General features: G+C 51.0%; 58 protein-coding genes and 1 pseudogene (1 of these 59 running past the window's edge). 19 read left to right on the top strand and 40 right to left on the bottom strand.

Annotated elements, in window-relative coordinates:
• Together tamB and tamA are read right to left on the bottom strand one after the other, a co-directional pair.
• Positions 1 to 1,066: the 5' end (the start) of an autotransporter assembly complex protein TamB gene (tamB, locus tag A9587_RS18780; RefSeq protein WP_000060863.1), read on the bottom strand. 2,714 nt of this gene lie to the left of the window's left edge; only the first 1,066 of its 3,780 coding nucleotides appear in the window; it begins with the start codon at positions 1,064 to 1,066; its stop codon lies off the left edge, out of view.
• Positions 1,063 to 2,796 carry an autotransporter assembly complex protein TamA gene (gene tamA, locus A9587_RS18775; protein WP_105263701.1) on the bottom strand — a complete coding sequence of 578 codons (1,734 nt, stop codon included), beginning with the start codon at positions 2,794 to 2,796 and terminating at the stop codon, positions 1,063 to 1,065. Before tamA ends, tamB begins: the two co-directional genes overlap by 4 nt.
• A 205-nt stretch (positions 2,797 to 3,001) precedes the next feature.
• Between tamA and msrA the strand changes: the two genes are divergently transcribed.
• Together msrA and A9587_RS18760 are read left to right on the top strand one after the other, a co-directional pair.
• Entirely contained in the window at positions 3,002 to 3,640 is a 639-nt protein-coding gene (msrA, locus tag A9587_RS18765) for a peptide-methionine (S)-S-oxide reductase MsrA (RefSeq protein WP_016249513.1), read from the top strand.
• Between the two features lie 187 nt (positions 3,641 to 3,827).
• Positions 3,828 to 5,177: a hemolysin family protein gene (locus tag A9587_RS18760; RefSeq protein WP_001517648.1), complete on the top strand. Its 1,350-nt coding sequence runs from the start codon at positions 3,828 to 3,830 to the stop codon at positions 5,175 to 5,177.
• Positions 5,178 to 5,237: 60 nt separating this feature from the next.
• Here the strand turns inward: A9587_RS18760 and A9587_RS18755 are convergent, their stop codons facing one another.
• Entirely contained in the window at positions 5,238 to 5,444 is a 207-nt protein-coding gene (locus A9587_RS18755) for a DUF1107 domain-containing protein (protein ID WP_000689228.1), read from the bottom strand.
• A gap of 324 nt (positions 5,445 to 5,768) precedes the next feature.
• Here A9587_RS18755 and A9587_RS18750 point away from each other — a divergent pair, with 324 nt between their 5' ends.
• Entirely contained in the window at positions 5,769 to 6,326 is a 558-nt protein-coding gene (locus A9587_RS18750) for a YtfJ family protein (RefSeq protein WP_105263702.1), read from the top strand.
• Here A9587_RS18750 and cysQ read toward each other — a convergent pair.
• Complete coding sequence (gene cysQ / locus A9587_RS18745) at positions 6,316 to 7,056, bottom strand: 3'(2'),5'-bisphosphate nucleotidase CysQ (RefSeq protein WP_000886881.1); 741 nt, start codon at positions 7,054 to 7,056, stop codon at positions 6,316 to 6,318. The two genes, A9587_RS18750 and cysQ, sit on opposite strands and share 11 nt — an antisense overlap.
• A gap of 171 nt (positions 7,057 to 7,227) precedes the next feature.
• Between cysQ and cpdB the strand changes: the two genes are divergently transcribed.
• Positions 7,228 to 9,171 carry a 2',3'-cyclic-nucleotide 2'-phosphodiesterase gene (cpdB, locus tag A9587_RS18740; protein ID WP_105263703.1) on the top strand — a complete coding sequence of 648 codons (1,944 nt, stop codon included), beginning with the start codon at positions 7,228 to 7,230 and terminating at the stop codon, positions 9,169 to 9,171.
• Positions 9,172 to 9,283: 112 nt separating this feature from the next.
• Here the strand turns inward: cpdB and A9587_RS18735 are convergent, their stop codons facing one another.
• Entirely contained in the window at positions 9,284 to 9,664 is a 381-nt protein-coding gene (locus tag A9587_RS18735) for a winged helix-turn-helix transcriptional regulator (protein ID WP_001517645.1), read from the bottom strand.
• Positions 9,665 to 9,752: 88 nt separating this feature from the next.
• Between A9587_RS18735 and A9587_RS18730 the strand changes: the two genes are divergently transcribed.
• The 3 genes from A9587_RS18730 (at position 9,753) to ytfE (ending at position 12,457) form a co-directional block, all read left to right on the top strand.
• Positions 9,753 to 10,613: an SDR family oxidoreductase gene (locus tag A9587_RS18730; protein ID WP_001517644.1), complete on the top strand. Its 861-nt coding sequence runs from the start codon at positions 9,753 to 9,755 to the stop codon at positions 10,611 to 10,613.
• Between the two features lie 108 nt (positions 10,614 to 10,721).
• Positions 10,722 to 11,687: a DMT family transporter gene (locus A9587_RS18725; protein ID WP_010379620.1), complete on the top strand. Its 966-nt coding sequence runs from the start codon at positions 10,722 to 10,724 to the stop codon at positions 11,685 to 11,687.
• A gap of 107 nt (positions 11,688 to 11,794) precedes the next feature.
• Positions 11,795 to 12,457: an iron-sulfur cluster repair protein YtfE gene (gene ytfE, locus A9587_RS18720; protein ID WP_105263704.1), complete on the top strand. Its 663-nt coding sequence runs from the start codon at positions 11,795 to 11,797 to the stop codon at positions 12,455 to 12,457.
• A gap of 52 nt (positions 12,458 to 12,509) precedes the next feature.
• Here ytfE and A9587_RS18715 read toward each other — a convergent pair whose 3' ends face one another.
• The 4 genes and pseudogenes from A9587_RS18715 to fklB form a co-directional block, all read right to left on the bottom strand.
• Positions 12,510 to 14,003, bottom strand: a complete 1,494-nt coding sequence (locus tag A9587_RS18715; protein WP_105263705.1) for a hypothetical protein — start codon at positions 14,001 to 14,003, stop codon at positions 12,510 to 12,512.
• Between the two features lie 32 nt (positions 14,004 to 14,035).
• Positions 14,036 to 15,192 (bottom strand): annotated as a pseudogene (locus A9587_RS18710) (hypothetical protein).
• A 266-nt stretch (positions 15,193 to 15,458) separates the two neighbouring features.
• A complete protein-coding gene (cycA, locus tag A9587_RS18705; protein ID WP_000228359.1) occupies positions 15,459 to 16,862 on the bottom strand; it encodes a D-serine/D-alanine/glycine transporter in 1,404 nt (467 codons plus the stop codon).
• Between the two features lie 301 nt (positions 16,863 to 17,163).
• Positions 17,164 to 17,784 (bottom strand): FKBP-type peptidyl-prolyl cis-trans isomerase, encoded by a 621-nt coding sequence (gene fklB, locus A9587_RS18700; RefSeq protein WP_000211229.1) that lies wholly within the window; start codon positions 17,782 to 17,784, stop codon positions 17,164 to 17,166.
• A 217-nt stretch (positions 17,785 to 18,001) separates the two neighbouring features.
• Between fklB and ytfB the strand changes: the two genes are divergently transcribed.
• Positions 18,002 to 18,640 (top strand): cell division protein YtfB, encoded by a 639-nt coding sequence (gene ytfB, locus A9587_RS18690; protein ID WP_001119463.1) that lies wholly within the window; start codon positions 18,002 to 18,004, stop codon positions 18,638 to 18,640.
• Here ytfB and A9587_RS18685 read toward each other — a convergent pair.
• A complete protein-coding gene (locus A9587_RS18685; protein ID WP_001517639.1) occupies positions 18,624 to 19,271 on the bottom strand; it encodes a TetR/AcrR family transcriptional regulator in 648 nt (215 codons plus the stop codon). The two genes, ytfB and A9587_RS18685, sit on opposite strands and share 17 nt — an antisense overlap.
• 210 nt (positions 19,272 to 19,481) lie before the next feature.
• Here A9587_RS18685 and A9587_RS18680 point away from each other — a divergent pair, with 210 nt between their 5' ends.
• From A9587_RS18680 to A9587_RS18655, 6 genes are all read left to right on the top strand, one after another.
• Positions 19,482 to 20,273 (top strand): 3-ketoacyl-ACP reductase, encoded by a 792-nt coding sequence (locus A9587_RS18680; RefSeq protein ID WP_000843394.1) that lies wholly within the window; start codon positions 19,482 to 19,484, stop codon positions 20,271 to 20,273.
• A gap of 9 nt (positions 20,274 to 20,282) precedes the next feature.
• A complete protein-coding gene (locus A9587_RS18675; protein ID WP_001205218.1) occupies positions 20,283 to 21,125 on the top strand; it encodes a sugar phosphate isomerase/epimerase family protein in 843 nt (280 codons plus the stop codon).
• 9 nt (positions 21,126 to 21,134) lie between these two features.
• Entirely contained in the window at positions 21,135 to 21,911 is a 777-nt protein-coding gene (locus tag A9587_RS18670; RefSeq protein ID WP_016249507.1) for an enoyl-CoA hydratase/isomerase family protein, read from the top strand.
• A 9-nt stretch (positions 21,912 to 21,920) separates the two neighbouring features.
• Positions 21,921 to 23,462, top strand: a complete 1,542-nt coding sequence (locus A9587_RS18665; RefSeq protein WP_105263706.1) for an acyl CoA:acetate/3-ketoacid CoA transferase — start codon at positions 21,921 to 21,923, stop codon at positions 23,460 to 23,462.
• On the top strand, positions 23,459 to 25,531 hold the full coding sequence (locus tag A9587_RS18660) for an FAD-dependent oxidoreductase (RefSeq protein WP_105263707.1): 2,073 nt from the start codon (positions 23,459 to 23,461) through the stop codon (positions 25,529 to 25,531). Before A9587_RS18665 ends, A9587_RS18660 begins: the two co-directional genes overlap by 4 nt.
• A gap of 91 nt (positions 25,532 to 25,622) precedes the next feature.
• Positions 25,623 to 26,900 carry an MFS transporter gene (locus tag A9587_RS18655; protein ID WP_001033611.1) on the top strand — a complete coding sequence of 426 codons (1,278 nt, stop codon included), beginning with the start codon at positions 25,623 to 25,625 and terminating at the stop codon, positions 26,898 to 26,900.
• 100 nt (positions 26,901 to 27,000) lie between these two features.
• On the opposite strand, the gene rplI is transcribed toward A9587_RS18655, so the two are convergent.
• From rplI to rpsF, 4 genes are read right to left on the bottom strand one after another with little or no spacing between them, the layout of a single operon-like run.
• Positions 27,001 to 27,450: a 50S ribosomal protein L9 gene (gene rplI / locus A9587_RS18650; protein WP_001196062.1), complete on the bottom strand. Its 450-nt coding sequence runs from the start codon at positions 27,448 to 27,450 to the stop codon at positions 27,001 to 27,003.
• 41 nt (positions 27,451 to 27,491) lie between these two features.
• Entirely contained in the window at positions 27,492 to 27,719 is a 228-nt protein-coding gene (gene rpsR / locus A9587_RS18645) for a 30S ribosomal protein S18 (RefSeq protein WP_000135199.1), read from the bottom strand.
• A gap of 4 nt (positions 27,720 to 27,723) precedes the next feature.
• Positions 27,724 to 28,038, bottom strand: coding sequence for a primosomal replication protein N (gene priB, locus A9587_RS18640; RefSeq protein WP_001517634.1), 315 nt, complete (start codon positions 28,036 to 28,038; stop codon positions 27,724 to 27,726).
• 6 nt (positions 28,039 to 28,044) lie between these two features.
• Positions 28,045 to 28,440 (bottom strand): 30S ribosomal protein S6, encoded by a 396-nt coding sequence (rpsF, locus tag A9587_RS18635; RefSeq protein WP_001216676.1) that lies wholly within the window; start codon positions 28,438 to 28,440, stop codon positions 28,045 to 28,047.
• 326 nt (positions 28,441 to 28,766) lie between these two features.
• On the opposite strand from rpsF, the gene yjfY reads away from it, so the two are divergent.
• Complete coding sequence (gene yjfY, locus A9587_RS18630; RefSeq protein ID WP_000492914.1) at positions 28,767 to 29,042, top strand: DUF1471 family protein YjfY; 276 nt, start codon at positions 28,767 to 28,769, stop codon at positions 29,040 to 29,042.
• Positions 29,043 to 29,171: 129 nt separating this feature from the next.
• Here yjfY and ulaF read toward each other — a convergent pair whose 3' ends face one another.
• The 6 genes from ulaF to ulaA are packed head-to-tail and all read right to left on the bottom strand — an operon-like array spanning position 29,172 to position 33,578.
• Positions 29,172 to 29,858, bottom strand: a complete 687-nt coding sequence (gene ulaF, locus A9587_RS18625; protein WP_001170833.1) for an L-ribulose-5-phosphate 4-epimerase UlaF — start codon at positions 29,856 to 29,858, stop codon at positions 29,172 to 29,174.
• The gene (ulaE, locus tag A9587_RS18620; protein WP_000949556.1) at positions 29,858 to 30,712 is read right to left on the bottom strand and encodes an L-ribulose-5-phosphate 3-epimerase UlaE; all 855 of its coding nucleotides are present in this window, start codon (positions 30,710 to 30,712) and stop codon (positions 29,858 to 29,860) included. The genes ulaF and ulaE overlap by 1 nt, the downstream gene beginning before the upstream one ends.
• Positions 30,713 to 30,721: 9 nt before the next feature.
• Positions 30,722 to 31,372, bottom strand: coding sequence for a 3-keto-L-gulonate-6-phosphate decarboxylase UlaD (ulaD, locus tag A9587_RS18615; protein ID WP_000056742.1), 651 nt, complete (start codon positions 31,370 to 31,372; stop codon positions 30,722 to 30,724).
• 13 nt (positions 31,373 to 31,385) lie between these two features.
• Positions 31,386 to 31,850 (bottom strand): PTS ascorbate transporter subunit IIA, encoded by a 465-nt coding sequence (gene ulaC / locus A9587_RS18610; RefSeq protein ID WP_000776497.1) that lies wholly within the window; start codon positions 31,848 to 31,850, stop codon positions 31,386 to 31,388.
• Between the two features lie 9 nt (positions 31,851 to 31,859).
• On the bottom strand, positions 31,860 to 32,165 hold the full coding sequence (gene ulaB / locus A9587_RS18605) for a PTS ascorbate transporter subunit IIB (RefSeq protein ID WP_000218363.1): 306 nt from the start codon (positions 32,163 to 32,165) through the stop codon (positions 31,860 to 31,862).
• A gap of 15 nt (positions 32,166 to 32,180) precedes the next feature.
• Positions 32,181 to 33,578 carry a PTS ascorbate transporter subunit IIC gene (ulaA, locus tag A9587_RS18600; protein ID WP_001517632.1) on the bottom strand — a complete coding sequence of 466 codons (1,398 nt, stop codon included), beginning with the start codon at positions 33,576 to 33,578 and terminating at the stop codon, positions 32,181 to 32,183.
• Positions 33,579 to 33,932: 354 nt separating this feature from the next.
• Here ulaA and ulaG point away from each other — a divergent pair, with 354 nt between their 5' ends.
• Together ulaG and ulaR are read left to right on the top strand one after the other, a co-directional pair.
• On the top strand, positions 33,933 to 34,997 hold the full coding sequence (gene ulaG, locus A9587_RS18595; protein ID WP_105263708.1) for an L-ascorbate 6-phosphate lactonase: 1,065 nt from the start codon (positions 33,933 to 33,935) through the stop codon (positions 34,995 to 34,997).
• Positions 34,998 to 35,104: 107 nt separating this feature from the next.
• Complete coding sequence (gene ulaR / locus A9587_RS18590) at positions 35,105 to 35,860, top strand: HTH-type transcriptional regulator UlaR (protein ID WP_000133636.1); 756 nt, start codon at positions 35,105 to 35,107, stop codon at positions 35,858 to 35,860.
• Here ulaR and yjfP read toward each other — a convergent pair.
• Positions 35,857 to 36,606: an esterase gene (gene yjfP / locus A9587_RS18585; RefSeq protein WP_105263709.1), complete on the bottom strand. Its 750-nt coding sequence runs from the start codon at positions 36,604 to 36,606 to the stop codon at positions 35,857 to 35,859. The genes ulaR and yjfP overlap by 4 nt on opposite strands.
• A gap of 181 nt (positions 36,607 to 36,787) precedes the next feature.
• Between yjfP and bsmA the strand changes: the two genes are divergently transcribed.
• Both bsmA and yjfN read left to right on the top strand, forming a co-directional pair.
• Entirely contained in the window at positions 36,788 to 37,117 is a 330-nt protein-coding gene (gene bsmA / locus A9587_RS18580) for a biofilm peroxide resistance protein BsmA (protein WP_000254648.1), read from the top strand.
• 148 nt (positions 37,118 to 37,265) lie between these two features.
• Entirely contained in the window at positions 37,266 to 37,541 is a 276-nt protein-coding gene (yjfN, locus tag A9587_RS18575; protein WP_001517630.1) for a DUF1471 family protease activator YjfN, read from the top strand.
• Positions 37,542 to 37,631: 90 nt separating this feature from the next.
• On the opposite strand, the gene A9587_RS18570 is transcribed toward yjfN, so the two are convergent.
• From A9587_RS18570 to amiB, 19 genes are all read right to left on the bottom strand, one after another.
• Positions 37,632 to 39,257, bottom strand: a complete 1,626-nt coding sequence (locus A9587_RS18570) for an isovaleryl-CoA dehydrogenase (protein WP_105263710.1) — start codon at positions 39,255 to 39,257, stop codon at positions 37,632 to 37,634.
• Between the two features lie 83 nt (positions 39,258 to 39,340).
• Positions 39,341 to 40,504, bottom strand: a complete 1,164-nt coding sequence (locus tag A9587_RS18565; RefSeq protein ID WP_000943972.1) for a glutathionylspermidine synthase family protein — start codon at positions 40,502 to 40,504, stop codon at positions 39,341 to 39,343.
• A 2-nt stretch (positions 40,505 to 40,506) separates the two neighbouring features.
• The gene (locus A9587_RS18560; RefSeq protein ID WP_105263711.1) at positions 40,507 to 41,145 is read right to left on the bottom strand and encodes a DUF1190 domain-containing protein; all 639 of its coding nucleotides are present in this window, start codon (positions 41,143 to 41,145) and stop codon (positions 40,507 to 40,509) included.
• 9 nt (positions 41,146 to 41,154) lie between these two features.
• Positions 41,155 to 41,553 carry a DUF350 domain-containing protein gene (locus A9587_RS18555; RefSeq protein ID WP_001517628.1) on the bottom strand — a complete coding sequence of 133 codons (399 nt, stop codon included), beginning with the start codon at positions 41,551 to 41,553 and terminating at the stop codon, positions 41,155 to 41,157.
• 17 nt (positions 41,554 to 41,570) lie between these two features.
• On the bottom strand, positions 41,571 to 42,230 hold the full coding sequence (locus tag A9587_RS18550; protein WP_001517627.1) for a YjfK family protein: 660 nt from the start codon (positions 42,228 to 42,230) through the stop codon (positions 41,571 to 41,573).
• 50 nt (positions 42,231 to 42,280) lie between these two features.
• Entirely contained in the window at positions 42,281 to 42,979 is a 699-nt protein-coding gene (locus tag A9587_RS18545; protein WP_000511941.1) for a PspA/IM30 family protein, read from the bottom strand.
• An 18-nt stretch (positions 42,980 to 42,997) separates the two neighbouring features.
• Positions 42,998 to 43,399: a DUF2170 family protein gene (locus A9587_RS18540; RefSeq protein ID WP_000220117.1), complete on the bottom strand. Its 402-nt coding sequence runs from the start codon at positions 43,397 to 43,399 to the stop codon at positions 42,998 to 43,000.
• 126 nt (positions 43,400 to 43,525) lie between these two features.
• Positions 43,526 to 44,257 (bottom strand): 23S rRNA (guanosine(2251)-2'-O)-methyltransferase RlmB, encoded by a 732-nt coding sequence (rlmB, locus tag A9587_RS18535; RefSeq protein ID WP_001293269.1) that lies wholly within the window; start codon positions 44,255 to 44,257, stop codon positions 43,526 to 43,528.
• A 179-nt stretch (positions 44,258 to 44,436) separates the two neighbouring features.
• Positions 44,437 to 46,878, bottom strand: coding sequence for a ribonuclease R (gene rnr, locus A9587_RS18530; protein WP_105263712.1), 2,442 nt, complete (start codon positions 46,876 to 46,878; stop codon positions 44,437 to 44,439).
• A gap of 38 nt (positions 46,879 to 46,916) precedes the next feature.
• Entirely contained in the window at positions 46,917 to 47,342 is a 426-nt protein-coding gene (nsrR, locus tag A9587_RS18525; RefSeq protein ID WP_001177639.1) for a nitric oxide-sensing transcriptional repressor NsrR, read from the bottom strand.
• A gap of 206 nt (positions 47,343 to 47,548) precedes the next feature.
• On the bottom strand, positions 47,549 to 48,847 hold the full coding sequence (gene purA, locus A9587_RS18520) for an adenylosuccinate synthase (protein ID WP_000527967.1): 1,299 nt from the start codon (positions 48,845 to 48,847) through the stop codon (positions 47,549 to 47,551).
• 103 nt (positions 48,848 to 48,950) lie between these two features.
• A complete protein-coding gene (locus tag A9587_RS18515; protein ID WP_001089300.1) occupies positions 48,951 to 49,148 on the bottom strand; it encodes a DUF2065 domain-containing protein in 198 nt (65 codons plus the stop codon).
• Positions 49,149 to 49,229: 81 nt separating this feature from the next.
• Complete coding sequence (hflC, locus tag A9587_RS18510) at positions 49,230 to 50,234, bottom strand: protease modulator HflC (protein ID WP_105263713.1); 1,005 nt, start codon at positions 50,232 to 50,234, stop codon at positions 49,230 to 49,232.
• Between the two features lie 2 nt (positions 50,235 to 50,236).
• Entirely contained in the window at positions 50,237 to 51,496 is a 1,260-nt protein-coding gene (hflK, locus tag A9587_RS18505; RefSeq protein ID WP_000312488.1) for an FtsH protease activity modulator HflK, read from the bottom strand.
• Between the two features lie 86 nt (positions 51,497 to 51,582).
• Entirely contained in the window at positions 51,583 to 52,863 is a 1,281-nt protein-coding gene (gene hflX, locus A9587_RS18500; protein ID WP_000460354.1) for a ribosome rescue GTPase HflX, read from the bottom strand.
• A 75-nt stretch (positions 52,864 to 52,938) separates the two neighbouring features.
• Entirely contained in the window at positions 52,939 to 53,247 is a 309-nt protein-coding gene (gene hfq / locus A9587_RS18495) for an RNA chaperone Hfq (RefSeq protein WP_001051887.1), read from the bottom strand.
• 85 nt (positions 53,248 to 53,332) lie between these two features.
• Positions 53,333 to 54,283 carry a tRNA (adenosine(37)-N6)-dimethylallyltransferase MiaA gene (gene miaA, locus A9587_RS18490; protein ID WP_089621230.1) on the bottom strand — a complete coding sequence of 317 codons (951 nt, stop codon included), beginning with the start codon at positions 54,281 to 54,283 and terminating at the stop codon, positions 53,333 to 53,335.
• Complete coding sequence (mutL, locus tag A9587_RS18485; protein ID WP_105263714.1) at positions 54,276 to 56,123, bottom strand: DNA mismatch repair endonuclease MutL; 1,848 nt, start codon at positions 56,121 to 56,123, stop codon at positions 54,276 to 54,278. Before mutL ends, miaA begins: the two co-directional genes overlap by 8 nt.
• Positions 56,124 to 56,132: 9 nt before the next feature.
• The coding region (gene amiB / locus A9587_RS18480) for an N-acetylmuramoyl-L-alanine amidase AmiB (RefSeq protein WP_105281941.1) at positions 56,133 to 57,074 on the bottom strand (942 nt) is incomplete at its 5' end.

The following is a 57,074-nucleotide window of genomic DNA, read 5'->3' as shown; positions in this document are numbered from 1 at the left end:
CTTCCACGTTGAGCGGCAATCCGACTTCTGCCAGCCGCGTCTGGGCGCGCAGATCCATATCCACCGGACCGGAAAGATTAACGCCAATCTCCAGTTGTTCGCGCAGCGCACCACCCACTTTCAGCTTCACTTTTTCGCCTTTTAGTGGCTCCACGTTCAGTGTGCTATTGAGGGTGATATCTACCGGCCAGTTATTGGACAGTTGCGCCGTGCCACTGGCATTAACGCTCCCCTGATTAGAGTCGATATCAAGTGCGTCCAGTTTGGTATTGCCATCGATGCTACTGACTTTCAGCAGCATGGTGTGCACGGTGATGTCCGTGTCGCCCGTCACGCGCAGTTGCTCACCCTTAAACTCTTCAATGTTCAGGTTGAGCGGCAAATGTACGTCGGTCATCTCCGGTAATACCGGGCGAGAAAAGAGATCTTTCAGCGTTTCGCCCAGCGGTTTTTCATCCGGCTGCGGATTTTCAATCTTCGGTTCGACAACTTCTTCCTGCGCCACTTCTGCCACTTTCGGCAGGGCAATCAACAGCCCTTTCAGCGATGTCGGTTTCAGGGTCAGGGTTTTCTCTTGCCAGTTCAGACCGGAGGTGAAGTCCATCACCGACACCGTAGTGTCATCAATCTTAATGTTGACGTTATCCAGCGCTACCCGCGTCAGGGTGATGGGATATGGCGTAGAGAGATCCAGCGGCCCGCTATCTTCCTCTTCCTCCGCTTGCTCTGAAGGGGGCATTTTTTTACTGTCGATGTTGACCTGAATATCCTTCAGTGCCAAATCGTTAATACAAACACTGCTGTCCCACAGGCACTCCAGCCCGACCGCCAGATGCAGATTGCCCGCTTTTACCGCCACGCCTGGCTGCTCATAACGAACGTCAGACAAGGTAAGGTCGCGCCAGCCACCGGTGACCTTGCCAATATCCAGCCCTGGCACCCAGCGGTCCGCCGCTTTAAATACCAGATGCAGGCCGCTGGTGGTGCCCACCAGAAACGCCACTGATCCCAGCAACAGTAAAATAACGATGACTACGCCGAGGCTGATTTTTTTCCATAAACTCATAATTCTGGCCCCAGACCGATGTAAAACTGTAAACCATGCTCGTCTTTGTCAGAGACCGGAACGGCGAAATCGAGCTTGATCGGCCCGACCGGCGATTCCCAACGCACGCCAACCCCGGTGCCGGTTTTAAAGTCACTGCGGCGAATATCGCTTACCGCTTCGCCGCTATCGACAAACACCGCGCCCCACCATTTTCCGGTCACGTTGTACTGATACTCCAGCGATCCGGTAATCAGCTTTGATGCCCCTTTCAGGTCACCATTGGCGTATTTCGGAGCGATCGATTTGTATTTATAGCCGCGAATACTGCGGTCGCCCCCGGCGAAGAAACGTAAATCCGGCGGTACTTTGTCGAAGTCACCGGTTTCAATCCAGCCCAGCGTGCCGCGAGTGACAAAGCGATGGCGATCGTAAAGTGTGCGGATCCAGACGTTCTGCGCCTGGAATACGGAGAAATCGACGTCCGATCCCCAGGCGGTGTTGGAGTAGTCGATAGAGTAACGCTGCGAGTCGCCCCAGGTCGGCATCAGGCCGCCGCGTGATCGCGTCCGGCTAATCATGACCCCAGGATAAAACAGCATCGTGGTGTTAGTGATTTCACCCTGAGTAAAGTGGTCGAGACTCCAGCGCAGGTTAATGGCACGCTGCCAGCCACTGGAAAGATCCCAGTAACGGGAAGCAACCAGGGTGGTGGAATCGGATTCGGTATCATTCAGATCAGTACGCTTAAAACCACCCTGTACCAGATAGTATTGTTCCAGTGGGTTCTTAAGCAGCGGCATTTTATAACTAAAATCGAGAGTCTGTTCCGGTGCAGAGATACTTGTGCTGGTGGTCAGGCTGTGACCGTAAGAGTTCATCCACGGCTTTTTCCACGAGGCTTTAACTCGTGGGCCAACGTCCGTTGAGTAGCCGACCCCGGTTTCAATGGTGTTTTCCGTGCGCGGCGAAACGACGCCAGTCAGTGGCAATACTTTAGTTTCTCGCGCTTTATCAAACTGCGGTGCAACCACCACCGAGTTAAACCAACCAGTAGCGGAGAGACGGCGGTTCAGTTCCGCCAGATCTTTAGATTCGTACTCATCGCCCTCTTTAAACGGCACCAGATTTTGCAGGTACTCATCGCGGATCTGTGAACCTTCGAAGGTCACATGCCCAAAGCGGTAGCGTTCGCCACTGTTGTAATCAATATCCCAGTAGGCTTTATGCAAGCCAAGTGCGATACCCAACTGTGCTTTGGTAAATTCGCTATCGAAATAGCCTTTACGCAACGCGATGCTGGTTAAGGACTTTTTGAAATTTTCGTAGTCGCCCTGATTCAGCACCGTGCCTATAGCCGGGCGGGTATCGAGCAACTTCAAATAGTCTTTATCAGTCCGCGCACCGCCGCGCAAAACCACATCAGTGCCGCCAATCAACACCGGCACGCCGGGCGTGACTTTGGCGATCAACACCTGCCGCCCCTTCTTTGGCGGTGGTCGGAGATCAAATTCAATGGTCGGCTGGTAATAGCCCAGCGCCTTCAGACCTTCGCGGATGGCATCATCAACACGTGCGCGAAAGCGCCGATCTGGCGTAACTTCATCACTTTCAATCGTAGAAAGCTGCGCACGAACGTTCTTTTCTAGCTGCCCCGATAACCCTTCGACCTGTAGACGGACGTTCGCGGCGACGGCAGCTCCGCTAAAGCAGAGTAAGCTTACACAGCATAACTGTCGGATATAGCGCACATTTTCTCCTGAATATCCTTTGTTCCTGCCCCTGGAACTCCGTTAAACGGCTTAACAAAAATCCAGCCATATGGATTTAAAAGCAGACTAAACCCAAAATATTTCTTATGGTTTACTTTATACACATTCACGGGGGTTATTGTGTGCAAATACGTCTCTTGTTACAACCTAATCCCCAAAGGCCGACTTTCGGGAGAGCAACACTATGAGTTTATTTGATAAAAAGCATCTGGTTTCCCCCGCCGATGCCCTTCCTGGACGTAATACCCCGATGCCTGTAGCCACATTGCATGCGGTCAACGGCCACTCAATGACCAATGTGCCTGACGGAATGGAGATCGCCATTTTTGCTATGGGCTGTTTCTGGGGCGTGGAACGCCTTTTCTGGCAACTTCCCGGTGTTTACAGCACTGCCGCAGGCTATACCGGCGGTTACACGCCAAACCCGACCTATCGGGAAGTGTGTTCTGGTGATACCGGCCACGCCGAAGCGGTACGCGTGGTTTACGATCCGTCAGTGATCAGCTACGAACAACTGTTACAGGTATTCTGGGAGAATCACGATCCCGCACAAGGGATGCGTCAGGGCAATGACCACGGCACGCAGTATCGTTCCGCAATTTACCCGCTGACACCAGAACAGGACGCTGCCGCCCGCGCCAGTCTGGAACGTTTTCAGGCCGCAATGCTCACCGTCGGTGACGATCGCCAGATAACCACCGAGATCGCCAACGCTACACCGTTTTATTATGCCGAAGATGACCACCAACAATATCTGCACAAAAACCCATATGGCTATTGTGGAATTGGTGGGATCGGCGTTTGCCTGCCGCCTGAAGCGTAGCAATAAAAGGCTGAACTAAAGCGAAATGAAGCAAAAATTTAACCCTCTGGCGACTTTACAGAACCTTACGCTATACTAGCCACTGAAAATGTCGGTTCACTCTCTTCGAACCGGCTTTCAATGTGTATTTCGCACAAATTAATCAACTTCCCCTTCCGAGGATCTGACCTGAACGGTCGGATAAGATATGTTAAACAGTATTTTAGTCATACTATGCTTGATCGCTGTGAGTGCGTTCTTCTCGATGTCCGAGATCTCGCTTGCCGCCTCACGCAAAATCAAACTTAAACTGCTGGCTGATGAAGGCAATATAAACGCCCAGCGCGTTCTGGATATGCAGGAAAATCCCGGCATGTTCTTTACCGTGGTGCAAATTGGTCTGAACGCGGTGGCGATACTCGGTGGTATCGTCGGTGATGCGGCGTTCTCTCCGGCTTTTAACAGCCTGTTCTCTCGCTATATATCAGCGGAACTCTCTGAGCAACTGAGCTTTATTCTCTCTTTCTCATTAGTGACTGGCATGTTTATTCTGTTTGCGGATTTAACCCCGAAACGCATCGGTATGATTGCGCCAGAAGCTGTGGCTTTGCGTATCATCAACCCGATGCGCTTCTGCCTGTTCGTCTGCACCCCTCTGGTGTGGTTTTTCAACGGCCTGGCAAACATGATCTTCCGTATCTTTAAATTGCCGATGGTACGTAAAGATGACATCACTTCTGATGACATCTACGCGGTGGTGGAAGCCGGTGCACTGGCTGGAGTACTGCGTAAACAGGAACACGAGCTGATCGAAAACGTGTTTGAACTGGAATCCCGTACCGTGCCGTCTTCCATGACGCCGCGTGAAAACGTGATTTGGTTCGATCTCCATGAAGATGAGCAAAGTCTGAAGAATAAAGTGGCGGAGCATCCGCACTCAAAATTCCTCGTCTGTAATGAAGATATCGACCACATCATCGGCTATGTGGACTCGAAAGATCTGCTGAACCGCGTGCTGGCCAATCAAAGTCTGGCACTGAATAGCGGCGTGCAGATTCGCAACACGCTGATCGTGCCTGACACTCTGACCCTCTCTGAGGCGCTGGAAAGTTTTAAAGCTGCGGGCGAAGACTTTGCGGTAATCATGAACGAGTACGCCCTGGTGGTGGGGATAATTACCCTCAACGACGTGATGACCACGTTGATGGGCGATCTGGTCGGTCAGGGGCTGGAAGAACAGATTGTCGCGCGTGATGAGAACTCATGGCTAATCGATGGCGGTACGCCGATTGACGACGTGATGCGTGTGCTGGATATTGACGAGTTCCCGCAGTCGGGCAACTACGAAACCATCGGCGGCTTTATGATGTTTATGCTGCGTAAGATCCCGAAACGCACCGATTCAGTGAAACTCTCCGGCTACAAATTTGAAGTGGTGGATATCGATAACTACCGCATCGACCAACTGCTGGTGACGCGGATCGACAGCAAAGCCACCGCCCTTTCACCGAAACAGCCTGACGCTAAAGATAAAAATAAAGAAGAAAGCGTCGCATAACCCCAGAAACATCAACGGCTCCTGAATCAGGAGCCGTCTTATTACTGCATAGCACGCTGGTTAAGCCATCTCTGTTTGCAGACGCATAACCTGACGGTTAACTTCGGACATCACTGACAAATGCAGCTTATCCTTCACTTTTGGGATAAGAATCTTACCCTTATCAAATTCAAAAGCGCCAACGTCCTTGATGTATAACCGTCCACGGAACAGGATTTTCACGTACTTCGCCACCTGCAGTGGGTTGTACCGTTGGAAAATTTTCATTGTTATCTCCTGCTGAGTATTACGCCTTTGTGGTGCCACAATCGGCCCAACTATTATGAGGCGCAAATTTTAATGCCTGATGACTATAGTCTATCGCTGCAATGTTTCCAGTGTGTATAAAGTTTTTTACCTTAACGTTACAGTTATTCAGAATTATCTTTTCGCCTAACCACAATCTTCAGTATAAGCATTCATTTTTCATATGATTTGTGCGCTTGTCCGCAAACTGGCACCACACTTGCGGGAAATTCGATAAATAGCACATATGATTAAAAGTCCGACCCAAGTGGTCGGATCACCTGCATACGATAAGAAGGAAACACTATGACCCTACGCAAGATTCTCGCGCTGACTTGCTTGCTACTGCCGATGATGGCCTCCGCGCATAAATTCGAAACCGGTCAGCGAGTACCACCAATTGGCATTGCCGATCGTGGCGAGTTAGTACTTGATAAAGATCAGTTTAGCTACAATACCTGGAACAGCGCACAGTTAGTGGGGAAAGTGCGGGTACTGCAACATATTGCCGGTCGCACCTCCGCAAAAGAGAAAAATGCGGCGCTGATTGAAGCGATTAAATCGGCAAAACTGCCGCATGATCGCTACCAGACGACCACCATTGTGAACACCGACGACGCTATCCCCGGTTCAGGTATGTTTGTACGTAGCAGCCTGGAGAGCAATAAAAAGCTCTATCCGTGGTCACAGTTTATTGTCGACAGCAACGGCATCGCACGCAGCGCCTGGCAGTTGGATGAAGAGAGTTCCGCCATTGCAGTGCTGGATAAAGACGGTCGCGTGCAATGGGCAAAAGATGGAGCGCTCACTCAGGAAGAGGTGCAGCAAGTGATGGACTTGCTGCATAAGTTGCTTAATAAATAGAAACCCGGAACCCTGGATTCAGGAAGGATTCACGCGGAGTGTAATCCAGAGGTTTCCCCTGCCAGTCGTGGACGTGTGCTCCGGCAGCGGCAGCCACAGCATGACCGGCAGCGGTGTCCCAAATATTGGTTGGCCCAAAACGCGGGTAGAGCTGAGCCTGCCCTTCCGCCACCAGGCAAAATTTCAGTGAAGAACCGATGGATGTCGTCTGGTGTTCGCCAAGCTGTTGCAGATACTCTTTCAGCTCCGCATCCGCATGGGAACGGCTAATGACAACCAGAGGCGGGCGAGCGTCGCGTACCTGAATCTGCTTGCGCACGCCGCACTCTTCTTTCCAGGCTTTTCCTTCCTCCGCGCTGTACATTACGTTCATTACCGGCGCATACACCACACCTAATATCGGTTTGCCTTTGTCGATCAGCGCAATGTTAACGGTAAATTCGCCATTTCGTTTAATAAACTCTTTGGTGCCGTCCAGCGGATCCACCAGCCAGTAACGTTGCCAGTGCTGGCGGACTTCCCAACCGGGAGGATCTTCTTCAGAAAGAACGGGGATATCCGGCGTCAGCTTACGTAATCCTTCCATGATTACGGTATGCGCGGCGATATCTGCCGCCGTCACCGGAGAGTCATCTGCTTTGTTGGCGACGTCCATCGGTTTAGTCCCGTCGTAGACCTGCATAATGGCATCGCCCGCAATCCGTGCAAGCTGGCATACTTGATCTAACATTCTCCACCTCGTCTCTGTGAGCGGCGTTAACTTATTGTTTTACTTATACCCCATCGCTATAGAATCCGCCAACTGTGATGGCGTCATCGTTTCCTGATTTATTATTTATGGCATCCTTCACGCTCCGTATGAAAGACGTTTTATCTTCTCGTTCATAAAAGGATGTCCCTTATGATTAAGTTTAGCGCAACGCTCCTGGCCACGCTGATTGCTGCCAGCGTGAATGCGGCAACAGTCGATCTACGCATAATGGAAACCTCTGATTTGCATAGCAACATGATGGATTTCGATTATTACAAAGACACATCCACAGAAAAATTTGGGCTGGTACGCACCGCGAGCCTGATTAATGACGCGCGCAATGAAGTGAAAAATAGCGTGTTGGTCGATAACGGTGACCTGATTCAGGGCAGTCCGCTGGCGGATTACATGTCGGCTAAAGGATTAAAAGCCGGTGATATTCATCCGGTCTATAAGGCGCTGAATACGCTGGATTATACCGTCGGCACACTCGGCAATCATGAATTTAATTACGGTCTGGATTACCTGAAAAATGCGCTGGCGGGGGCGAAATTCCCCTATATAAATGCCAATGTCATTGACGTAAAAACCAACCAGCCGATGTTTACACCGTATTTAATTAAAGACACCGAAGTAGTCGATAAAGACGGGAAAAAGCAAACGCTGAAAATTGGCTATATCGGCGTCGTGCCACCGCAGATTATGGGATGGGATAAAGCCAATTTATCCGGCAAAGTTACCGTTAACGATATTACCGAAACAGTGCGCAAGTACGTGCCGGAAATGCGCGAGAAAGGTGCCGATGTCGTTGTCGTTCTGGCGCATTCTGGTTTGTCTGCCGATCCGTATAAAGTAATGGCGGAAAACTCAGTTTATTATCTCAGTGAAATTCCGGGCGTTGATGCCATTATGTTTGGTCATGCCCATGCCGTCTTCCCGGGCAAAGATTTTGCTGATATCAAAGGCGTAGATATCGCCAAAGGTACGATTAACGGTGTTCCGGCGGTAATGCCAGGCATGTGGGGCGATCATCTCGGCGTGGTCGATCTGCAACTCAATAATGACAGCGGGAAATGGCAGGTGACGCAAGCAAAAGCGGAAGCTCGCCCGATTTACGATGTCGCCAATAAAAAATCACTCGCCGCTGAAGACAGCAAGTTGGTTGCAACGCTGAAAGCCGATCACGATGCCACACGCCAGTTTGTCAGCAAACCTATCGGGAAATCCGCCGACAATATGTATAGCTATCTGGCGCTGGTACAGGACGATCCGACGGTGCAGGTGGTGAACAACGCGCAAAAAGCGTATGTCGAACATTACATTCAGGGCGATCCGGATCTGGCAAAACTGCCGGTGCTCTCTGCCGCTGCGCCGTTTAAAGTTGGCGGTCGCAAGAACGATCCTGCCAGCTATGTAGAAGTGGAAAAAGGCCAACTGACTTTCCGTAATGCCGCCGATCTCTATCTCTATCCCAATACGCTGATTGTGGTAAAAGCCAGCGGCAAGGAAGTTAAAGAGTGGCTGGAGTGCTCCGCCGGGCAGTTTAACCAGATAGATCCCAGCAGCACTAAACCGCAGTCATTAATCAACTGGGATGGCTTCCGTACCTATAACTTTGATGTGATTGACGGCGTGAATTATCAGATTGATGTTACCCAGCCAGCCCGCTATGACGGTGAATGTCAGGTGATTAATGCCAATGCGGAAAGGATTAAGAATCTGACCTTTAATGGTAAACCGATTGATCCGGACGCGATGTTCCTGGTTGCTACCAATAATTATCGTGCATACGGTGGCAAATTTGCCGGAACAGGCGACAGCCATATCGCCTTTGCGTCGCCGGATGAGAACCGTTCGGTGCTGGCAGCGTGGATTGCTGAAGAGTCGAAGCGTGCAGGAGAAATTCACCCAGCGGCAGATAATAACTGGCGTTTAGCGCCGATTGCCGGTGATAAAAAACTGGATATTCGTTTTGAAACGTCCCCGTCCGATAAAGCCGCAGACTTTATTAAAGAGAAGGGTCAGTATCCGATGAATAAAGTCGCGACTGATGATATCGGGTTTGCGATTTATCAGGTGGATTTGAGTAAGTAAGACACACCGTTTTCGGTCTACACATCATGCATCGCATCCGGCACTTCCTGGCGGATGCGATGCTGACGCGTCTTATCCGCCCTACAAACCACGAATCGTAGGTCTCCGGCAGTTATGCCGCACGTTCATCCCGCACCGCCAGCACCTCTGGCAAATTCAACTCAATCCAGTCTGCCAGTGCAGCAACCTTTTCACTGACCTGTTCACCCAGCGGTGTGAGGCTATATTCCACATGCGGCGGCACCACCGGATACGCGATACGGTTAACAAATCCATCCTGCTCCAGCGCCTGTAACGACTGCGCGAGCATCTTTTCGCTCACTCCGCCCATTTTACGCCGCAAGTCGCTAAAGCGATGAGTGCCTTCGCGCAGCGCCACCAGAATCAGTACACCCCAACGGCTGGTAACGTGTTTCAACACATCCCGCGACGGACACTGCTCAGCGAAGAGGTTTCCCTCTTTCAGTTGTTGCGACAGGCTTACCCGACTCATTTCATACTTACCTTTTTGTATGTACTTACTAAAAGTTAGTTTAGGTGTTAGCGTATTTAAACACAAGACAAACCAATGGAGATTTCTCATGATCGCAATCACCGGCGCGACCGGCCAGCTTGGTCACAATGTAATTGAATCTTTGCTGCAAACCGTTTCTGCCAGCCAAATAGTGGCTATCGCACGTAATCCGGAAAAAGCGCATGCTTTGAGCGCACAAGGCATTAGCGTGCGTCAGGCTGACTACGGCGATGAAGCTGCACTGACATCTGCGCTACAGGGCGTGGAAAAATTGCTGCTGATCTCTTCCAGCGAAGTGGGACAGCGAGCCTCGCAGCATCGTAATGTTATTAATGCCGCAAAGGCGGCTGGCGTGAAATTTATCGCCTACACCAGCCTGTTACATGCGGACACCTCCCCGCTCGGCCTGGCTGCTGAGCATATCGAGACGGAGAAAATGCTGGCTGATTCTGGCATCGCTTATACCCTGCTGCGCAACGGCTGGTACACTGAAAACTACCTCGCCAGCGCCCCGGCAGCACTGGAACACGGCGTATTTATTGGTGCGGCGGGCGATGGCAAAATTGCCTCAGCAACTCGTGCAGATTACGCAGAGGCTGCGGCACGCGTAATTAGCGAAGCAGGTCACGAAGGCAAAGTCTATGAGCTGGCGGGCGACAACGCCTGGACGCTGACACAGTTAGCGGCAGAGCTGACCAAACAGAGCGGCAAACCAGTTATCTACCAGAATATGAGCGAAGCCGATTTCGCCGCAGCGCTGAAAAGCGTTGGTCTTCCTGGCGGACTGGCGGATATGCTGGCTGACTCTGACGTTGGCGCATCAAAAGGTGGTCTGTTTGATGACAGCAAAACACTCAGCACGCTGATTGGCCGCCCGACAACAACATTAGCCGAAAGCGTAAACGCGCTTTTTAATGTTAATAACTAGTTAATTAAAGTGGCATCCTCCCGCATCCTCTCTGATAATGACGGGATGCGGGGAGCAACCATCTCTGTTCCCTGAATATTTCTTCTGACAGACCAATGGATGCCAGTGATGATTAGCGGCGTGCTGTACGCCCTGTTAGCAGGGTTGATGTGGGGGCTTATTTTTGTCGGGCCGTTGATCGTTCCAGAATACCCGGCGATGTTGCAATCAATGGGACGCTATCTGGCATTAGGTTTAATTGCACTGCCCATTGCCTGGCTGGGGCGCGTGCGTCTGCGCCAGTTGACACGTCGCGACTGGCTTACCGCGCTAATGCTCACCATGATGGGCAATCTCATCTATTACTTTTGCCTTGCCAGTGCCATTCAGCGAACCGGCGCGCCTGTTTCCACGATGATTATCGGCACCCTGCCAGTGGTTATCCCGGTCTTTGCCAATTTGCTGTACAGCCAGCGCGACGGCAAACTCGCGTGGGGGAAACTCGCCCCGGCGCTGGTTTGTATTGGTATCGGCCTTGCGTGTGTAAATATTGCTGAGTTAAACCACGGTCTCCCCAATTTTGACTGGGCACGTTATACCTCAGGCGTCATGCTGGCATTAGTCTCCGTGGTTTGCTGGGCGTGGTATGCATTGCGCAACGCCCGCTGGCTGCGGGAAAATCCAGACAAACATCCAATGATGTGGGCGACGGCGCAGGCGCTGGTCACGCTGCCGGTTTCGCTCATCGGTTATGTTGTTGCTTGTTTCTGGCTGAATACGCAAATGCCTGATTTCTCTCTACCTTTTGGCTCCCGTCCACTGGCCTTTATTAGCCTGATGATTGCTATCGCCGTGCTTTGCTCATGGGTCGGCGCACTTTGCTGGAACGTCGCCAGCCAGCGATTACCGACGGTGATCCTCGGGCCGCTGATTGTTTTCGAAACGCTGGCAGGTTTGCTGTACACCTTTTTACTCCGCCAACAAATTCCACCGCTGATGACGCTGAGCGGTATCGCGCTGTTAGTGGCCGGCGTGATCATTGCAGTCAGAGCAAAACCGGAAAAACCCTTAGCTGAACCTGTCTCTGAAAGTTGACACCTTGCCAGTCTGTTAAATAATCCTCTTCTACGTAAGGGTTATAGCTTTTAACTTAAAGATGCATTTAAAATACATCTTATCTTATTAAGAATGAGGTATCAGCTATGGCTTATCGCGACCAACCTTTAGGTGAACTGGCGCTCTCTATTCCTCGCGCTTCGGCTCTGTTTCGTCAATATGATATGGATTACTGCTGCGGCGGTAAGCAGACGCTGGCTCGCGCGGCGGCACGTAAAGAACTGGATGTTGACGTCATTGAAGCCGAACTGGCAAAGCTTGCTGAACAACCGATTGAGAAAGACTGGCGTAGCGCGCCGCTGGCAGAAATCATCGACCATATCATCGTGCGCTACCACGATCGTCACCGTGAACAACTGCCAGAGTTGATCCTGCAAGCCACCAAAGTAGAGCGCGTTCACGCCGACAAACCGAGCGTGCCAAAAGGGCTGACAAAATACCTGACTATGCTGCATGAAGAGCTTTCCAGCCACATGATGAAAGAAGAGCAGCTCCTCTTCCCGATGATCAAACAAGGCATGGGCAGCCAGGCGATGGGGCCAATCAGCGTAATGGAAAGCGAACACGATGAAGCAGGTGAGCTGTTGGAGGTTATCAAACACATTACCAATAACGTCACACCGCCGCCGGAAGCCTGCACCACCTGGAAAGCGATGTATAACGGTATTAATGAACTGATTGATGATTTAATGGAGCACATCAGTCTGGAAAATAATGTACTGTTCCCACGCGCGCTGGCGGGTGAGTGATTTGTTTGATCAACGATCCTGACATGAGCAGGATCGTTGATTGTTAAGTGATTCAGTCACTCAGTGGAAGCAATTCATTATTGTAACTGGTGTACTTACCTTCAACGGTAAGCAGACTGCCGTTTTTATCAAGATGCGCCGCATTGAGTTGTCGAGTCTCATTACGCCGCTTCGCATCACGAACCAACCCATCTCCTACGTAATAAATATAATGGTCATCATGAGCAAAGGTATCTGATAATTGACCATTGGCGTATTTAAACCACGTCCATTGGCCTTTCAGTTCAAAGAGCTCAACCGTGTCTTCGTTAATAAAATACGTATAGCGGTCATCATGTGCCAAATAATTTAATGTTGTGCCATCGGGGCTTTTATACCACGTCCAATGCCCATTAATATCGAAAATAGTCACATCAGCGCTCGCGATGAAATAAACTTTATTCCCTACAATATTAACGCCTCCCTGTAATTCTTGTTTGGGGTCGGGTAAATGAATAACCGAAAGCGTTTTTTCGACCCCAGAAACATACTTCACCAGATAGAGCGAATCTTTATATTGCGCCACATTCTGTGTCAACGGGCGAAAATATTCCGGATCAACATCAGGAATGGTCGCAACCCGGCAGTCATTAGCGCGCCGGGAAGCATCACGCGTCAACCATGTTACTTTATCTCGCTGTAGATCAAACGTACTCCGGCAATCTTTCCCGAACGAATAACGTTTCTCCCCGTTTTTGTCGCGATAAATCAGTAGTGAACCGGCCATCCAGCGCACAAGATGAAAGGTATCCGGATCGGCATTGATGGCATCTCCATTCACAAAGACCTGCGATTGGGTTCGCCAAATGGTATCCCACGGTCCAGGATTACTTTTGCTTTCACAACTATTAGGTGAATAAAGAATGGGGCGACGTGTCCAGGATTTAACGCCAAGAATAGAATACCCTTGTGCACTGCCTAACCAACGCCCTTGAAAATAAATATTGCGGCGATCTTTGAGCACATCCGCAGAATCACCTGAACGAACGCGACCGCCGACTTGTTGCAGCGAATCCATATCAACCTGCTTTTCGCCGCGGTTATCATCCGTGCGTTCGCCATCAAAATAGAGGCTGTCTTTATCAGCGGCAAAACGTCCCCAGGCGCGGAATGTTGCGGCATCGACTTTCGGTGTTCCCGGCGGGTTCTGGACTATTTTCCCTGCCCATAAAATATGACGGCCATCAGTCAACCAGTCGAAACGCCAGCCGCCATTAGTTCTGATATAAGTGCCAGCATCCACTTGTACAAAATCATTATTGATATTATCCGGAGAATCATATTTATCATCAGTGCCGTTGGGTATGCGGCGAAGTTGCTTAAACTTGACCTGCGGTAAATGAATATCCGGGAAATAGAGTCCATAATCGTCACTATCTTCAACGCTATATTTTGTTCCTTGCCCCCACGGCTGGTAGTAAAACGCAGCAGAAGGTACACCGGAGCAGGCTAGTGAGGTGGTTGAAAATAAAGCCAGGGCGAGACAAAGGGGTTTAATTCGCAACATAGCGTCATCCTGAAGCTGTTAGTGTGAAGAGGTTATTTAAATAAGGGTTTTAGTCCGCTCGGAGGTTGCTTCACCGATGACCATCCTCCCCCCCCAGGTTATAACGCAGCCATTCACCTTGCCGGGCACGCTCTTTCACAATTTCAGTCGCTTGTTGAGCGTAAAGCTGCCCGTCTGGAGATATATACGTATTAATTAATCTCCGCCAACCACCTGCTTCAAGTGAGCCGGAGAGTTCCTCCGACTTAAGATTAATCAATTCACCTTCACCCAAGGCGTTGGTTGTTACTTTATAAATTTGGTTCTTATATAAACCGGTGTCCCAAACAAACAGATAAAAATATTCCGGATCAACCCCCACCAGCGTTTCATAAACACAGTCACTGCCCGCTGGAGTGGCTTCATGTTTGAGCCAGGACACATTATTCAGACCACTATTAAATGGCGCACAGCGATACTCAATATCCTCAAGCTCATAGTCATGCTCGCCGCTTTTATCGCGATAAACCAACCGTTCACCAGGCATCCAACGTTTAATCTGAAAAGTTTTGCGATCGGCGGGCAGAAGCTTACCGTTAACAATTACCTGCGAATTTGTCAGCACAACAAATTGTATGGCTGAATCATGCCGCACGATTTGAAATCCATCGGCATGACCCAACCAGCGACCTTTATGCCAAAGACTATTTTTATCACGCAGTAAATTCCAGATGTCCGTCTCTTCCAGCGTTGACATATCCACCTGCTTATCACCGCTATTATCATCGGTACGCTGACCATCAAAATAGATACTGCGTTTATCGGCAGCGAAAGCGCCGAATGCCTGAAAACTGGTGGCATCGACATTAGGTTTACCGGATGGGTTTGTCAGGACTTTGCCTGCCCAAAGGACAGAGCGTCCATCGGTGAGCCAGGTATGCTGACAATCCCCCTCATCATCGCAATCGAACTTATCGGGATTAAAATCGGACAGTAAGCGGGTTTCTTGTTTATTGGCTAAATTGGCAATGCGCCAAAGGTGGGAAAAATTAATATCTGGTAATTCAGAGAGGATCTCATCTTTTTCCCCCTTCTGTTCGGCAATGTAAACCGTACCTTTCTCCTGCTGGCGGTAATAAAAATCTGCGCCCCAGGAAGGTGAAATGGAGAGAGGTAATGCGGCGATTAATAACCAACTGTGCTTAGCCATAGTGAACTCTGCAATAAGTGGCAAAGATTCACGGTAAGCCCGCGCCTGGGCGCTGTCGATGACGGGAAGTATTTTTAGGAATGTATAAAGACAAAAGAGATTGCAGACAAAGTGTGCTTTGTTCATGCCGGATGCGGCGTAAACGCCTTATCCGGCCTACAAAAGCACGCAAATTCAATATATGGCAGAGCTCCCGTAGGCCTGATAAGCGTAGCGCATCAGGCAATTTTGCAGCCTGAAAGGCACCCGCAGGTGCCTTAGCAGCATTACTTCGCTATACGTTTCTTACCAATAAACAACCAGCCCAGCCCCAGCGCGATAAACCACAGCGGAGTAACCAGCAGTGCCTGGCGAGTGTCGTCTTCCAGCGTCAGCAGCACGATAACGAACACAAAGAACGCCATACATACCCAGCACATCAGCTTGCCGAGCGGCATCTTGTAGATCGACTTCTCATGCAGATGTGGACGCTGTTTGCGATACACCAGGTACGAGCAAAGAATAATTGTCCAGACGAACATAAACAGAATCGCTGAAACCGTGGTGATCATGGTGAACGCGCCAATCACGCTTGGATTCACATACAACATCACCACGCCGCCGAGCAGACAGATACAAGAGAAGGTCAGCCCTTTCGCTGGTACTGCGCGTTTAGAGAGTTTAGCGAACGCTTTCGGCGCGACGCCTTCCTGTGCCAGACCAAACAACATACGGCTGGTAGAGAATACGCCACTGTTAGCAGAAGAAGCCGCAGAGGTCAGCACCACAAAGTTAATCACACTTGCCGCCGCAGGCAGCCCCACCAGCACAAACAGTTCTACAAACGGGCTTTTCTCCGCGACCACTGAACTCCACGGCGTCACGGACATAATCACAATCAGCGCGAAGACGTAGAACATAATGATGCGGATCGGAATGGAGTTAATCGCACGCGGCAGTGATTTCTCTGGATCTTTGGTTTCCGCAGCCGTTGTGCCGACCAGCTCAATCCCCACAAAAGCGAAAACCGCTATCTGGAATCCGGCAAAGAAGCCGCTTAAGCCTTTCGGGAACCAGCCGCCGTCATTCCACAAATGCGCAAACGACGCTTCTACGCCAGTCGGTGACTGGAAGTGCATCATCACCATAATCAGACCGACAACAATCAGCGACACAATAGCGACGATTTTGATCATCGCGAACCAGAACTCCATCTCACCAAACATTTTCACGGTGGCGAGATTAAGAACCAGCAACAGAATGATCACCGACAACGACGCCACCCAGTCGGAAAGTCCTGGAAACCAGAACTGCGCGTAAGCGGTAATCGCCACAACATCCGCCATACCGGTTACCACCCAACAGAACCAATAAGTCCAGCCAGTGAAATAACCCGCCCACGGCCCCAATAAATCGGAAGCGAAGTCACTAAAAGATTTATATTCCAGATTCGAAAGCAGCAACTCCCCCATTGCCCGCATCACGAAAAAGAGCATAAAACCGATGATCATATAAACAAAAATGATCGACGGCCCGGCAAGACTAATTGTTTTACCGGAACCCATAAACAACCCTGTACCTATGGCACCGCCAATGGCAATAAGCTGAATATGCCGGTTTGTGAGATTGCGCCGTAGCGACTGTTCAGCCGGAGCCTGATCATCGGCAACGACTTTTACCTGATCTACCATGTTTTTTCTTCCTGTCTGTGTTGTTCAGGCTCTGCGGCCTTTAGTCAGTCTATGATACGACGAATCGGTATCGGGACTCATCGATATTAGGTAACAATGCGCGGGATGAATACTAAGATTTAGATCTAATGTTAATTTAATGTTTAAAGTGAGTGTCATATCACGGTGATAACGCGAAATAGCTCACAAAAATACACGCTTACGTGGTCTTTGCAACACAAAATAGCGCCGTTTGGCAAACTGAAGGGGTTATTGCTGAATGCCTGCTCCCCTCTGGCTCGAGGGGAACAGAATGCGCTGCTTAGAGGATTTCCAGCAGTTCGACTTCAAACACCAGGGTGCTGAACGGAGGAATAGACGCGCCAGCGCCACGCTCGCCATAAGCCAGTTCCTGCGGGATAGTCAGTTCCCATTTAGAACCTACCGGCATCAGAGTCAGTGCTTCAATCCAGCCGGGGATCACGCCGTTAACCGGGAATTCAGCCGGTTCGCCACGGGCAACGGAGCTGTCAAATACAGTACCGTCGATCAGTTTACCGGTGTAATGAACGCGAACGCGGTCGGTACGTGCCGGAATTGCACCTTCGCCCTGATTAATCACGCGGAATTGCAGGCCAGATTCGGTGCTGTTCACACCCTCTTTTTTGGCGTTTTCTTCAAGGTATTTCACACCTTCGGCAGCCATCGTCTGGAAACGCTGACGACGAACAGCATCGGCACGTTCGTGGATTTCACGTAGCGCACGGTGCACCACATCAACCGGAACAGCCGGATGTTTGCCTTCCAGCGCATCAGCAATGCCTGCAACCAGTGCTTCTGGCAGTAACCCTTCCAGACCAGATTCACTCAGTTGTTGCCCTACCTGCAAACCAATGCCGTAGCTTGCTTGCGCTTCGATGGTATCAAAAGTTGGGGTGGTCATCGTATTTCCTTTCTTAGGGTAAAAAGTAGCGGGCAGCATATCAGCCACACAACTTTGGGTAAAACTTTGTCGCGGGAATGATGACAAATCACGGGGAAAAAGAAACAATAGCAATATCCCGTATGAATATAATAAAAGCGGGTTTACCACGGACATCATAGCGTTAGCTTATTCATAGGCTATGATTGAGGAACAAGACGCGGAGCAGGAGGAAACCATGCCCGGGCGCTTTGAACTAAAACCAACCCTGGAGAAAGTCTGGCACGCGCCGGACAATTTTCGCTTCATGGACCCGCTGCCGCCGATGCATCGTCGGGGGATCATTATTGCCGCCATTGTATTGGTGGTCGGTTTTCTACTTCCGTCTGATGATACACCCGACGCGCCGGTGGTGACGCGTGAAGCGCAACTGGATATTCAGTCGCAATCCCAACCGCCGACGGAAGAACAACTGCGGGCGCAATTAGTCATCCCACAAAATGATCCCGATCAGGTGGCACCGGTCGCCCCTGAACCGATACAGGAAAGTCAGCCTGAAGATCAGCCGCAAACCGCACAAACACAACCTTTCCAGCCAGATAGCGGAATTGACAACCAGTGGCGCTCTTACCGTGTCGAACCCGGCAAAACGATGGCGCAACTGTTCCGCGACCACGGTCTACCCGCCACTGATGTCTATGCAATGGCGCAGGTAGAAGGCGTGGGTAAACCGCTGAGTAATTTGCAAAATGGGCAGATAGTGAAAATTCGCCAGAACGCCAGCGGCGTGGTGACGGGCTTAACCATTGATACGGAGAATAATCAACAGGTTCTGTTTACCCGCCAGCCAGATGGCAGTTTTATTCGTGCGCGGTAGATGAAGGTTCAAGCAGAAGCCAGCTAAGGATCGTTTCTTTAATGACCTTACGTCTGGCTTCCAGCGCTTGCGGTGAAACCATGCTGATGTGATAAACCAGGCCAAGCGTATGCTGGTTGATCAAATAATATCCTCCAAGCGCGGCAATATTGATATTCACCTGCAACGGGTCGATATCTGGCTTAAAAATATTGAGTTTCTTCCCTTCAGCCAACAAGGATTCCATTAACTGCAAATGCGCGTGGTTAATTTCCTGAAGACGCTGTGATTTTGCATAATGCACACCTTTGCTCTGGTTTTCACTATGCACAATTTTTAAAAACCAGGGATTAGCAATGTAATAATCCCAGGTAAAATCGATGATTTTTTCAATTGCTTTTTGTGGAGGGAGACCTGAAACATCAAGGGATTTTTCTTTTTGTCGAATATCATTCCAGGTATATTCCAGCACTTCGATAAATAAATTTTCTTTATTACCAAAGTGATGGTAAACCGTCTGTTTACTGCACTCCGCAGCCTTCACGATATTATCGACTCTGGCCCCTTCATAACCATATTCGGCAAATTCATTAACCGCACATAATAATAGTTTTTCCTTCAGGCTTTGTACGTTGCTGGTATCAAGATACATAACGCTTCCCCACGACCTCTTCAGGATTACTATCATAACCTGATTTGATTTCAGCTCCAGAAAAAAGGGCAAAAACTCGTACTTTCATCGAGTTATCAAATGCCCTGTGATCGCTATCGCAGATCAACCAACCAGATGGTTGATCTTTCTTTCCACACGTCGCAAGCTAATCGTCACTCAAGGAAACAATATTCAAAAGAGGGTTATTGTATGAAGTCCACTCGTCCCGTTGCCGTGATTACCGGAGCCGCACGTGGTATTGGAAAAGGCTGTGCGCTGGAACTTGCTCGTGGCGGTTTTAACCTGCTGATTAACGATCGCCCCGATGCCGACAGCGTAGAAAAATTACATGCCACGCAACAGGAATGTCTGGCAGAAGGCGTGGAAGTGATTTGCTTCCCTGCCGATGTTGGCGATCTCTCCCTGCATGAAGAGATGCTCGACGCGGCGCAAAACCAGTGGGGGCGTCTGGACTGTCTGCTCAACAACGCGGGGATTTCTGTGAAAAAGCGCGGTGACCTTCTCGACCTGGAGCCAGACAGCTTCGACCAAAACATTGCCATTAACACCCGTGCGCCGTTTTTCCTCGCTCAGGCATTCAGTAAACGCTTACTGGCACAACCGAAACCGGAAGCGGAGCTACCGCACCGCTCGATTATTTTTGTCAGTTCAATCAACGCTATCATGCTGGCGATGAATCGCGGCGAATATACCATTGCCAAAACCGCCGTTTCTGCCGCTGCTCGTCTGTTTGCCGCTCGCCTTTGCAATGAACAAATTGGCGTCTATGAAGTGCGCCCCGGCCTAATCAAAACCGATATGACCATTCCGGCAACGGCCTATTACGATGAATTAATTGCCAAAGGTCTGGTGCCGTGGGGACGCTGGGGTTATCCGGCTGATATCGCCTCCACAGTACGGGCAATGGCGGAAGGCAAACTGATTTATACCTGTGGCCAGGCGGTCGCTATCGACGGCGGCTTAAGTATGCCGCGCTTCTGAGGCTGAATCATGAGAGATCTGTTACAACGCCCGGATTTATTCAGCATTAATACCGCGACGCTGGGCTATAAAATGCCGCTACCCGCCATTATTGATGCCTGCGCCGCACGCGGTATCGGCGCGCTCGCCCCCTGGCGCAGAGAGTTGCAGGGCGAAGATCTCCAGCAGATCGCCCGCCAGCTTGCCGCCAGTAACATGAGCGTTTCCGGTTTGTGTCGTAGCACCTATTACACCGCGCCGACGCTGGCGGAGCGCAAACTGGCAGTAGATGATAACCGTCGGGCGCTGGACGATGCCGCTGCGCTGAACGCCGCCTGTTACATGCAGGTGGTTGGCGGGTTACCAACTGGCACAAAAGATCTGTATGAGGCGCGGGAACAGGTGAAACAAGGGATTCGCCAGTTGCTGCCACATTCGAAAGAAGTCGGCGTGCCAATTGCGCTGGAGCCACTGCACCCGATGACTGCCGCCGATCGTTCCTGTTTGTGTACGCTACGCCAGGCACTGGACTGGTGTGATGAACTCGATCCCGATGGTGAGTTTGGTCTCGGCGTGGCGGTGGATGTCTACCACGTCTGGTGGGACCCGGAACTGGCCAGCCAAATCCTGCGTGCCGGAAAACGAATTCTCGCATTTCATGTTTCCGACTGGTTAGTGCCAACCACCGATCTGGTCAATGATCGGGGAATGCCGGGAGATGGCATCATCAATATTCCGTCAATCCGTCGCCTGGTTGAAAACGCCGGATTTAATGGCGCTATAGAGCTGGAAATATTCTCACCGTACTGGTGGCAGCAAGATATAAACAGCACGCTGGATATTAGCGTCGATCGCATCGCGCATTATTGTTAAGGAATGATCATGAATGACCAACCCGTTCTGTTCAGCAGAGCGGCGGCTTCCTGCCGTCTGACGTTGAACCGTGAAGATAAATGTCATGCCATTAATGAAGAGATGATTGAATCTCTCGATCATTATTTAAATGAAATTGAAAACGACACCACATTACGATTAGTCGAATTAACCGCAACCGGCGATAAATTCTTTTGTGCGGGCGGCGATATTAAATCATGGTCGACTTATTCTCCATTAGATATGGGCAGAAAGTGGATTAAACGCGGTAATGATGTTTTTAATCGCCTACGCAATTTACCGCAATTAACGGTTGCGAATCTAAACGGTCACACCATCGGCGGCGGTATTGAACTTGCCTTGTGCTGCGATATTCGTATCGCTCGCCCCAACGCAAAATTCTCTAACCCGGAAGTGATGCTTGGCATGGTGCCTGGCTGGATGGGCATCGAACGTGTGCTTAATCAGGTCGGTCCGGTGGTTGGTCGCCAGATGCTGATGTTGGGTAAACGCCTGACGGCGCAGGAAGCCCTGGCGGCGAATTTGATTGATGAAGTGGTAGAAAAAGAACAGATAGAAAGCTGGATGGCGAATCAGTTAGCGCACCTGGAAAAATGTGGCCCGGTGGCGCTGGCGCATATTAAGCAACTGATTCTGGCGCTGGAAAATAAACATGCCGATTACTCACACCAGTTACTGGCGGGATTAATGTCCGCCACCCACGATTGCCAGCAAGCCACGCGCGCATTTGCCGAAAAAGGCAGCGTCAGCTTCCATAATCAATAAGGAAATTGTATGCGTAAGATAACAACCGCCGGGGCACTGGCGGCGCAAATTCAGGACGGCGCAACCATTGCCATTAGCGGTAACGGCGGCGGCATGGTGGAAGCTGACCATATTCTGGCAGCCATTGAAGCGCGTTTCCTGCAAACCGGACACCCGCGCAACCTGACACTAATCCACTCGCTGGGCATTGGCGATCGCGACAGCAAAGGCACTAACCGCCTCGCTCATGCCGAAATGCTCAAACGTATAATTGCCGGACACTTTACCTGGTCCCCCAAAATGCAGGAGTTGGTAAAAAATAACGCCATCGAAGCGTATTGCTTTCCTGGCGGTGTAATTCAGGCACTGCTGCGGGAGATCGGTGCCGGACGTCCTGGGCTTTTTACCCACGTAGGGCTGGGATCGTTTGTTGATCCACGCAATGGTGGCGGAAAGTCGAACGCTTGCACCACTGACGATCTGGTAGAACTGATTGAAATTGATGGCGAAACCAAACTCCGCTATCGCCCTTTCAAAGTGGACTATGCCATTTTGCGCGGCACTTATGCCGATCCGCGTGGCAACGTTAGCCTCGAAGAAGAAGCGATTGATATGGATAGCTATTCGATGGCGCTGGCAGCACACAACAGCGGCGGCAAAGTATTCGTCCAGGTGCGCGATGTGCTGGAAGCTGGCGCCATCGAACCACGCCGGGTCAAGCTGCCGGGGATTCTGGTCGATGGCATCGTTGAGCACCGCGAACAACCGCAAACCTATCTTGGCGGCTACGACCTGACAATTAGCGGTCAGCATCGCCGTCTGAGTTCTACCGGCGCTATTGAACTGGTTAGCCATCCGGTGCGCCGTCTGATTGCCCGTCGGGCGGCACGCGAACTGGTGGCTGGCGCTTCTACCAACTTTGGCTTTGGTATTCCGGGCGGTATTCCTGGGGTTGCACTGCGCGAAGGTGTTCCTTATCAAAGTTTATGGTTGAGTGTCGAGCAAGGCGTGCATAACGGCATGATGCTGGATGACGCGTTTTTCGGCTGCGCCCGTAACGCTGACGCGATTATCCCTTCGCTGGATCAATTCGAGTTCTACAGCGGCGGCGGCATTGATATTACTTTCCTCGGCATGGGCGAGATGGATCAGCACGGTAACGTCAATGTCTCACACCTGAACGGCAATCTGATCGGCCCTGGCGGCTTCCTCGAAATTGCACAAAATGCCCGTAAAGTGGTGTTCTGCGGCATATTCGACGCCAAAGGCAGCAAGATCGACGTGACGCCAGATGGTCTGCATATCACCCAGTCAGGTCAAATACCCAAACTGGTTACTCAGGTGGAAAAAATCACCTTTAGCGCCGCTTACGCACAGCAAAGTGGTCAGGAAGTGCTGTACATCACCGAACGCGCGGTTTTTCAGTTAACGACAGAAGGTGTTGAATTAATTGAGATTGCCCCGGGCGTGGAGATTGACCGCGACATTCTGCCGTTCATGGCCTTCCGTCCGATTATCAGGCAGCCGCGTCTGATGGAAAGTAGCCTGTTTACGCCGATGGAGGACGCATGAGCCAGCCTGATGACGCCATCCTTGAGGCACTGACGCACGTCACCTTTCCGAAAGGTTTTACGCCAGCAGAACCGCACTCAATTGTCACCGTGGAGAATGTTGATTACCCAACCTGGCAAGTTGATGCACTGGTCGTTGGTAGCGGCGCGGCTGGATTACGTGCAGCAGTTGAGCTGAAACGTCGCCAGCAAAATGTGCTGCTTGCTACCGCCGGGTTATACATGGGAACGTCAGCCTGCTCCGGTTCCGATAAACAGACGCTGTTTACCGCTGCTACTGCGGGCAACGGCGACAACTTCGCAAAACTGGCCGAGGCACTGGCGAGCGGCGGCGCGATGGATCACGACACGGCATATGTCGAAGCGGTCGGTTCCCTGCATACCCTTGGCGGGCTGCAATATCTTGGTCTGGAATTGCCGGAAGATCGCTATGGCGCAATTCTCCGTTATCAGACCGACCATGACGAAACCGGACGCGCGACGTCCTGTGGACCACGCACTTCTCGCCTGATGGTGAAAGTGCTGCTGGAAGAAGTGCAGCGCCTCTCCATTCCACTGCTGACCAGTGCAACGGTGATTAAACTGCTGCATCAACGCGGTGAGAATGGCGAAGATCGCGTGGCGGGGGCTATCCTCGCAACCGGTTCCCGCGCCCATAACCCGTGGGGGCTGGCAATTGTGACTGCGCCCAATGTGGTACTGGCAACGGGCGGACCGGGCGAGCTTTATCGCGACAGTGTTTATCCGCATAAATGCTTTGGCTCGCTGGGGCTGGCGCTGGAAGAAGGTTTGACGCTAACCAATCTGACCGAAAGCCAGTTTGGTATAGGCACGCCGCGCAGCACGTTTCCGTGGAATTTATCCGGCACCTATGTGCAGGTGATCCCGTATATCTATTCTGTGGATACAGAGGGTAACGAGTATAATTTCCTTGCGGATTACTATCGCACTACCCAGGAACTGGCTTCAAATATCTTCCGTAAAGGCTATCAGTGGCCGTTCCACGCCACACGGGTGATGGATTTTGGCTCCAGCCTGCTGGATATGGCGGTGGCAAAAGAGCAGCAATCAGGCCGCCTGGTGTTTATGGATTTCAATCGCAATCCTGAAGCGGTGCCTGGTGATTTGTCATTCTCATTAGCGCGACTGGATGCTGACGTTCACGCGTATCTGGAAAACAACGGCGCTCTGGCACCATCGCCCATCGAACGCCTGCAACGAATGAATCCGCTGTCTATCTCGCTGTACCAGATGCACGGTTACGGGCTCACCACGCAACCATTGAAGTTCGCCATGAATAATCAACACATGAACGGCGGTATTGAGGTGGATATCTGGGGGCAAACCTCTCTCCCCGGCTGTTTTGCCGTGGGAGAAGTGGCCGGAACTCACGGCGTCACTCGCCCCGGCGGCGCAGCGCTGAATGCCGGGCAGGTTTTTGCCGTGCGCCTGGCGCGCTTTATTGGCTGTACGCAAATGCGGTCTGTTGAGGGAGATATCGCGCAACGGGTAGCTTCGCCCCTGACTACCGTAAGAGAGGTCATCACCCAGGCGCTGGCAAACGAAAACGGTATGACGCTGGCAACGGTGAAAGAAAAAATCCAGACGCGAATGTCTGATTACGCTGGATTTATTTGTCATGCCGATAAAGTTCGCCACGCCACCCGCGATGCCCTGCTGTTGAGTGAATTTGCCCAGCAACACGGTTTAACCATCAACCACGCAGGCGAAGTTGCTGAATTATTTATGTGGCGGCATATGGCGCTGACCTCTGCCGCCGTTTTAACGCAACTCACACATTATATTGACGCAGGTGGCGGCAGTCGTGGGGCGCGGATGGTTATTGATCCGCAAGGCGAATGCCTGCCACAAACTCGTCGCGGCGCAAAAGAAGAATGGCGTTTTCGCTCTGAGCAAGCCGACGATAAAAATCACAAATTAACGATTCAATATTCACAAGGTTCTTTTATTACCGAAGTTAAGTCTTTACGCAAACAACCGCATATTAACGGTATTTTCTTTGAAAAAAACTGGCCAGATTTTCTGAATGGAGAGATTTACACACAATAATTTTTAATATGTTCTCTGTACCTGATTTTATTACCTATTACACGGAAATACCAACAACCAGGGTTTATTAATATAATTAAAAGGTTTAAACATGAATAAAATAAAGAATTATCGGTGGCATATGATTGCCCTCGTATGTTTTATCACTGTAATCAATTATCTGGACAGAACTGCATTAGGTATTGCGGCTCCAACCATTATGGAGACCACTGGAATAACCAAAGAGCAATATTCATGGATCGTCAGTGCGTTCCAGTTGGCCTATACATTAGGGCAACCGGTGATGGGTTTCTTTATTGATACCGTTGGTCTGAAATTAAGCTTTGCGATTTGCGCCGCAATCTGGGGCCTGGCGACAATGGGTCATGCACTGACCGGAACATGGTCAGGTCTGGCATTTATGCGCGCCCTGATGGGGTTCAGCGAAGCATCGGCAATTCCGGCGGGTGTTAAAACAGCATCAACATGGTTCCCGGCAAAAGAGCGCGGTGTGGCTACGGGGGTTTTCAATATGGGAACTTCACTCGGTGCAATGCTTGCGCCACCGCTGATTGCCTGGTGCATTATGTTTCATAGCTGGCAATTTGCGTTTATTGTCTCGGGTAGCCTTGCTTTGCTCGCGGCTATATTTTGGTTCTTTTGTTATAAAGATCCGAAAGATGCCAAACGCCTTTCTGATGAAGAGCGTCAATATATTGAATCAGGACAAGAGCAGCATCTTAAAACAGGTAAAAAAGAAAAAACGTCAATCAAACATATCCTCAGCCAACGTAATTTCTGGGGTATCGGCATCGCGCGTTTTCTCGCAGACCCGGCATGGGGAACCATTAATTTCTGGGTGCCTATATTCTTCGTTGAAACGCTGCATTTTAGCCTGAAAGAAATTGCCATGTTTGTCTGGCTACCTTTCCTGCTGGGCGACCTCGGCTGTTTAGCCAGCGGTTTTGTGGCGAAGTTCTTCCACGATCGCGGCGTGAGTTTAATTAACTCGCGAAGAATTACCTTCACTATTGCTGCGGTCATTATGATGACAATCGGCCTGGTGAGTATTGTCGAAAATCCCTACATTGCCGTATTGCTGATTAGTATTGGCGCGTTCTCGCATCAATGTCTTTCTACTGTTGCGGCAACACTGGGCGGCGATTTGTTCAAAAAAGATGAAGTTGCCACCGCCGTTGGTATGGCGGGAGCCTGTGCGTGGAGTGGTCAGTTGATTTTCAACCTGTTTATCGGGGCATTCGTTCACATTATCGGCTTCGCGCCGTTCTTTATTGCTCTGGCTTTCTTTGACATCCTGGGGGCAATTGCGCTGTGGGCGCTTATCAAAGTCAAAGATGAAGAACCGCACGTACAATTAGCTACGAGCTAATATTTAAGATGAGTGCGCTGTAATTATGGTTATGGCGCTTCAACAATAAAGCAAAACGCCGGCACATGGCCGGCGTTTTTACGTCTCGTTGAATAACGAATTATTCAGCTACTACGTTTACGATCACTTTCGCGAATACTTCGCTGTGAACCTGGAAGCTTACTTCGTGTTCGCCAGTGGTACGCAGAACGCCGTTCGGCAGACGAACTTCGCTCTTAGCCACTTCAACGCCTGCTGCAGTTACAGCGTCAGCGATGTCGCGAGTACCGATGGAACCGAACAGTTTACCTTCGTCGCCAGCTTTAGACGCGATGGTAACAGTTTCCAGTGCATTGATTTTCTCAGCGCGAGCATTAGCTGCTGCCAGAACTTCAGCCAGTTTAGCTTCCAGTTCAGCGCGACGCGCTTCGAAGAATTCAATGTTTTTCTTGGTAGCTGGAACAGCTTTACCCTGTGGTACCAGGAAGTTACGAGCGTAGCCCGCTTTAACATTTACCTGATCACCCAGGCTACCCAGGTTTGCTACTTTATCAAGCAGAATAACTTGCATTACCTTATCCTCTCAAAGTCGTATTAATGGACCGTGACCGATTACTGATGGCGATCAGTGTACGGCAGCAGGGACAGGTAGCGAGCGCGTTTGATAGCGCGAGCCAGCTGACGCTGGTATTTTGCACGGGTCCCGGTGATACGGCTTGGGACAATCTTACCGCTTTCGGTGATGTAGTTTTTCAGCGTAGCGATATCTTTATAGTCGATCTCTTGAACGCCTTCCGCGGTGAAACGGCAGAACTTGCGACGACGGAAATAACGTGCCATATGGCTAGTCTCCAGAATCTATCAATTCAATCTGCTCGGCATGCAAAACCATTTTGCTCAGACCGTTCTTTGCCTTGTGGCATGAAATGAACCCCTGAACGGTTATGCGACTGCCGACCGTTATACTGTGAGTAATGGCCTGGTTTTCGTGTCCGCTAATAATAACGGGCATTTGGCACCACGCCTGCCGATGAAAACCGGCTTCCTCCTGCACAGAACGATGCTCAAGCACGAACTGGCAGTGAGGAATTCCTGATGGACTGACCTTTCGAAGGGGCATCCTGCACACGGTGCCGGACAACACCAGACGGTTGGTCATCAGAAATTACTCTTCAGAATCCCCAGCTTCAGCATCATCAGCGGTTTCGTTTGCGAAATCATCGCGACGCTCACGGCGCTCGTCTTTCGCTTTAACCATCGGAGATGCTTCGGTAACGGCGTGCTTAGTACGCATTACCATGCTACGGATAACGGCGTCGTTGAAGCGGAAGGTAGTTTCCAGCTCATCGATCACTTCCTGCGGCGCTTCAACGTTCATCAGAACGTAGTGAGCTTTGTGCAGTTTGTTGATCGGGTAAGCCAGCTGACGGCGGCCCCAGTCTTCCAGACGGTGGATCTTGCCTTCTGCACCAGTGATGGCAGCAGTGTAGCGCTCGATCATGCCCGGAACCTGTTCGCTCTGGTCAGGATGGACCATAAAAACGATTTCGTAATGACGCATCGAATTGCTCCTTACGGATTATTCAGCCTCCTGTCTGGGTCAGCCGCAGCCCATGGAGGCAAGGAACGTGTTAAAGGGCGGCTGAAAAATGACGCGTTATAGTACTGGTATACCCCGCTAAACTCAAGGCCAGCCGACAAATAATTCTCATCTTTCGCTAAATCGTACTAACCCGCTGATTTGAAGTTCATCACATTCCATTACGGTGTTTTTTTGAACAACTGCATCAGAAATGGTCACCATCAACTTCTTTATCATTGATTAAAATTAAATCAGAAGATCATCACAGAGGAGCGCATACAAAGACAGCCGTCGAGGAGGTATTTATGTTCAGTCGTGTTTTAGCCCTTCTGGCTGTGCTTTTGCTAAGTGCAAATACATGGGCAGCCATTGAAATCAATAACCACCAGGCCAGAAATATGGACGATGTGCAGAGCTTAGGCGTGATTTATATCAATCATAACTTTGCCACTGAAAGTGAAGCACGTCAGGCATTAAACGAAGAAACCGACGCGCAGGGCGCAACGTACTACCACGTGATTCTGATGCGGGAACCGGGGAGTAACGGCAACATGCACGCCAGCGCGGATATTTATCGCTAGCACCAGGTATAACCAACGAAACATTGTCATAGTTTGCATTGCCCCCTTCACCGGGGGCTTTTTTATGAAAAACGGCTGCGGAATCAGACCAGTTATCTCCCGAAGAAGGATATTTCCGCAGCGCGCTTATTACTTCTGTCCGTAATAAGCGTTGGGACCATGCTTACGCATAAAGTGCTTATTCATCAGATAACTATCGATGGGATTTAGTTGCGGGTTAATGCCGCGCGCAATCCACGCCATTTTCGCCACTTCTTCCATCACCACCGCATTATGCACCGCATCATGAGCGTCTTTACCCCAGGCGAACGGCCCGTGCTGGTAAACCACAATCCCCGGCGTATGCAGCGGCTCGGCATCGCCCAGCGTTTCGATGATCACTTTGCCGGTGTTCAGTTCATACTCGCCCTGCACCTCTTCTTCGCTTAATCCGCGCGTACACGGAATATCGCCAAAGAAATAGTCAGCGTGTGTGGTGCCTAACGCCGGGATCGCCATCCCCGCCTGCGCCCATGCGGTGGCATGGGTTGAGTGGGTATGCACGATTCCACCGAGAGATGGATAACGACGGTAAAGCTCGAGATGCGTTGCAGTGTCTGACGATGGACGATACTGCCCTTCCACCACATTGCCACTCATGTCAACCACCACCATATCGTCCACTTGCATGGTTTCGTAGGCGACGCCGCTGGGCTTAATTACCACCAGCCCGCGTCCGCGATCAATGGCGCTGACGTTGCCCCAGGTAAAGGTCACCAGTCCGTAACGCGGCAGATCCATGTTGGCTTCAAATACCTGCTGTTTCAGCTTTTGCATTATGCGGCCTCCACCATGCCCGCTTTGGCCATGCGCGCTTTCACCCAATCACGCGCTTTCGCCACTTCTGCCGCCGGGTCTTCCGCCGTTTCGCTCCACATCTCAATCAGATAAGGCCCGCAATAACCACTCTGTTTGAGCGTTTCAAAGCAACGTTCGAAGTCCACCACGCCTTCGCCAAACGGCACATTTTTAAAGACGCCCGGTTTGGTGTCTTTCACATGCACCGCGACGATGTGCCCTATTCCAGCCTGTAATTCCATCTGCACGTCGTTATCCCACGCCGACAGGTTGCCGATATCCGGATAGAGCTGGAACCACGGGTTGTTGAGATAGTGTGCATAGCCCAGCGCCTTGCTGATGGAGTTCATCAACGGGTAATCCATGATCTCCATCGCCAGCGTCACCTGCGCACGGCTCGCCATCTCAACACTCTCTTTCAGCCCTTCGCGAAAACGACGACGCGTTTCGTTATTGGCTTCCTGATAGTAGACGTCATAGCCCGCCAGTTGGATCACGCGAATGCCGACATCCTGGGCGAACTGGATAGCTTTACGCATAATCTCCAGCCCCTGCGCCCGCACTGTGTCATCTTCGCTGCCCAGCGGAAAACGACGATGGGCAGAAAGGCACATGGACGGTACGCGCACGCCAGTTTCAACAATCGCATTCACCAGCGTCAGACGTTGTTCGCGGCTCCAGTCAAGGCGAGACAGGCGAGCGTCCGTTTCATCTACTGACATCTCAACAAAATCGAAGCCCAACGTTTTTGCCAGTTGCAGCCGTTCCAGCCAGCACTCCCCGGTGGGGAGTGCTTTTTCATAGATGCCAAGCGGGATTTGTTTGGACAACATATCCGCTCCTTAGCCCCACAGTTGGGCGATGGAACGTTTGAACTGACGCGCAGCTTCAACCGGAGACGCGGCATCACGGATGCTACGACCAGCGATAAAGACATGAATCGGAATACCTTTGAACAGTGGCAAATCTTCCAGCGCCAGGCCACCGGTAATGGTTACTTTGAAGCCCATATCAGAAAGGCGTTTGATCGCAGCGATATCTGATTCGCCCCAGCCTACACCGGCTGCTTGCGCATCACGGCTGCGGTGATACACCACCTGCTGGATGCCCGCTTCACGCCATGCATCCGCCTGTTCCCAGGTCCAGAAACCAGTCAGCTCAATCTGTACGTCGCCGTTAAACTCTTTTGCCACATCCAGCGCGCCTTTGGCGGTGTTGATATCCGCACAGCAAATCACGGTGACCCAGTCAGCGTTGGCTTCAAAGCACATACGAGAAAGGATTTTGCCCGCATCAGCAATTTTGGCGTCTGCCAGCACAATCTTGTGTGGATAGAGTGCTTTCAGATCGCGCACCGCACGCACACCTTCCCCCATACACAGAATGGTGCCCACTTCGATAATATCGACTTCTTCAGCAATCAGACGAGTGGTTTCATAGGCGCTATCCATAGTCTGGTTGTCCAGCGCGACTTGCAACATGGGTAATGACATCTTCAATTCCTTCTTAAGCAGCCGCGTTGGTGCGGTCAATTAAATCCAGTACTTCCTGCTCGGTACGGCAGGCGCGTAAACGGTCGAAATTCTCTTCATCTTCAAACAGGTTGACGATTTGCATGATGCCCACTTCCTGATGAGTATTGGCATCGACTGCCGCCATCGTGATGAGGATATCCACCGGGTCGTTATCTTCGTGGTTGAACTCCAGCGGCTTTTTCAACGTCACCAGCGCAAAACCGGTTTTCTTAACCCCCTCTTCCGGGCGTCCGTGTGGCATTGCCAGGCCTGGCGCGAGCACAAAGTACGGGCCGTGCTGTTCAACCGCATCCAGAATCGCCTGGTAGTAACGCGGCTCAACAACATCCGCCGCCACCAGCAGGTCAACGCCAATTTTTACCGCGTCCTGCCAGGTCTCTGCTTCTGCCTGCAAACAGATAGATTTATTTTCTGCCAGCGAATCACGTAATTTCATGGCGCGTCCTTACTTCATGTCCTGCGGGAAATGTTCTTTGATCACTTCCAGCAGTTTCGGGCCAAAGTCTGTGGGTGAGAGCATGTTGCGCACGCCAACCACATATTTGTTGCCGGTAACAGTGATTTCGCCCGCAATATGGGTAGAAGCGATGATGATATCCGCGCCGCTCAACTCGCTTTTGTACTCGCCAACCGCGCAGCTATTTACCGTGTGGTCAATGTTTGATTGGGTTAAAAACTGGTCCACTTTCATTTTCATGATCATGGAACTGCCTTGTCCGTTGCCACACACAGCCAGAATACGTACGGTCATAATCAAAACTCCTTATTAAGCAGACTGTTCTGCCAGTTGTTTTTCTGCATCTTCTTCTGCGCGCAGCGCGCGGCCAGCGAAGTACATATAAGCCAATGCAATAACGATGATGACGGCCATAAAGGCGATACCGATGGAGAAGAAGCCCTGCATCATCGGCGGTGCCAGAATCGACCAGTCCGCCATGCCCATCCAGGCACTCATACCGGTGAGTTTCACCGCCCAGACGCAGCCAAAGATTTCAATCATCCCCATCACCAGACAAATCTTCAGCGCCGCACGCCAGCCGCCGAAGTGGTTCGCGAATACGCCGATGGTGGCGTTGGAGAAAAACATCGGGATAAAACCAGGAATGATCAGAATCGCGGAACCGCAGGCGACCAGAATACCAACCGCTATTAGTTGCCCGATGGTGCCCCACATAAAGCCCCAGACCACGGCATTCGGCGCAAAGCTATAGATAGCCGCACAGTCAATCGCCAGAACCGCACCCGGGATCAGACGCTGGGAGATACCGTTAAATGCTTCAGAGAGTTCCGCGACAAACATGCGCACGCCCTGAGTAATGATGAAGATCGCCACCGCAAAGGAGAAACCGGTTTGCAGGATGTACACCACCCAGTTCACTTTGCCTGCCATCGCCTGCACGGTATCGATACCGAAAGAGAGCAGAATGGCACCAAAGAAGATGGTCATCACAATCGCCGTGGAGACGATGTTGTCGTGGAAAATGTTCAGCCAACCGGGCAATTTGAGGTCTTCAACGCTTTCCTCTTTTTTGCCCAAATACGGCGCGACCTTATAGGCAAGCCAGGAAGCAAACTGCTGTTGGTGACCGATGGAGAAACCGCAGCCGTCCGTCACTTCCTGAGTCGGCTTGTACATCATGTTGGAGGTGATGCCCCAGTAAAGCGAAACCAGAATCGCAGTGCAGATAATGGTAGTCCACATGGAGTAGCCGAAAATAAACAGCGTGACAGCTATCAGACCCGCCTGTTGGAACATGATGTGGCCGGTCAGCATGATGGTGCGAATACCAGTAATGCGACGCAGCAGCACGTAACAGATGTTTAGCGCCAGTGCCAACAACACCGCATAACCCACCCAGCTATAGGCATCGCCCATACGCTCAATAGTTGCCATCATCGATGCGTAGGTATCTGAAATCGCGCCATTAATGCCATAGACTTCCGACATTTTTGCCACCACCGGTTTAAAAGTGCTGGTCAGGATGCCGGACCCTGCTTGCAGCAACATAAAACCGATAATCGTTTTGATGGTGCCTTTGATAATCACGCTGACGCTTTTACGCAGCAGGATGTAGCCCAGGCAGGTCACAATACCCAGCAATAACGGGGCATTGGTCATGACCTGGTTAAAGAACACGGTAAAGATGCTGTAGAGGATCTCCATAACGATCTCCTGAAGAAGAGGTAACCGGGAATTCCGCACACCCGGAATGTTGTGCACTCACTCTAATTTTCAAAAATAATCACAACAAGATTATTTGTGATTAAATGTGACGCGGCACGCAAATAATTCCATATAGAAAGTATTGTGTTCACAAGACGAAACAATTACTCATTTAAATTCATTTAGTTAATTAAATCACACACTCCTTTAAATCTTTCCATACTCAAAATCATCAACAACGCTTTCGGTGAAAAGTCAAAAAATGGTCATTGCCTTCCTGAAAAAACAGTGTCAGGATTAATCAAAACAAATCACACATTGATTCAAATTGAACTATCATGAAGGTAAATGGCGATGAGTAAAGTGAAAAGTATCACCCGTGAATCCTGGATCCTGAGCACCTTCCCGGAATGGGGTAGCTGGCTGAATGAAGAAATAGAGCAAGAACAGGTCGCACCAGGCACCTTTGCGATGTGGTGGCTCGGCTGCACCGGGATCTGGTTGAAATCGGAAGGCGGCACCAACGTGTGCGTCGATTTCTGGTGCGGTACTGGCAAACAAAGTCACGGTAACCCACTGATGAAACAGGGTCACCAGATGCAGCGCATGGCAGGGGGGAAAAAACTGCAACCGAACCTGCGCACCACACCATTTGTCCTTGATCCGTTTGCCATTCGCCAGATCGACGCTGTGCTGGCGACTCACGATCACAACGATCATATCGACGTGAACGTCGCTGCAGCCGTAATGCAAAACTGCGCCGACGATGTGCCATTTATCGGGCCGAAAACCTGTGTGGATTTATGGATTGGCTGGGGCGTGCCGAAAGAACGCTGCATCGTGGTCAAACCAGGCGATGTGGTAAAAGTGAAAGACATTGAAATTCATGCCCTTGACGCGTTCGACCGTACTGCACTGATTACCCTGCCTGCGGATCAAAAAGCGGCTGGCGTACTGCCGGACGGGATGGATGATCGCGCAGTGAACTATCTGTTCAAAACGCCGGGCGGTTCCCTGTATCACAGCGGCGACTCCCACTACTCCAACTACTATGCAAAACATGGTAATGAGTATCAGATCGATGTGGCGTTAGGATCTTACGGCGAGAACCCGCGCGGTATTACCGACAAAATGACCAGCGCCGATATGTTGCGTATGGGTGAAGCGTTAAATGCAAAAGTGGTGATCCCGTTCCACCACGATATCTGGTCAAACTTCCAGGCCGATCCGCAGGAAATTCGCGTACTGTGGGAGATGAAAAAAGATCGTCTGAAGTATGGCTTTAAGCCGTTTATCTGGCAGGTTGGCGGCAAGTTCACCTGGCCGCTGGATAAAGACAACTTCGAATACCACTATCCGCGTGGTTTTGACGATTGCTTCACCATTGAACCGGATCTGCCGTTCAAATCGTTCCTGTAATCCGTCGCTTTTACCGGATAGCGTGGAGATGTTCCCGCTATCCGGCGTAGTATTTCCTGGCTATTTCAAATATCATCTAAAAAAATCAAATTTTATCGGAATAGCTCATGACTGAAGCACAAAGACATCAAATCCTCCTGGAAATGCTCGCACAATTGGGCTTTGTGACCGTAGAGAAAGTTGTTGAGCGCCTGGGAATTTCGCCTGCTACCGCACGACGGGACATTAATAAACTCGACGAGAGCGGCAAACTGAAAAAAGTGCGCAATGGCGCGGAAGCCATCACCCAACAGCGTCCTCGCTGGACACCAATGAATCTCCACCAGGCACAGAACCACGATGAAAAAGTGCGTATCGCCAAAGCGGCATCGCAACTGGTCAATCCGGGCGAAAGTGTGGTCATCAACTGTGGTTCCACCGCATTCCTGCTCGGAAGGGAAATGTGTGGCAAGCCTGTGCAAATCATCACCAATTATTTACCGCTGGCAAATTACCTGATCGATCAGGAACATGAGAGCGTGATCATCATGGGCGGGCAGTACAATAAAAGCCAGTCCATCACCTTAAGCCCGCAGGGCAGTGAGAACAGCTTGTATGCCGGCCACTGGATGTTTACCAGTGGCAAAGGGCTGACGGCAGAAGGGTTGTATAAAACCGATATGCTAACAGCGATGGCAGAGCAGAAGATGCTGAGCGTGGTGGGGAAACTGGTGGTTCTGGTCGATAGCAGCAAGATTGGTGAGCGCGCGGGTATGCTCTTTAGCCGCGCCGATCAAATCGATATGCTGATCACTGGCAAAAATGCTAACCCGGAAATCCTGCAACAACTGGAAGCGCAAGGGGTCAGCATTCTGCGCGTTTAAAGATGCTGGCGGAAAAATTTCACCGCGGCATCTAACGCTTCTGGCGTAATGCGATGACGCACGCCTGGCTGCCATGAACAGGTTAACTGTTTATCCAGCCCCGCTTCTCTTAGTGCCTGCTGCAAACGTACTGATTCGTCGGCAGGTACGACATCATCATCAAGACCATGCCATAAGAGCAGTGGTCTGTTTCCCAGCTCTTCCAGGTGGTTTGTCGCTTCCCACTCCACCAGCGGAGCGATAATGTTATTAAATTCGCGCTGCTGCGCTGCCGTTTCAGGTATCAGCGGTGGAAACAGTGAACGGGCAAGCGATGTGAAATAGCCCGATCCCATCATGCTGGCGGTACATTTCACCGTGGGGTGGCAAGCGGTAATTCCCAAGGCCGTCATCGCGCCCATCGACGCGCCGCCGACTGCCAGACGGTCATCAAGCAGCCAGTTTTCTTTAACAATAGCCGCACGTAATGGCGTAAATTCTTGCATATTTTGCCGCAATATTTGCCAGAACTGATTTAACCGTCGCGGTGTGTCGCCACTAAAACGGATACCGTGATCGGGTGCGTCTGGCATGATTACCCGCATACCGGCCTGTGCCAGCGCAACGGCAAAATAGCTATACACCAGACTGGATGAAGTAAAACCGTGATAAAAAATCACGCACGGTAACGGAGTTTCTTTTTGCCCTACGGGATAAGCATGTAGAACGGGAATATCTGCCAGTACGCGCGATTCTAATTCAATCATCTATTCCTCCTTTTTGTCTGGTATGACATGAAGAAATCCTTAGCACAAGTTTCCGCTGGCAGTATTAGTTCATAATGTTGAGATATGGGTTACGCTTTCACCACGTTTTCATTCGAAAATCGCGTACCAGGTAACAATTCGGGAACATTCCCCCAAAGTTAAATTAATAAGGCACTACACTATGGTTAGCAGGAAACGTAATAGCGTTGTTTACCGGTTTGCCAGTTTATTATTGGTGTTGATGTTAAGCGCCTGTAGCGCACTGCAAGGTACGCCACAGCCAGCGCCACCAGTAACGGATCATCCGCAGGAAATTCGCCGCGACCAAACCCAAGGGCTACAGCGAATTGGAACGGTAAGCACAATGGTCCGTGGCTCACCGGATGACGCATTAGCAGAAATCAGAGCGAAAGCTGCCGCGGCAAAAGCTGATTATTACGTCGTCGTAATGGTGGATGAAACCATTGTGACAGGACAGTGGTATTCACAAGCCATTTTGTACCGTAAATAAATCAGACAACTTATACAGTAAGCTTTACATTGCTTTGCGTCCCTATGCGTTTACCTGTGCACAATAAATTACCGGCTGGAAGCTCGGGCGTTTATTACCGCGATGGAATGCCCTGCAACATGTGGGGAAACGAAAAATGGAGCTGACGATGAAACAATTACTTGCCTCACCCTCGCTGCAATTAGTTACGTGTCCCGCGAGCGCCACGGCACAGTCTGCAGAATTCGCCAGTGCTGACTGCGTGACGGGCCTGAATGAAATAGGTCAGATCTCAGTTAGCAATATTTCAGGGGATCCGCAGGACGTGGAACGTATCGTGGCGTTAAAGGCCGATGAACAGGGGGCGTCATGGTATCGCATTATTACCATGTACGAGGATCAGCAGCCCGATAACTGGCGTGTACAGGCGATACTGTATGCATGAGTGTTATCAACAGCGAATGAACAATGCCGGATGCGGCGCGAGCGCCCTATCCGGCCTATAAATTCTATATATTTCATTAAGCGTAAACGCTTACAAACACACACCACCAGTCGCCCGCAGTAACAAATCATTCTGGATCTGCCCTGACAACCGCACACCACCGCGCGTATCTAACATCATCTGACACCACGCCTGCGCCATTGGCGGAGAAGCATATTTCAACATTTGCGCGCCACTACCCAGCAAGAATAGCTGATGAGTAATCTCTCGCCCCAGCTCTTCAGACGGTTTGCGCAGTTGCTGCTGTAAACGACGAACCGCGCGATCAAAATAGCGATCCTGTCCTTTCACTTCCATAAACGCTTCCGTCAATAACTCGTATACGCCAGCCTGCTTATTAAGAACGCGCAGCACATCCAGACACATAATATTGCCGGAGCCTTCCCAGATACTGTTCACCGGCATCTCCCGGTACAGCCGCGGCAACTCGCTCTCCTCGCAATAGCCAATACCGCCCAACACCTCCATCGCTTCGGCCACAAATGGGACGCCACTTTTGCAAATCACAAACTTCGCTGCTGGCGTAAATAAACGCGCCCACAGGGCTTCTTTAGCATCGGCACGCCGATCCCACGCCCGTGCCAGACGAAACAACAGCGCCGTTTGCCCTTCAAGCTGAAGCGCCATGCGACTTAAGACATGACGCATAAGGGGCTGTTCGATCAACGGATTGCCAAATACATGTCGTTGATGAGCGTGATAAATCGCCAGCGAAAATGCACGGCGCATCATGGCATGGCTACCCAGGGCGCAATCAAAACGCGTCATCCCGCCCATTTTCAGGATCAGGCGGATGCCTTCTCCCTCCTGGCCTAACAGCCAGCCGATAGCATCCTGAAACTCCACTTCGCAACTGGCATTAGAGCGATTGCCCAGCTTATCTTTCAGGCGTTCCAGGCGAATCGCGTTACGTTGTCCATCAGGCAAAAAACGCGGCACAAAGAAGCAGGACAATCCGCCCGTGGTCTGTGCCAGCACCAAATGCGCGTCGCTTTGCGGCACCGAGAAAAACCATTTATGCCCCACCAGCCGATAAGAACCATCGTCCAGACGCTCTGCCCTGGTAGTATTGCTCATCACATCAGAGCCGCCCTGCTTTTCTGTCATTCCCATGCCAATCAACAGACCGCGTTTTTGCCCGCCTGGCAGCAAATGGGAATCGTAGCGATCGCTCAACAGCGGCGTGATCCAATCCTTGAATGGTGCAGGTAACATCTGCAATAACAATGGGGTGGCGGCAAAAGTCATGGTTATCGGACATAACGATCCGGCCTCAACCTGTGCGTGCAACATAAAACGCGCCGCGCGCGCCACAAATGCGCCAGAACGAGCATCTTCCTCCCAGGCCAGATTGTGCACCCGATTGGTACATAGTGCCTGCATCAGCAAGTGCCATGCCGGATGAAAACGCACATCGTCCAGACGGCGTCCCTGAGCATCGTAGCGCAACAATTCTGGCGGATTCACATTCGCCAGTCGCCCCAGTTCAAGGGATTCAGCCGTCCCTAACTGCTGACCAATACTGGCGAGAAAATCACTATCCCAGCCCGCACCTTCACGTGTTACCGCTTCGCAAAGCGCGCCATCGGACAGGTATAGATTGCTGTTATTTAAAGGTATCGGTTGATTAAAAACGGTGTGAGTTTGCCAGTGCACTGTGTCTCCCTCCATCAATGGCAGTCACCATTAGTATGGTCACTGCCACGGATTCCTGACAGAAAGAGATTGCTAAAACATTCTTAACCCGCAATGTAATGCGGAACAAAACGCGAAGTATCTTTAGTGATCAGCGTGTTATCTTCGCGAATCCCCATACCGCACGCTTCATCATCGACAATCCAGCTACCAATCAATGTGTAGCTATCGCCAAAGCGCGGCAAAGGCTGAAAAGCCTGGTAGATCATCGGTTCATCGGCGTAATCACCCTCAGCATGGTCAACGACATTGTTCTGACCGTCAAAAATGGTGACGTTACCGCCTTCCCGTGAGTAGATCGGTTTACGCACGTAGCTTTCGCCCGCAGCAATCTGCGGTTTCTCGCCCTCAAACCAGGATGCCAGAAGATTAGGATGACCAGGGAAAAAGCGCCACAATAGCGGCATTAACCCTTTGTTGCTCAAGATACTTTTCCATAACGGTTCCACCCATTGCTCACGACGCTTGCGCAGCAGCGGGCCGTTATCGTCACGCATCATCCACTCCAGCGGATACAGCTTAAACGCACGCTGGATGACGTTATCATCGAGATCGGTCAGCACACCGCCGACGCCCAGGCCGAGATCTTCAATATAGATAAACCGCGATTCCTGTCCTGCCTGCTGGGCGCAGTCCTGCAAGTACAGCACGGTAGTCCTGTCTTCGTCGGTATCCTGACAGCAACAAAAATAAAACGGTTCACGGCTATAAATCTCGCTAAAGCGCGAAATCAGACGCTCCTGAATGACATTGTACTGATCAGCGTCACGCGGAATAATGCCGCTGCGCCGGGCATCTTCCAGCCACAACCACTGAAAATAAGCCGATTCATACAGCGAGGTCGGCGTATCGGCGTTGTACTCCAGCAACTTCACCGGCGCATTACCACACCAGGCAAAATCCATACGGCCATACAGCGAAGGATCGCGCGCGCGCCAGCTTTCAGCAATTACATCCCAGTACAGCGGGGGGATCGCCAGTTGCGTCAGGATCTCTTCATTTTTAACCGCACGATCCACCACCTCAAGGCACATCTGATGCAGTTCCGCAGTCGGTTTTTCGATCTGCTCTTCAATCTGCCGCAGGGTAAAGCGATAAGCACGACTCTCATCCCAATAGATTTCATTGTCGATGATATGAAAGTCAAATCCGTTATCGGCAGCGATCTGATCCAGATCCCGCCGCACAGGAACGTTGTGTCTCAGCATGATTAGCCTCCCCAATGCCCACGGGCGCTGGAAGAACGACCATAGCCGCCGCGAGAAACGGTTGATGCTTTTCTGGTGGTAAAGCCGCCCGAAGAGTAAGACTCTTTTTTGCCAGAACCGGAGCGCCAGGAGTAATCACCGGAAGTGTTGCGCCAGACGGGGCGCGAAGCATAAGAGGAGCCGCCACTGTTATAAACAAACTGCTCATCGCGATCTTTACGAATAACCCGACTTAATAAAAATCCAGAAATGACCGGGATCCAACTCTGTTCGACGTTGTCGTAATAGCAATTTTCGTACTTAGACTGACAATTCTGCTGAGTCATATTCTTCGGAACATCGGCATAAAATGCCGCTTTGGCGTTGTTCCAGCCATGAGCACAGATATCTGAATTATTACCGTCATCAATGCAATCCTGCACTGTCGAGTAAAACGTTCCGTCGCCGTCGTTATCGACATCGCCACTATCGCCACAACTTTTCAATACGAAAAAAGCGGCTCCCCCCATTAGCGCCAACGTTAAGTATTTATGTGCGTAGCGATTTCGCTGCGGCGCGAAGGGATTATTCGGTCGATTAATACGGCTGATGGCTCCGTGAGCTGGTTTACTGCTATTTCTTGATTTGCGTTTTCTGGCCATGATCGTCCATTACCATGTCATACAAGCTGCGTTAAAAATACCACCAGCCAGCGCGGCGGTTCCCATAAACATTCCTGCGGCGGTATTGTGATTAATAATTTTGTCGCTTAATGCGGGTATATAAAGTCTGACGCCAGAAAAAACGAGTAATTGAATCACCAGTGCGATCCCACCCCAGGCAAAATAATCAGGAATACTCACCGCATTGATTGCCGCACTGGATAATGGAATAACATAACCCAGCAATGTCCCGCTGAACGCCAGTGACGCCGCGATATTATTGTTTTTGATTAACTGCCATTCATTATGCGGAGTAATTTTGGAATAAATAAACAGAAAGATAATCACCATAGCCACGCCAATAAAAAAATAGGCGCTAAAAGCAAGGAGTGAATCAAGAATATGCATTATAAACTTCCCTGTAATTAACCAATAATATGAAGTGATGTTAGTGGGATATCGACACCCAGCGCACGCGAAAATAACCACTCCGGTTCACCGAGTTCGTTAAAGGATTCCTCACCATTTAACAGCAAATATTCGTAAGTATCTTCGGTCACCTGTCGCTGGTAACCCATCATAAAGTTATGCACTTCCCATTTGGTATGGTTTTGATTTTCTATTTTTTCCAGCATGTAGACCGGCTCAATATTACCTGGTTCTTCGCTATTAAAAAATCGCTGCCAGCGTTTTTCCTGCCAGTTTAAGGTCATCATCCCCATTGCTTTGGCATTAATTGCCTCGCGCCAGTGGCTCTCTTTGCTGATACCGTAACTCTCTTCATAGACAAAGAGCTTGATATCATCAATGTCATCAATGTCTTCGCCGCCAGTGGTATTGATTTGCAGGAATTCATCACCGGAAGTGTAGTAACGGAATATCTGACTACCGCCCCCCAGATCGATGCGACTGGCTGCAGCTACAGTGTATTCTTCCCCCGGTAACGCAATCAGTAATTCATCTTCCAGTAAACGAAACGCTAACGTATCGAGCGTAAAACCATTATGGAGATGCAACCCCAGCGGACCACGAGCGACTGCAGGCTTATCATCATTGCCAAACAGGCGCTGGAAAAAACCAGACATATTTTACCCTTAAAATAGCTGCCAGCCTTTTAGTGAGGCTGGCAAAAAAATTACTCACCCTGTTGGCGTTGCAGCCTTGCCAGCACATCCTGAGCACTGCTTTTGTTAACTCCACCAATCCCCGCTTCCGCCAGTTTTTCGTCGAGATCGCGGCCGTCTGCCACTTTCTCCAGTTGTGCAGCAGCATCCAGCCGTGCCTGACGTTCGGCCTGACGCGCTTGCAGGCGTTTTAAGGATTCAGCCGCTGTAGAGACGCTGGAAGATGCTCCAACGGTAGAGGTCGTTACTGCCTGTTGCGCACGCTGCATGGCTTCAGTGGCCTTAACGACTTCCATCTGTTGCTCAAATTGAGCAATACGCTGTGCCGTTGCCGTTACCGCTTTTTCCACACCATCACGGGAGACTTCAAGATTCGACAACACTTGCTCTTCAGCGGTAATGAGATTCTCAAGGCGCGCGATTTCTTCAGCGACTTCGTTAATCAACGACGGGTTGACGTTCTTACTTAATGCTTCCAGCGCACGGGCTTCCAGAGTGGCTTTACGCTCACGTAAATCTTTCAGTTTATCGTTACTTAATTTCACTCGCGCCAGCAGATCGACGCGTGATTTTCCGGCTTTATCCAGTTCAGCTTTGGCGTCGCGAATATGTTGTTCCAGCATCCGCACACCCTGGTTTTCTTCAATGGATTCTTCCGCCTGTGAAATAAAAGACTTACCTAATGTAAATAAACTTTTTAAAATCCCCATAAATACCTGTCTTCGTGATTAATATGAATATTCTTCAGTAATTTCAGCTAAATCCAATGCATTATCTACCAGCGTGGTTATCTCCAGCAGGAGATCATCAAGGGAAGAGTTAAGCGATAATGCACCAAAAACAATGTAATACTCTTCCTGCTCCACACTGGAGATCCCTACCGATGACAGTGGCATAATCTTCTGATTTCTTAATAAGAAGGTATTAAATTCATCTGGATTACTGATACAACTTACCGGGCAAATAAATGTTTCGATAATCATCTGGCGGGAAGTAAAAAGAATATTGATTTGCAAATCGCCATAATCATTCATTTTAATAATTAATGCGTTTTCATTATTTGTTATATCAATATTTTGTTCAGGTACAGTTTGCAGCGCCGTCGCCAGCGCCAACGGATTCCATGTCATATATTATTCCATAGTGATTAAGTTAAAATATTAATAATATGAATATTTGTAGCACGTAATTATCTTACCAGCTCCAGGTAAAAAAAAACCATCCAAATATGGATGGTTTTTCATAATTCAGAGGAATTAGCTACGCTGGCGTACTGCTTCAAATAAACAAATGCCGGTCGCTACCGAAACGTTCAGGGAAGAAACGCTTCCTGCCATCGGGATGCTGATCAACTCATCGCAATGTTCACGGGTCAGGCGACGCATGCCTTCACCTTCCGCGCCCATCACCAGTGCCAGACGCCCGGTCATTTTGCTCTGATAGAGAGTATGATCCGCTTCACCCGCCGTACCAACGATCCAGATATTCTCTTCCTGCAACATACGCATGGTGCGCGCCAGGTTAGTCACCCGAATCAGAGGAACGCTTTCTGCCGCGCCACAGGCCACTTTTTTCGCCGTTGCATTGAGTTGAGCGGAACGATCTTTCGGTACAATCACCGCATGAACGCCAGCGGCGTCTGCGCTACGCAGGCACGCACCGAGGTTGTGTGGATCGGTAACGCCGTCGAGGATCAGCAGGAACGGTTGTTCGAGCGAAGCGATCAGATCCGGCAGATCGCTTTCCTGATACTGACGTCCAGGCTTCACGCGGGCGATAATGCCCTGATGCACGGCACCGTCGCTTTTCTCGTCGAGATATTGACGATTTGCCAACTGGATAACCACGCCATGAGATTCGAGGGCGTGAATCAGCGGTAACAGACGTTTATCTTCACGGCCTTTTAAAATAAAGACTTCCTGAAAACGTTCAGGGGCGCGCTCCAGCAGGGCCTGCACTGCGTGGATGCCGTAAATCATTTCGCTCATTAATGTACTCGTTGTTAACGTTTTGCCTGATACGCTACGCTTATCAGGCCTACATGATTCTGCAATATATTGAATTTGCGTGATTATGTAGGCCTGATAAGGCGTTCACGCCGCATCCGGCATGAACAAAGCGCACTTTGTCAGCAATCTGACCCTCTTCTTTTTGAAGAGGGTTTTGATCACTCAGCTACTTTTTTCTTCGCTGCACGCTTCGCTTTGGTCGCTGCAGCTATTTTCTGCGTTTTAGCCGATGGCTTTTTCGCTTTTCTCGCGTCTTTTTTCGCCGCTTTCGGCTTCGCTTTTTTCTCACCACGGAAAGCACTGTCTGGCTCAAAGTTTACCTTTTTGCCCACCTGACGACGCTTACCGGCTTTTTTACCTGCATCACCTTTTTTCGCTTTCTCGCGCGCCGTTTTACCGACGTTGCGTGGCGCGCGTTCGCTGGAGATCAGGCTAAAGTCGATCTTGCGCTCGTCCATATTAACCGCTTCGACGCGAACTTCCACGCGGTCGCCCAGGCGATAAGTCTGGCCGCTGGATTCCCCCATCAGACGTTGACCAACCTGATCAAAGCGATAGTAGTCGTTATCCAGCGAAGAAACGTGGACCAGGCCATCAATAAACAGATCATCCAGGCGAACAAAGAAACCGAATCCAGTGACGCTGGAAATTACGCCTTTAAAGACGTTGCCCACCTGGTCGAGCATAAAGTCACACTTCAGCCAGTCTGCCACATCACGCGTTGCTTCATCGGCACGACGTTCCGCCATCGAACAGTGCTGACCCAGTTGCAGCATCTCTTCCATTGAATAATGGTAGCCACCGGTTTCAGTCGTGTTCCCCTGATGCCCCTGCTCTTTCGCCAACAGATACTTAATGGCACGATGCAGCGTCAGGTCAGGATAACGACGAATCGGTGAGGTAAAGTGGGCATAAGACTGCAATGCCAGACCAAAGTGACCGCGGTTTTCCGGATCGTAAATCGCCTGTTTCATTGAGCGCAGCAGCATGGTTTGTAGCATTTCTGCGTCAGGACGGTCGGCAACCGACTCCAGCAGTTCTGCGTAGTCGCGCGGTTCTGGCTTGTTACCACCCGGCAATTCCAGCCCCAGTTCCGCCAGCACTGAACGGAAAGAGGTAATCGCTTCGGTGCTCGGCTTGTCGTGAATACGGAACAATGCCGGTTCTTTCGCTTTCTCAACGAAACGTGCCGCCGAGATATTCGCCAGAATCATACACTCTTCAATTAATTTGTGCGCGTCGTTACGCTGAGTCTGTTCGATACGTTCAATACGACGTTCAGCGTTGAAAATAAACTTCGCTTCTTCACTCTCAAACGAGATCCCACCGCGCTCTTCGCGGGCTTTATCCAGCACTTTATAGAGGTTATGCAGCTCTTCGAGATGCTTAACCAGCGGCGCGTATTGTTCACGCAGTTCCTGATCGCCCTGCAGAATATGCCAAACTTTGGTGTAAGTCAGACGCGCATGAGAGCTCATCACCGCTTCGTAGAATTTATAGCCGGTCAGGCGACCTTTCGACGAAATGGTCATCTCGCACACCATACACAGGCGGTCTACCTGCGGATTGAGCGAGCACAGGCCGTTAGAGAGTACTTCCGGCAGCATCGGGATAACCTGCGACGGGAAGTAGACCGACGTACCGCGGTTACGTGCTTCTCTGTCCAGCGGTGTTGGTGGACGCACATAGTAACTGACGTCGGCAATTGCGACCCATAAACGCCAGCCACCGCCGCGTTTCTTCTCGCAGTAAACCGCATCGTCAAAGTCACGGGCGTCTTCGCCATCAATGGTGACCAACGGTAAATCACGCAGATCGACACGGTCTGCTTTTGCCTCTTCCGGCACTTCTTCTTTCAGCCCGGCAACCTGTTGCTCAACAGCCTGCGGCCAGATGTACGGAATTTCATGGGTGCGCAGGGCGATATCAACCGCCATGCCGGTGCCCATATTGTCGCCAAGTACTTCGACGATTTTACCCACCGCTTTGGTACGACGTGTCGGGCGTTGAGTCAGTTCGACAACAACGACAAAGCCCATACGTGCGCCCATGATCTGATCAGGTGGGATTAAGATATCGAAGCTCAAACGGCTGTCGTCAGGAACCACAAAGCCGACGCCCGCTTCGGTAAAGTAACGACCCACAATCTGGCTCGTTTTTGGCACCAGTACGCGGACAATACGCGCTTCACGGCGGCCTTTACGGTCAGCACCAAGCGGTTGCGCCAGAACCTGATCGCCATGAATGCAGGTTTTCATCTGCTCGCTGGAAAGATACAAATCATCTTTACGCCCTTCAACCCGCAGAAAGCCGTAGCCATCACGGTGGCCAATAACAGTACCTTTCACCAGATCGAGACGTTCCGGCAGCGCATAGCACTGACGGCGAGTGAAGACCAGTTGACCGTCGCGCTCCATCGCGCGCAGGCGACGACGCAGGCCTTCAAGCTGCTCTTCGCCTTCAATGTGCAGCTCTACCGCCAGCTCATCACGGCTGGCCGGTTTTTCACGTTTGGTTAAATGTTCGAGGATAAATTCCCGACTAGGGATGGGATTCGCGTATTTTTCAGCTTCGCGTTCCTGGAAAGGATCTTGTGACATCTCGGTTCCTCCGTTGTCATCTCTGATGAAGATTTTCGTCACTCCACCAGCAATAATTTATAAAGCGGTTGATTCTCTTCAACCAAATCGGCAAGCGTGTAGTTATCCAGTTCCGTAAGAAAACTTTGCACGGCCTTTGAAAGTGCCTGTTTCAACCGACAGGCAGGTGTGATGTGGCAAAACTCACTGCTGCAATTCACCAACGATAAGGGTTCCAGCTCGCGCACCACATCACCAATACGTATAGCACTCGCCGGTTTACCCAGGCGAATGCCGCCATTTTTTCCACGAACAGCAGTCACGTAGCCGGCACGACTAAGTTGATTGATTATTTTGACCATATGATTACGGGAAACGCCGTAGACGTCAGTCACTTCAGAAATGCTGGTCATCCGCCCTTCTGGCAATGATGCCATGTAGATCAGCGCGCGTAATCCGTAATCAGTGAAACTCGTTAACTGCACATCAACCTCAAAAAAGGGAAAGCGGGAAAAAATACATTTACATTGATGATAAACCAGCCACAAGCTGTGTCGCTAATTTATTTCAGTTTGGGGAAGGAAAAAAGCGAGGATTTAACACTGTGTCGGATAGCGTAATGGCTTACCCGGCACAGTAATGTATCACACTGCTAGCCCGGCAGGCAAAAGATCTGCCGGGCGTACCAGAATTACGCGTCGAACGGGTCGCGCAGAATCATGGTTTCAGTACGATCCGGACCAGTAGAGATGATATCGATCGGCACACCGGTCAGCTCTTCAATACGCTTGATGTAGTTCAGCGCTGCCTGCGGCAGACCGCTACGATCTTTCACGCCAAAGGTGGATTCAGACCAACCCGGCATGGTTTCGTAAATCGGCTCAACGCCTTTCCAGTCGTCTGCTGCCAGCGGAGTGGTGGTCACTTCGCGACCATCCGGCATACGGTAGGCCACGCAGAGTTTCACCTCTTTCAGGCCGTCCAGAACGTCCAGTTTGGTCAGGCAGAAGCCAGACAGAGAGTTCAACTGTACCGCACGACGAACAGCAACGGTGTCCAACCAGCCGGTACGACGGCGACGACCCGTTGTCGCGCCAAATTCGTTACCCTGCTTGCAGAGGAACTCGCCGGTTTCATCAAACAGTTCAGTCGGGAACGGACCTGCGCCAACGCGAGTGGAGTAAGCTTTGAGGATACCCAGAACGTAATCAACATAACGCGGCCCCAGGCCGGAACCGGTCGCCACGCCACCCGCAGTGGTGTTGGAAGAAGTTACGTACGGATAAGTACCGTGGTCGATATCCAGCAGCGTACCCTGCGCACCTTCGAACATGACGAAATCGCCACGTTGACGCGCCTGGTCGAGCAGGTCAGAAACGTCAACCACCATAGAAGTCAGGATGTCAGCAACCGCCATCACATCATCCAGAACTTTCTGGTAATCAACCGCTTCAACTTTGTAGTAGTTAACCAACTGGAAGTTGTGATATTCCATCACTTCTTTCAGTTTTTCAGCGAAGGTTTCTTTGTCGAAAAGGTCGCCAACACGCAAACCGCGACGTGCTACTTTATCTTCGTAGGCCGGCCCGATACCACGACCCGTGGTGCCGATCGCTTTCGCACCACGCGCTTTCTCACGTGCGTTATCCAGCGCCACGTGATAATCAAGGATCAGCGGACATGCTTCAGACAACAGCAGACGCTCACGAACGGGGATGCCACGGTCTTCCAGTTCTTTCATCTCTTTCATCAGCGCAGCCGGAGACAGCACAACACCGTTACCGATGATGCTGGTTACATTCTCGCGAAGAATACCTGATGGAATAAGATGGAGAACGGTTTTTTCACCGTTGATTACGAGAGTATGGCCTGCGTTGTGACCGCCCTGGTAGCGTACAACATATTTAGCCCGTTCAGTCAGAAGATCGACGATCTTACCTTTACCTTCGTCACCCCATTGGGTGCCCAGTACGACGACGTTGTTACCCATTTTTCAAAATCACCGTTTGCTTAAAAATGGATTCTACCATCGCTTTTTCAGAGTTACAGCACTTTTTGCATCCAAAAATGACCTTAGTCAGTCTATTTTTTGCTCAGCCAATCGTTTTCCTCAACATGTAGTAGACCACAACGCCCGCAACCACAAGTCCACCGCCAAAACGACGTAAAATATTATCGGGTAAATTAGTCATTGCAGAAATCATCTTCTTCCACGCCTGTGGGTAAAGCATCGGCCCTAAACCTTCCAGCACCAAAACCAGAGCAAGCGCCAGCCAGATTGTCGAATTCATTCATTATCCTTATAGAAAAAGAAAACCACCGACATCCCTGAGGATGCGGTGGCTTTATTTACCTGTACCGCGGTCGTTATCTTAACGCGTCGTGGAGCTCGGCGTCTTCATGTAGCGGAAGAAATCGCTGTCCGGGCTCATGACCATCACGTCCTGATTGCCAGAGAAACTGTTCTCATAAGCACGCAGGCTACGAATGAACGCATAGAAGTCTGGATCCTTGCTGAATGCGTCTGCAAACAGCTTGGCAGCTTCAGCATCGCCTTCACCGCGCATGATACGGCCCTGACGCTCTGCTTCTGCCAGCGTTCTGGTCACTTCATAGTCGGCAGTCGCGCGCAGTTTTTCCGCTTCTTCCTGACCTTGTGAACGGTGACGACGCGCTACCGCTTCACGCTCGGCGCGCATACGGTTGTAAATCGCTTCAGACACTTCGGTCGGCAGGTTGATCTGCTTGATACGCACATCGACAACTTCAATACCCAGCGCAGCCATACTGTTCGGGTTGATGACCGGAACCTTGCCCTTAGTCTCTGCCGTTACACGTTCAGCGGCTTCTGCGATAGCGTTATCTGCCGCAGGCGTAGACACTTCATCTTCCGTCCCCGCAGAACCAGAGTTCAGCGCGTCACGCACTTCAAGGGTCAGACGACCACGAGAATCAGTGACGATGTCTTTCACATCCAGACGACCAATTTCAGAACGCAGACGGTCAGAGAACTTACGTTTCAGCAGCACTTCTGCTTGCGAAATATCGCCGCCGCCCGTTGCCAGGTAGTAACGGCTGAAATCGCTGATGCGCCATTTGATGTAAGAGTCGACGATCAGGTCTTTCTTCTCTTTGGTCACAAAGCGGTCTGCCTGGTTGTCCATGGTCTGAATACGCGCGTCGAGCATTTTCACTGTTTCAATGAACGGTATCTTGAAATGCAGACCCGGTTCATAAACCAGAGGTTTGTTGTCATCGTCACGCAGTACCTTACCAAAACGCAGCGTAATACCGCGCTCACCTTCTTTGACGACAAAGACAGACATGTAAAGCACTACCAGCACGATGATGATAATCGCGATAACTGACTTACGCATCGTTATTCCCCCTGACGCTGGTAGTCGTTACGCTGCGCGTTGGCGCGGCGTTGGTCCATAATATCGCCCTGACTGGTGGACGACGTGTTGCTTGCTCCACTGGTTGTGGAGGAAGAGGCTGGCGGCAGACGCAGCAAGTTGCTGGCACCGTTGTCGCTCTTCGCCGCAGGCGCGTTGCCGCCTTTCAGCATCTGGTCTAACGGCAGAACCATCAGGTTGCCACCTTTATCGTTAACCAGCACTTTGCGGGTGTTACCCAACACTTTTTCCATCGTCTCGATATACAGACGCTCGCGAGTAATTTCCGGCGCGGCTTTATATTCCGGCAGAAGTTTAGCAAAGCGCGCCACTTCACCCTGGGCTTCCAGGATAGTCTGAGCCTTGTACGCACGCGCCTCTTCGAGGATACGTTGCGCCTGACCGTTCGCACGCGGCTGAACTTCGTTGGTATACGCCTCTGCTTCACGAATGTATTGCTGTTCGTTTTCACGCGCAGCAATCGCATCGTCAAACGCGGCTTTTACTTCTTCCGGCGGACGAGCGGCCTGGAAGTTGACGTCCAGCAGCGTGATACCCATGTCATACGGACGAATCGTCTCTTCCAGTTCGCGCTGGGTATCGCTACGAATCACAGTACGACCTTCCGTCAGAATGCGGTCCATGGTGTATTTACCGATAACTCCACGCAGGGCGCTGTCGGTAGCCTGACGCAGACTGTCATCCGGGCTGGTCACGCTATACAGGTATTTTTCCGGATTAGTGACGCGGTACTGCACGTTCATCTCAACGCGCACCACGTTCTCGTCCGATGTCAGCATCACACCGGAAGCAGCCAGTTCACGCACGGCTTCTACGTTCACCGGTTTGACTTCGTCGATAAACGTCGGTTTCCAGTTCAGACCCGGCTCAACCAGATGGCTGAATTTACCAAAGCGTGTTACCACGCCACGTTCGGCTTCTTTAATGGTGTAGAAACCACTGGCCGCCCAGATAATGACAATCGCTGCCGCTGCGATGGTAACGACACGACCGCCAAGCTGCGGGCGCGGACCTTGCGATGAACTACCACCGCCAGATCCAGTGCCTTTGCCGCCGCCCAGTCCACCGAGCTTTTTGCTCAGTTTGCGGAAGATATCATCTAAATCAGGTGGCCCTTGATCACGACCGCCTTTGTTTCCATTTCCCTCAGAGTTGCCGCCAGGTTTGCTGCTTCCCCACGGGTCGCGGTCTTGTCCGTTATTACCGGGCTGATTCCACGCCATGTTTGTGCTCCATATTTGTTATGCGGTGATCCCTGTTGTCTTTCGACGCCAGAGGATATGACTCCACGCTTCAGACGCTTTGCCGGTTAGATCAGGTAATCGATCAACGCCGGTTCTTGTTTACAGAGGCGACGCCAGTCAATGATCGGCATACGAACTTGCAGACTTACGCTGCCGTCCTCCTCCATCCACTCTTTTTCTATTGCCTGAAGCTGATAAAAACGGCTTCTCAGACGCCCTTCCTGCGGCGGCAAACGCAATGTATGCTGCGCCACCTCACCGGAAAGCCGCTCCGTCAAAGCCTGAAAAAGCTGTGGTATCCCCGCTCCGGTCTGCGCGGAAAGCCAGACACGAATCGGTTTGTTCTCTTCATCTCGATCAATACGCGGTTCGAAATCGTCCAGCATATCGATCTTGTTCATCACCAGCAGGGTTGGGATCTCGTGAGCATCGATCTCTTCAAGAACCGTATTCACCGCTTCGATGTTCTCCTGTACGCGCACATCTGCCGCATCAATGACGTGCAGCAGCAATGTGGCTTGCCGCGTCTCTTGCAACGTGGCTTTAAACGCCGCCACCAGATCGTGCGGCAAGTGGCGAATGAACCCTACGGTATCCGCCAGTACGGTTTCACCGACATCCGCGACGTCAATACGCCGCAACGTAGGGTCGAGGGTGGCAAACAACTGGTCTGCCGCATAAACCCGTGCTTCGGTGATGCGATTGAAAAGGGTAGATTTACCGGCGTTGGTATATCCCACCAGCGAAACTGTAGGAACGTCGGCTTTGATGCGCGATTGCCGCCCCTGCTCACGCTGCTTTTCAACTTTTTCCAGGCGCGACTGTATCTGCACAATGCGATTACGCAACAAACGACGGTCGGTTTCGAGCTGGGTTTCGCCCGGCCCACGCAAACCGATCCCGCCTTTCTGTCTTTCAAGGTGGGTCCAACCACGCACCAGGCGCGTGGCCAGATGGCGCAACTGCGCCAGCTCAACCTGCAACTTACCCTCATGAGTACGTGCACGTTGGGCGAAAATATCTAAAATAAGACCAGTGCGGTCGATAACACGACATTCGCACAAACGCTCCAGGTTACGCTCCTGCGCCGGACTCAGTGCATGGTCAAAAAGAACGACCGAAGCACCCGTCGCTTTTACGGCTTCCGCAATTTCAACGGCTTTACCTTCACCAACAAAATACTTTGGGTGCGGCGCTTTACGGCTACCGGTAATCACCTGCAATGCTTCGACACCGGCGGAAGAGACCAGAGATTCAAACTCCTGGAGGTCTTCCATATCTTTGTCTTGCGTAAAATAGATGTGTACCAGCACCGCCTGCTCACCAGCATCATAACGGTCAAACAAGCGTATAACCCTCTAAATAGATCAGCGGGGAACGCAGGATCGCTGGCTCCCCGTGTAAAAAAACAGCCCAAAACCTTATTCGGTTTCTTCGCTGTCCTGTTGCGCGGAAGTATTCTGCGCGCTGCTACCATGATGGTAGTTACTGCTGGTACTGCCACCGGCGTTGTTACTGTGATGAGAAACCGGGCGAGACGGGACAACAGTAGAAATCGCGTGCTTATAAACCATCTGGCTGACCGTGTTTTTCAACAGGATCACGAACTGATCAAAAGACTCGATTTGTCCTTGCAGCTTAATACCATTCACCAAATAAATAGAAACTGGAACACGTTCCCGACGCAGTGCGTTCAGGAACGGATCTTGTAAAGATTGCCCCTTAGCCATTCTCTCTTTTCCTTATATGCTTATTTGTACTTTGAACCTTTCGATTCTGAAAAAATTGCGCACGATACGTCTCAATTGTACACATTCAGCCTGCGATAGCACCAACAACCTGTAATACTTCGTCACGCGCCTGTTCTGGTTTTTCACTGTCAAGCCAGTGAACCCCTTCCCAACCACGTAGCCAGGTTATTTGCCGCTTCGCCAACTGTCTCGTGGCGCAAACACCTCGATAAACCATTTCATCGTATGAGATTTCGCCTTCAAGGTAAGACCACATCTGGCGATAACCCACGCAACGAATGGAAGGCAAATCCGTATGCAAATCTCCTCGGGCAAAAAGCGCCCGGACTTCTGCTTCAAAACCTGAAGCCAACATCTGATGAAAACGCTGCTCAATTCGTTGATGGAGCAGTTCACGGCTCGCCGGGGCGATGGCGAACTGATGCACCTGATACGGTAGAGCGTCTCCTGACGTTTGCGTCAGTTCCGTTAAAGTTTTACCCGAAATGAAAAAAACTTCCAGTGCCCGGGAAAGCCTTTGTGGATCATTTGGATGAATCCTTGCTGCCGCAACCGGATCGATCTCCTGAAGTTGACGGTGCAATGACTCCCAACCTTGCTCTGCCGCCTGTTGCTCAATTCTGGCCCGTACTTCCGGGTCCGCCGACGGTAGCGGCGACAACCCTTCCAGTAACGCCTTGAAATACAACATCGTACCGCCTACCAACAGCGGGATCCGCCCCGCCGCGGTGATATCGGCCATTTCCACCAGCGCATCGCGGCGAAAATCAGCAGCCGAATAAGCCTGCGACGGATCGCGAATATCCAGCAATCGGTGCGGCGCGGCGAGTAACTCTTCAGCGTTCGGCTTCGCCGTCCCGATATCCATCCCTTTGTAAATAAGGGCAGAATCAACGCTTATCAACTCTACTGGTAAAATTTTACGCAGCTCAATAGCCAGCGCCGTTTTACCGGAGGCCGTTGGCCCCATCAAAAAAATTGCCTTAGGCAGGCTCGCCTTACTGATATCACTCATCTTTCAGGGCTTTTATCGCCGGATGTAAATCAACAGATTGTAACAGACCACTCGGCGGCGTTTTCACAAGCTGAGGACATAACCGTTCTACGTCCGCCAGTAGGGTAATGGCTTGTGCCATTGACCACTGTGCATGTTCGCTCGTCAGATTTCGTGCAATCCACTGCGCAATATTGCCATGTTCGAATACGGACTGCTTTGCCAGGTAGCCTATCAGTTCAGGAATCAAGATTTGTAAATTTTGTTGGCGTAAGGGTAAAGGCACGGCCCTGATGGTCACATGCTGCGCATCGGACTGATATTCAATGCCTAACTCTGCCAGTGCAGACTGCGCTTTTTCTAATGCCGATTTTTCTTCGCCAGAGACTTTTAGCCGCAACGGAATAAGCAACGGCTGGGCGCAAACTGGCGATTCACCCGGCGTCAGTTGCACCTGACGCAACCAGCGTTCCGCTACCGGCAGGGCTAAAAGTGAAATTTTGCCGTCGCGTTCCAGCAGCGCACAGTCAGAATGGACGATAGTCAGCACCCGACCAAAGCTTTGACCATTCGCTGCCAGCGTAAGTTCCTGCGGTTCTGACGCTTTTGGTTTGTGCATTGGCGCAGGCGTTTGCAAAAGCTGGCGATACACTTCGCCTTGCTGTTTCTGGTAGCCTGGCTGTGCGTTCGGCCACGGAGCGGCCTGGCGGCTGCCTGTTGCTGGAGCAGGAGAGTAGCGCTGGGCTGCTGGCTCACGAACTGCCGGTTCAGCGAAATGATTACGCCCTGCTGCCACGCGGTTTTCTGGTACAGGACGCGGTGCTGGCTGAGCGTTACCCTCCAACGGCAAAGGCGTTTCCAGTTGCTGTTGCAGCACGCTTAACACGCCCTGATAGATAAAATCATGCACCAGGCGCGACTGATGAAAACGCACTTCGTGTTTGGCAGGGTGCACGTTAACATCCACCTGATGCGGGTCGATCTCAAGATACAACACAAACGCCGGTTGTTGGTCGGCCCCCAGTTTATCTTCGCAGGCCTGGCGAATCGCGTGATTGATCAGGCGATCGCGCATCATGCGCCCATTCACGTAGCAATACTGAATTTCTGCCAGCGCGGGCGTGGTATGAGTCGGATCTACGACCCAGCCGTGCAGCGTGAGGTCACCGTGCTGCCATTCAATCGCCAGCGCATGTTCGAGAAAAGCGGTGCCACAAATCGCCCCTAAACGGCGCTCTTTTTGCCCGCCTTCCGGCACCGCGCGGTACTGGCGCATGATTTTGCCGTTATGTGACAGGTTGATGGTCACATCGAAACGCGCCAGTGCAATACGCCGGATAATCTCATCAATATGGTTAAATTCCGTTTTCTCGGTGCGCATGAATTTGCGCCGCGCCGGGGTGTTGTAGAACAGATCCAACACTTCCAGCGTCGTTCCCACCGGATGGGCAGCAGGTTTAACCGTCACATCCATATCACGCCCTTCGGCATAAGCCTGCCAGGCTTCCTGCTGTTCCGCGGTGCGCGAAGTGAGTGTCAGGCGGGAAACCGAACTGATACTCGCCAACGCCTCACCGCGAAAGCCCAGGCTGATAATGGCTTCGAGATCGTCCAGAGAGGCGATTTTACTGGTGGCATGACGCGCCAGCGCCAGCGCCAGTTCATCTTTTTTGATACCGCAGCCGTTATCACGAATGCGGATAAGTTTCGCCCCACCACGTTCGATATCAATATCAATGCGCGTCGCCCCCGCATCGAGGCTGTTTTCCACCAGTTCTTTGACTACCGACGCAGGTCGCTCGACCACCTCACCTGCGGCAATCTGGTTCGCCAGTTGTGGCGGTAAGACCTGAATTGGCATCAATAATCCTTAGTTTGGCAGCGTGCGATCTGACGTCGTGGCAGTACTGGCTGTCTGCGCAGTTGCGCCCTGCGGCGCAGACTGCATCGGATGCGCAAGGAAATAATTGCGCAGGCCGTTGTAAATGGCTTCTGCCAACTGCTGTTGATAATCGTCGCTCGCCAGCAAACGCTCTTCGCTGTTATTGCTGATAAAACCGGTTTCGACCAGTACTGACGGGATATCCGGCGAACGCAGAACGCCAAGGCTGGCGTGTTCTGGTCGACGTTTATGAATTTCGCCAATGCGTTGTAACTGGCTGATCATACTGGTCGCCACATCATACCCTACCCGCTGGGAATGACCGAACTGTAAATCCAGCACAGCCTGGCTTAAGTACGGATCCGACTGGCTGTTTGCCAGCACATCACCAGCACCGCCCAGCAACTCTGACTGTTTCTCGTGCTGTTCCAGCCAGCTTGCCATTTCACTGTTTGCGCGACGGTTCGAGAGCACCCATACAGAGGCGCCGGTGGCACTGCGGTTCGGTGCGGCATCGGCGTGAATCGACACGAGGAAATTGGCGTTTTGCTTACGTGCGACGTCACTACGCCCCATCACCGAAATAAAGTAATCCCCATCGCGGGTTAAAACCCCCTTAAACATCGGATCGGCATTGAGCAAAGTACGCAATTTACGCGCGATGGCGATGGTGACATTTTTCTCCCGCGTACCGCCAGGGCCGATAGCGCCTGGGTCCTGACCGCCGTGCCCGGCATCAATGGCGATGACAATTTTATCGCCAGTGTTAGCCGTCGCGCGCGCTGCCGGACGCGTTACCGTATTGCTGCTGATGACACCTGTTGTGCGGTTGCTTTCAGTTTTAAACGGATTGCGCGCAGGTTCACTTACGCGCGGTGCGACAACCGTAGGTGTTTCAACGCGTTTAGCAACCACAGGCGGCGGAGGGGG

The organism is Escherichia sp. MOD1-EC6162, assembly GCF_002965125.1.
Taxonomy (GTDB): domain Bacteria; phylum Pseudomonadota; class Gammaproteobacteria; order Enterobacterales; family Enterobacteriaceae; genus Escherichia; species Escherichia marmotae.
The sequence above is the reverse complement of the archived record's forward strand: the minus strand, read 5'-3'. Positions and strand labels throughout refer to the sequence as shown.

Excerpts from the sequence above, each read along its gene's own strand:
- msrA (WP_016249513.1), top strand. The coding sequence starts at position 3,002 with ATGAGTTTATTTGATAAAAAGCATCTGGTTTCCCCCGCCGATGCCCTT.
- A9587_RS18760 (WP_001517648.1), top strand. The coding sequence starts at position 3,828 with ATGTTAAACAGTATTTTAGTCATACTATGCTTGATCGCTGTGAGTGCG.
- A9587_RS18755 (WP_000689228.1), bottom strand. The coding sequence starts at position 5,444 with ATGAAAATTTTCCAACGGTACAACCCACTGCAGGTGGCGAAGTACGTG.
- A9587_RS18750 (WP_105263702.1), top strand. The coding sequence starts at position 5,769 with ATGACCCTACGCAAGATTCTCGCGCTGACTTGCTTGCTACTGCCGATG.
- cysQ (WP_000886881.1), bottom strand. The coding sequence starts at position 7,056 with ATGTTAGATCAAGTATGCCAGCTTGCACGGATTGCGGGCGATGCCATT.
- cpdB (WP_105263703.1), top strand. The coding sequence starts at position 7,228 with ATGATTAAGTTTAGCGCAACGCTCCTGGCCACGCTGATTGCTGCCAGC.
- A9587_RS18735 (WP_001517645.1), bottom strand. The coding sequence starts at position 9,664 with ATGAGTCGGGTAAGCCTGTCGCAACAACTGAAAGAGGGAAACCTCTTC.
- A9587_RS18730 (WP_001517644.1), top strand. The coding sequence starts at position 9,753 with ATGATCGCAATCACCGGCGCGACCGGCCAGCTTGGTCACAATGTAATT.
- A9587_RS18725 (WP_010379620.1), top strand. The coding sequence starts at position 10,722 with ATGATTAGCGGCGTGCTGTACGCCCTGTTAGCAGGGTTGATGTGGGGG.
- ytfE (WP_105263704.1), top strand. The coding sequence starts at position 11,795 with ATGGCTTATCGCGACCAACCTTTAGGTGAACTGGCGCTCTCTATTCCT.
- A9587_RS18715 (WP_105263705.1), bottom strand. The coding sequence starts at position 14,003 with ATGTTGCGAATTAAACCCCTTTGTCTCGCCCTGGCTTTATTTTCAACC.
- cycA (WP_000228359.1), bottom strand. The coding sequence starts at position 16,862 with ATGGTAGATCAGGTAAAAGTCGTTGCCGATGATCAGGCTCCGGCTGAA.
- fklB (WP_000211229.1), bottom strand. The coding sequence starts at position 17,784 with ATGACCACCCCAACTTTTGATACCATCGAAGCGCAAGCAAGCTACGGC.
- ytfB (WP_001119463.1), top strand. The coding sequence starts at position 18,002 with ATGCCCGGGCGCTTTGAACTAAAACCAACCCTGGAGAAAGTCTGGCAC.
- A9587_RS18685 (WP_001517639.1), bottom strand. The coding sequence starts at position 19,271 with ATGTATCTTGATACCAGCAACGTACAAAGCCTGAAGGAAAAACTATTA.
- A9587_RS18680 (WP_000843394.1), top strand. The coding sequence starts at position 19,482 with ATGAAGTCCACTCGTCCCGTTGCCGTGATTACCGGAGCCGCACGTGGT.
- A9587_RS18675 (WP_001205218.1), top strand. The coding sequence starts at position 20,283 with ATGAGAGATCTGTTACAACGCCCGGATTTATTCAGCATTAATACCGCG.
- A9587_RS18670 (WP_016249507.1), top strand. The coding sequence starts at position 21,135 with ATGAATGACCAACCCGTTCTGTTCAGCAGAGCGGCGGCTTCCTGCCGT.
- A9587_RS18665 (WP_105263706.1), top strand. The coding sequence starts at position 21,921 with ATGCGTAAGATAACAACCGCCGGGGCACTGGCGGCGCAAATTCAGGAC.
- A9587_RS18660 (WP_105263707.1), top strand. The coding sequence starts at position 23,459 with ATGAGCCAGCCTGATGACGCCATCCTTGAGGCACTGACGCACGTCACC.
- A9587_RS18655 (WP_001033611.1), top strand. The coding sequence starts at position 25,623 with ATGAATAAAATAAAGAATTATCGGTGGCATATGATTGCCCTCGTATGT.
- rplI (WP_001196062.1), bottom strand. The coding sequence starts at position 27,450 with ATGCAAGTTATTCTGCTTGATAAAGTAGCAAACCTGGGTAGCCTGGGT.
- rpsR (WP_000135199.1), bottom strand. The coding sequence starts at position 27,719 with ATGGCACGTTATTTCCGTCGTCGCAAGTTCTGCCGTTTCACCGCGGAA.
- priB (WP_001517634.1), bottom strand. The coding sequence starts at position 28,038 with ATGACCAACCGTCTGGTGTTGTCCGGCACCGTGTGCAGGATGCCCCTT.
- rpsF (WP_001216676.1), bottom strand. The coding sequence starts at position 28,440 with ATGCGTCATTACGAAATCGTTTTTATGGTCCATCCTGACCAGAGCGAA.
- yjfY (WP_000492914.1), top strand. The coding sequence starts at position 28,767 with ATGTTCAGTCGTGTTTTAGCCCTTCTGGCTGTGCTTTTGCTAAGTGCA.
- ulaF (WP_001170833.1), bottom strand. The coding sequence starts at position 29,858 with ATGCAAAAGCTGAAACAGCAGGTATTTGAAGCCAACATGGATCTGCCG.
- ulaE (WP_000949556.1), bottom strand. The coding sequence starts at position 30,712 with ATGTTGTCCAAACAAATCCCGCTTGGCATCTATGAAAAAGCACTCCCC.
- ulaD (WP_000056742.1), bottom strand. The coding sequence starts at position 31,372 with ATGTCATTACCCATGTTGCAAGTCGCGCTGGACAACCAGACTATGGAT.
- ulaC (WP_000776497.1), bottom strand. The coding sequence starts at position 31,850 with ATGAAATTACGTGATTCGCTGGCAGAAAATAAATCTATCTGTTTGCAG.
- ulaB (WP_000218363.1), bottom strand. The coding sequence starts at position 32,165 with ATGACCGTACGTATTCTGGCTGTGTGTGGCAACGGACAAGGCAGTTCC.
- ulaA (WP_001517632.1), bottom strand. The coding sequence starts at position 33,578 with ATGGAGATCCTCTACAGCATCTTTACCGTGTTCTTTAACCAGGTCATG.
- ulaG (WP_105263708.1), top strand. The coding sequence starts at position 33,933 with ATGAGTAAAGTGAAAAGTATCACCCGTGAATCCTGGATCCTGAGCACC.
- ulaR (WP_000133636.1), top strand. The coding sequence starts at position 35,105 with ATGACTGAAGCACAAAGACATCAAATCCTCCTGGAAATGCTCGCACAA.
- yjfP (WP_105263709.1), bottom strand. The coding sequence starts at position 36,606 with ATGATTGAATTAGAATCGCGCGTACTGGCAGATATTCCCGTTCTACAT.
- bsmA (WP_000254648.1), top strand. The coding sequence starts at position 36,788 with ATGGTTAGCAGGAAACGTAATAGCGTTGTTTACCGGTTTGCCAGTTTA.
- yjfN (WP_001517630.1), top strand. The coding sequence starts at position 37,266 with ATGAAACAATTACTTGCCTCACCCTCGCTGCAATTAGTTACGTGTCCC.
- A9587_RS18565 (WP_000943972.1), bottom strand. The coding sequence starts at position 40,504 with ATGCTGAGACACAACGTTCCTGTGCGGCGGGATCTGGATCAGATCGCT.
- A9587_RS18560 (WP_105263711.1), bottom strand. The coding sequence starts at position 41,145 with ATGGCCAGAAAACGCAAATCAAGAAATAGCAGTAAACCAGCTCACGGA.
- A9587_RS18555 (WP_001517628.1), bottom strand. The coding sequence starts at position 41,553 with ATGCATATTCTTGATTCACTCCTTGCTTTTAGCGCCTATTTTTTTATT.
- A9587_RS18550 (WP_001517627.1), bottom strand. The coding sequence starts at position 42,230 with ATGTCTGGTTTTTTCCAGCGCCTGTTTGGCAATGATGATAAGCCTGCA.
- A9587_RS18545 (WP_000511941.1), bottom strand. The coding sequence starts at position 42,979 with ATGGGGATTTTAAAAAGTTTATTTACATTAGGTAAGTCTTTTATTTCA.
- A9587_RS18540 (WP_000220117.1), bottom strand. The coding sequence starts at position 43,399 with ATGACATGGAATCCGTTGGCGCTGGCGACGGCGCTGCAAACTGTACCT.
- rlmB (WP_001293269.1), bottom strand. The coding sequence starts at position 44,257 with ATGAGCGAAATGATTTACGGCATCCACGCAGTGCAGGCCCTGCTGGAG.
- rnr (WP_105263712.1), bottom strand. The coding sequence starts at position 46,878 with ATGTCACAAGATCCTTTCCAGGAACGCGAAGCTGAAAAATACGCGAAT.
- purA (WP_000527967.1), bottom strand. The coding sequence starts at position 48,847 with ATGGGTAACAACGTCGTCGTACTGGGCACCCAATGGGGTGACGAAGGT.
- A9587_RS18515 (WP_001089300.1), bottom strand. The coding sequence starts at position 49,148 with ATGAATTCGACAATCTGGCTGGCGCTTGCTCTGGTTTTGGTGCTGGAA.
- hflC (WP_105263713.1), bottom strand. The coding sequence starts at position 50,234 with ATGCGTAAGTCAGTTATCGCGATTATCATCATCGTGCTGGTAGTGCTT.
- hflK (WP_000312488.1), bottom strand. The coding sequence starts at position 51,496 with ATGGCGTGGAATCAGCCCGGTAATAACGGACAAGACCGCGACCCGTGG.
- hfq (WP_001051887.1), bottom strand. The coding sequence starts at position 53,247 with ATGGCTAAGGGGCAATCTTTACAAGATCCGTTCCTGAACGCACTGCGT.
- miaA (WP_089621230.1), bottom strand. The coding sequence starts at position 54,283 with ATGAGTGATATCAGTAAGGCGAGCCTGCCTAAGGCAATTTTTTTGATG.
- mutL (WP_105263714.1), bottom strand. The coding sequence starts at position 56,123 with ATGCCAATTCAGGTCTTACCGCCACAACTGGCGAACCAGATTGCCGCA.